57 protein-coding genes and 1 pseudogene are annotated in these 56634 nt (G+C 56.2%); 28 read left to right on the top strand and 30 right to left on the bottom strand.

Translation table 11 applies throughout. From position 1 onward, the window contains the following. Positions 1-127, bottom strand: a pseudogene (locus IQ241_RS13715) (photosystem II D2 protein (photosystem q(a) protein)); the annotation flags it as partial. A 445-nt stretch (positions 128-572) separates the two neighbouring features. Here IQ241_RS13715 and IQ241_RS13720 point away from each other — a divergent pair. The 3 genes from IQ241_RS13720 (at position 573) to IQ241_RS13730 (ending at position 3183) form a co-directional block, all read left to right on the top strand. Continuing rightward, positions 573-1136 carry a photosystem I assembly protein Ycf4 gene (locus tag IQ241_RS13720; RefSeq protein WP_193908081.1) on the top strand — a complete coding sequence of 188 codons (564 nt, stop codon included), beginning with the start codon at positions 573-575 and terminating at the stop codon, positions 1134-1136. A 99-nt stretch (positions 1137-1235) separates the two neighbouring features. Beyond that, entirely contained in the window at positions 1236-2015 is a 780-nt protein-coding gene (locus IQ241_RS13725; protein ID WP_193908083.1) for a peptidylprolyl isomerase, read from the top strand. A 10-nt stretch (positions 2016-2025) separates the two neighbouring features. Continuing rightward, positions 2026-3183, top strand: coding sequence for a beta-ketoacyl-ACP synthase (locus tag IQ241_RS13730; protein ID WP_193908085.1), 1158 nt, complete (start codon positions 2026-2028; stop codon positions 3181-3183). On the opposite strand, the gene IQ241_RS13735 is transcribed toward IQ241_RS13730, so the two are convergent. The 6 genes from IQ241_RS13735 to IQ241_RS13760 form a co-directional block, all read right to left on the bottom strand. Continuing rightward, positions 3180-6431, bottom strand: coding sequence for a valine--tRNA ligase (locus IQ241_RS13735; protein ID WP_193908093.1), 3252 nt, complete (start codon positions 6429-6431; stop codon positions 3180-3182). The genes IQ241_RS13730 and IQ241_RS13735 overlap by 4 nt on opposite strands. A 152-nt stretch (positions 6432-6583) precedes the next feature. Continuing rightward, on the bottom strand, positions 6584-6937 hold the full coding sequence (locus IQ241_RS13740; RefSeq protein ID WP_193908095.1) for a hypothetical protein: 354 nt from the start codon (positions 6935-6937) through the stop codon (positions 6584-6586). A gap of 158 nt (positions 6938-7095) precedes the next feature. After that, positions 7096-8013 (bottom strand): ABC transporter permease, encoded by a 918-nt coding sequence (locus IQ241_RS13745; RefSeq protein ID WP_193908097.1) that lies wholly within the window; start codon positions 8011-8013, stop codon positions 7096-7098. A gap of 54 nt (positions 8014-8067) precedes the next feature. After that, positions 8068-9093, bottom strand: coding sequence for an ABC transporter ATP-binding protein (locus IQ241_RS13750; protein WP_193908105.1), 1026 nt, complete (start codon positions 9091-9093; stop codon positions 8068-8070). Between the two features lie 69 nt (positions 9094-9162). Further along, positions 9163-10149 carry a heme o synthase gene (locus IQ241_RS13755; protein ID WP_193908107.1) on the bottom strand — a complete coding sequence of 329 codons (987 nt, stop codon included), beginning with the start codon at positions 10147-10149 and terminating at the stop codon, positions 9163-9165. A gap of 3 nt (positions 10150-10152) precedes the next feature. Continuing rightward, the gene (locus IQ241_RS13760) at positions 10153-11118 is read right to left on the bottom strand and encodes a COX15/CtaA family protein (protein ID WP_193908109.1); all 966 of its coding nucleotides are present in this window, start codon (positions 11116-11118) and stop codon (positions 10153-10155) included. Positions 11119-11526: 408 nt separating this feature from the next. Here IQ241_RS13760 and IQ241_RS13765 point away from each other — a divergent pair, with 408 nt between their 5' ends. From IQ241_RS13765 to IQ241_RS13780, 4 genes are all read left to right on the top strand, one after another. Continuing rightward, positions 11527-12513 (top strand): cytochrome c oxidase subunit II, encoded by a 987-nt coding sequence (locus IQ241_RS13765; RefSeq protein ID WP_193908111.1) that lies wholly within the window; start codon positions 11527-11529, stop codon positions 12511-12513. Between the two features lie 63 nt (positions 12514-12576). Further along, positions 12577-14256 carry a cytochrome c oxidase subunit I gene (ctaD, locus tag IQ241_RS13770; protein WP_193908113.1) on the top strand — a complete coding sequence of 560 codons (1680 nt, stop codon included), beginning with the start codon at positions 12577-12579 and terminating at the stop codon, positions 14254-14256. A 64-nt stretch (positions 14257-14320) separates the two neighbouring features. Then, positions 14321-14944 (top strand): cytochrome c oxidase subunit 3, encoded by a 624-nt coding sequence (locus IQ241_RS13775; protein WP_193908115.1) that lies wholly within the window; start codon positions 14321-14323, stop codon positions 14942-14944. A gap of 20 nt (positions 14945-14964) precedes the next feature. Continuing rightward, complete coding sequence (locus tag IQ241_RS13780) at positions 14965-15651, top strand: phosphate ABC transporter permease (protein ID WP_193908117.1); 687 nt, start codon at positions 14965-14967, stop codon at positions 15649-15651. 122 nt (positions 15652-15773) lie between these two features. Here IQ241_RS13780 and IQ241_RS13785 read toward each other — a convergent pair whose 3' ends face one another. From IQ241_RS13785 to IQ241_RS13815, 7 genes are all read right to left on the bottom strand, one after another. Then, positions 15774-16592 (bottom strand): hypothetical protein, encoded by an 819-nt coding sequence (locus tag IQ241_RS13785; RefSeq protein WP_193908119.1) that lies wholly within the window; start codon positions 16590-16592, stop codon positions 15774-15776. A 754-nt stretch (positions 16593-17346) separates the two neighbouring features. Beyond that, a complete protein-coding gene (locus tag IQ241_RS13790) occupies positions 17347-17772 on the bottom strand; it encodes a pepsin/retropepsin-like aspartic protease family protein (RefSeq protein WP_193908121.1) in 426 nt (141 codons plus the stop codon). Beyond that, the gene (locus tag IQ241_RS13795) at positions 17765-18025 is read right to left on the bottom strand and encodes a hypothetical protein (protein ID WP_193908123.1); all 261 of its coding nucleotides are present in this window, start codon (positions 18023-18025) and stop codon (positions 17765-17767) included. The genes IQ241_RS13790 and IQ241_RS13795 overlap by 8 nt, the downstream gene beginning before the upstream one ends. 72 nt (positions 18026-18097) lie before the next feature. Continuing rightward, a complete protein-coding gene (locus IQ241_RS13800; protein ID WP_193908125.1) occupies positions 18098-18643 on the bottom strand; it encodes a hypothetical protein in 546 nt (181 codons plus the stop codon). A 140-nt stretch (positions 18644-18783) separates the two neighbouring features. Then, positions 18784-19068 carry a hypothetical protein gene (locus tag IQ241_RS13805; RefSeq protein ID WP_193908127.1) on the bottom strand — a complete coding sequence of 95 codons (285 nt, stop codon included), beginning with the start codon at positions 19066-19068 and terminating at the stop codon, positions 18784-18786. A gap of 184 nt (positions 19069-19252) precedes the next feature. Further along, positions 19253-19483 (bottom strand): type II toxin-antitoxin system HicB family antitoxin, encoded by a 231-nt coding sequence (locus IQ241_RS13810; RefSeq protein WP_193908129.1) that lies wholly within the window; start codon positions 19481-19483, stop codon positions 19253-19255. A gap of 111 nt (positions 19484-19594) precedes the next feature. Beyond that, on the bottom strand, positions 19595-20164 hold the full coding sequence (locus IQ241_RS13815) for a thioredoxin family protein (protein WP_193908131.1): 570 nt from the start codon (positions 20162-20164) through the stop codon (positions 19595-19597). An 83-nt stretch (positions 20165-20247) separates the two neighbouring features. Here IQ241_RS13815 and IQ241_RS13820 point away from each other — a divergent pair, with 83 nt between their 5' ends. Further along, positions 20248-20652, top strand: a complete 405-nt coding sequence (locus IQ241_RS13820; RefSeq protein WP_193908133.1) for an NIL domain-containing protein — start codon at positions 20248-20250, stop codon at positions 20650-20652. 12 nt (positions 20653-20664) lie between these two features. Continuing rightward, on the top strand, positions 20665-21099 hold the full coding sequence (locus IQ241_RS13825) for a hypothetical protein (protein ID WP_193908135.1): 435 nt from the start codon (positions 20665-20667) through the stop codon (positions 21097-21099). 156 nt (positions 21100-21255) lie between these two features. Here IQ241_RS13825 and IQ241_RS13830 read toward each other — a convergent pair whose 3' ends face one another. Next, positions 21256-22191, bottom strand: coding sequence for an alpha/beta fold hydrolase (locus tag IQ241_RS13830; RefSeq protein ID WP_193908137.1), 936 nt, complete (start codon positions 22189-22191; stop codon positions 21256-21258). Between the two features lie 351 nt (positions 22192-22542). On the opposite strand from IQ241_RS13830, the gene IQ241_RS13835 reads away from it, so the two are divergent. Further along, positions 22543-23625, top strand: coding sequence for a glycosyltransferase family 4 protein (locus tag IQ241_RS13835; protein ID WP_193908139.1), 1083 nt, complete (start codon positions 22543-22545; stop codon positions 23623-23625). Between the two features lie 3 nt (positions 23626-23628). On the opposite strand, the gene IQ241_RS25590 is transcribed toward IQ241_RS13835, so the two are convergent. The 3 genes from IQ241_RS25590 to IQ241_RS13850 all read right to left on the bottom strand — a co-directional run bounded on the left by IQ241_RS25590 (position 23629) and on the right by IQ241_RS13850 (position 25664). After that, positions 23629-24303 (bottom strand): Rho termination factor N-terminal domain-containing protein, encoded by a 675-nt coding sequence (locus IQ241_RS25590; RefSeq protein ID WP_228021702.1) that lies wholly within the window; start codon positions 24301-24303, stop codon positions 23629-23631. 115 nt (positions 24304-24418) lie between these two features. Continuing rightward, positions 24419-25021, bottom strand: a complete 603-nt coding sequence (gene lepB, locus IQ241_RS13845) for a signal peptidase I (protein WP_193908141.1) — start codon at positions 25019-25021, stop codon at positions 24419-24421. 124 nt (positions 25022-25145) lie between these two features. Further along, entirely contained in the window at positions 25146-25664 is a 519-nt protein-coding gene (locus tag IQ241_RS13850; protein WP_193908143.1) for a hypothetical protein, read from the bottom strand. 286 nt (positions 25665-25950) lie between these two features. On the opposite strand from IQ241_RS13850, the gene IQ241_RS13855 reads away from it, so the two are divergent. Continuing rightward, positions 25951-26883, top strand: coding sequence for a CHAD domain-containing protein (locus IQ241_RS13855; RefSeq protein WP_193908145.1), 933 nt, complete (start codon positions 25951-25953; stop codon positions 26881-26883). 3 nt (positions 26884-26886) lie between these two features. Here the strand turns inward: IQ241_RS13855 and recA are convergent, their stop codons facing one another. Further along, on the bottom strand, positions 26887-27939 hold the full coding sequence (gene recA / locus IQ241_RS13860) for a recombinase RecA (protein ID WP_193908148.1): 1053 nt from the start codon (positions 27937-27939) through the stop codon (positions 26887-26889). 171 nt (positions 27940-28110) lie between these two features. Here recA and IQ241_RS13865 point away from each other — a divergent pair, with 171 nt between their 5' ends. From IQ241_RS13865 to thyD, 4 genes are all read left to right on the top strand, one after another. Beyond that, positions 28111-28308: a hypothetical protein gene (locus IQ241_RS13865; protein WP_228021703.1), complete on the top strand. Its 198-nt coding sequence runs from the start codon at positions 28111-28113 to the stop codon at positions 28306-28308. A 329-nt stretch (positions 28309-28637) separates the two neighbouring features. Beyond that, positions 28638-28802, top strand: coding sequence for a hypothetical protein (locus IQ241_RS13870; protein WP_193908152.1), 165 nt, complete (start codon positions 28638-28640; stop codon positions 28800-28802). Between the two features lie 298 nt (positions 28803-29100). Beyond that, positions 29101-29373, top strand: a complete 273-nt coding sequence (gene psb28, locus IQ241_RS13875; RefSeq protein ID WP_193908154.1) for a photosystem II reaction center protein Psb28 — start codon at positions 29101-29103, stop codon at positions 29371-29373. A 93-nt stretch (positions 29374-29466) separates the two neighbouring features. Beyond that, positions 29467-30387, top strand: a complete 921-nt coding sequence (thyD, locus tag IQ241_RS13880; protein ID WP_193908156.1) for a thylakoid membrane protein ThyD — start codon at positions 29467-29469, stop codon at positions 30385-30387. A 43-nt stretch (positions 30388-30430) separates the two neighbouring features. Here thyD and IQ241_RS13885 read toward each other — a convergent pair whose 3' ends face one another. The 3 genes from IQ241_RS13885 to IQ241_RS13895 are packed head-to-tail and all read right to left on the bottom strand — an operon-like array spanning position 30431 to position 33558. After that, complete coding sequence (locus tag IQ241_RS13885; RefSeq protein WP_193908158.1) at positions 30431-31831, bottom strand: cobyrinate a,c-diamide synthase; 1401 nt, start codon at positions 31829-31831, stop codon at positions 30431-30433. Position 31832: 1 nt separating this feature from the next. Continuing rightward, complete coding sequence (locus IQ241_RS13890) at positions 31833-32627, bottom strand: ABC transporter permease (protein ID WP_193908159.1); 795 nt, start codon at positions 32625-32627, stop codon at positions 31833-31835. Then, positions 32617-33558, bottom strand: coding sequence for an ABC transporter ATP-binding protein (locus IQ241_RS13895; RefSeq protein WP_193908160.1), 942 nt, complete (start codon positions 33556-33558; stop codon positions 32617-32619). Before IQ241_RS13895 ends, IQ241_RS13890 begins: the two co-directional genes overlap by 11 nt. 317 nt (positions 33559-33875) lie before the next feature. Between IQ241_RS13895 and IQ241_RS13900 the strand changes: the two genes are divergently transcribed. Continuing rightward, positions 33876-35552, top strand: a complete 1677-nt coding sequence (locus tag IQ241_RS13900; protein ID WP_193908161.1) for a ligand-binding sensor domain-containing protein — start codon at positions 33876-33878, stop codon at positions 35550-35552. 4 nt (positions 35553-35556) lie between these two features. Here IQ241_RS13900 and IQ241_RS13905 read toward each other — a convergent pair whose 3' ends face one another. From IQ241_RS13905 to IQ241_RS13915, 3 genes are all read right to left on the bottom strand, one after another. Continuing rightward, positions 35557-36141: a tetratricopeptide repeat protein gene (locus IQ241_RS13905; protein WP_193908162.1), complete on the bottom strand. Its 585-nt coding sequence runs from the start codon at positions 36139-36141 to the stop codon at positions 35557-35559. Between the two features lie 339 nt (positions 36142-36480). After that, a complete protein-coding gene (locus IQ241_RS13910; RefSeq protein WP_193908163.1) occupies positions 36481-36927 on the bottom strand; it encodes a single-stranded DNA-binding protein in 447 nt (148 codons plus the stop codon). Beyond that, positions 36924-39449, bottom strand: coding sequence for a mannose-1-phosphate guanyltransferase (locus tag IQ241_RS13915; RefSeq protein ID WP_193908164.1), 2526 nt, complete (start codon positions 39447-39449; stop codon positions 36924-36926). The genes IQ241_RS13910 and IQ241_RS13915 overlap by 4 nt, the downstream gene beginning before the upstream one ends. Before the next feature lie 566 nt (positions 39450-40015). On the opposite strand from IQ241_RS13915, the gene IQ241_RS13920 reads away from it, so the two are divergent. The 6 genes from IQ241_RS13920 (at position 40016) to IQ241_RS13945 (ending at position 46305) form a co-directional block, all read left to right on the top strand. Then, the gene (locus IQ241_RS13920) at positions 40016-40702 is read left to right on the top strand and encodes a class I SAM-dependent methyltransferase (protein ID WP_193908166.1); all 687 of its coding nucleotides are present in this window, start codon (positions 40016-40018) and stop codon (positions 40700-40702) included. Between the two features lie 5 nt (positions 40703-40707). Then, positions 40708-41493: a cobalt-precorrin-6A reductase gene (locus IQ241_RS13925; protein ID WP_193908168.1), complete on the top strand. Its 786-nt coding sequence runs from the start codon at positions 40708-40710 to the stop codon at positions 41491-41493. Between the two features lie 285 nt (positions 41494-41778). After that, complete coding sequence (locus IQ241_RS13930) at positions 41779-43245, top strand: PP2C family protein-serine/threonine phosphatase (protein WP_193908169.1); 1467 nt, start codon at positions 41779-41781, stop codon at positions 43243-43245. A gap of 102 nt (positions 43246-43347) precedes the next feature. Continuing rightward, positions 43348-43638: a hypothetical protein gene (locus IQ241_RS13935; RefSeq protein ID WP_228021705.1), complete on the top strand. Its 291-nt coding sequence runs from the start codon at positions 43348-43350 to the stop codon at positions 43636-43638. Positions 43639-43685: 47 nt separating this feature from the next. Further along, positions 43686-45077 carry an argininosuccinate lyase gene (gene argH / locus IQ241_RS13940; RefSeq protein WP_193908171.1) on the top strand — a complete coding sequence of 464 codons (1392 nt, stop codon included), beginning with the start codon at positions 43686-43688 and terminating at the stop codon, positions 45075-45077. Position 45078: 1 nt separating this feature from the next. Further along, entirely contained in the window at positions 45079-46305 is a 1227-nt protein-coding gene (locus IQ241_RS13945; protein WP_228021706.1) for a tetratricopeptide repeat protein, read from the top strand. A gap of 62 nt (positions 46306-46367) precedes the next feature. On the opposite strand, the gene IQ241_RS13950 is transcribed toward IQ241_RS13945, so the two are convergent. From IQ241_RS13950 to panB, 4 genes are all read right to left on the bottom strand, one after another. Further along, entirely contained in the window at positions 46368-46835 is a 468-nt protein-coding gene (locus IQ241_RS13950; protein ID WP_193908173.1) for a late competence development ComFB family protein, read from the bottom strand. Positions 46836-47236: 401 nt separating this feature from the next. Further along, positions 47237-47893, bottom strand: a complete 657-nt coding sequence (locus IQ241_RS13955; RefSeq protein ID WP_193908174.1) for an exopolysaccharide biosynthesis protein — start codon at positions 47891-47893, stop codon at positions 47237-47239. A gap of 23 nt (positions 47894-47916) precedes the next feature. Continuing rightward, positions 47917-49194, bottom strand: a complete 1278-nt coding sequence (ahcY, locus tag IQ241_RS13960; RefSeq protein WP_193908176.1) for an adenosylhomocysteinase — start codon at positions 49192-49194, stop codon at positions 47917-47919. A gap of 79 nt (positions 49195-49273) precedes the next feature. Then, on the bottom strand, positions 49274-50050 hold the full coding sequence (gene panB, locus IQ241_RS13965; protein WP_193908178.1) for a 3-methyl-2-oxobutanoate hydroxymethyltransferase: 777 nt from the start codon (positions 50048-50050) through the stop codon (positions 49274-49276). Between the two features lie 445 nt (positions 50051-50495). Between panB and IQ241_RS13970 the strand changes: the two genes are divergently transcribed. The 6 genes from IQ241_RS13970 to IQ241_RS13995 all read left to right on the top strand — a co-directional run bounded on the left by IQ241_RS13970 (position 50496) and on the right by IQ241_RS13995 (position 55240). Continuing rightward, positions 50496-51926: a form I ribulose bisphosphate carboxylase large subunit gene (locus tag IQ241_RS13970; protein ID WP_193908180.1), complete on the top strand. Its 1431-nt coding sequence runs from the start codon at positions 50496-50498 to the stop codon at positions 51924-51926. Positions 51927-51991: 65 nt separating this feature from the next. Next, positions 51992-52390, top strand: coding sequence for a RuBisCO chaperone RbcX (rcbX, locus tag IQ241_RS13975; protein WP_193908182.1), 399 nt, complete (start codon positions 51992-51994; stop codon positions 52388-52390). A 67-nt stretch (positions 52391-52457) separates the two neighbouring features. Next, entirely contained in the window at positions 52458-52805 is a 348-nt protein-coding gene (locus IQ241_RS13980; RefSeq protein WP_193908184.1) for a ribulose bisphosphate carboxylase small subunit, read from the top strand. 337 nt (positions 52806-53142) lie between these two features. Beyond that, positions 53143-53418 (top strand): hypothetical protein, encoded by a 276-nt coding sequence (locus IQ241_RS13985; protein ID WP_193908186.1) that lies wholly within the window; start codon positions 53143-53145, stop codon positions 53416-53418. 153 nt (positions 53419-53571) lie between these two features. Continuing rightward, positions 53572-55008: an NCS2 family permease gene (locus tag IQ241_RS13990; protein WP_193908188.1), complete on the top strand. Its 1437-nt coding sequence runs from the start codon at positions 53572-53574 to the stop codon at positions 55006-55008. Between the two features lie 76 nt (positions 55009-55084). Then, on the top strand, positions 55085-55240 hold the full coding sequence (locus IQ241_RS13995) for a hypothetical protein (RefSeq protein ID WP_193908190.1): 156 nt from the start codon (positions 55085-55087) through the stop codon (positions 55238-55240). A gap of 68 nt (positions 55241-55308) precedes the next feature. Here IQ241_RS13995 and IQ241_RS14000 read toward each other — a convergent pair. After that, the coding region (locus tag IQ241_RS14000) for a DUF3370 domain-containing protein (protein WP_193908192.1) at positions 55309-56634 on the bottom strand (1326 nt) is incomplete at its 5' end.

The raw sequence follows: 56634 nt of genomic DNA on the forward strand, positions 1-56634 counted from the left end.
GATAGGCGCAGGGAAACAACAGCAAACCAGACCAGCCTACGAAGACAAATCGGTCGCGCTTTAGCCAGTCGTCCAGGATGTCGAACCATCCCCGACTCGCTCGCGCTCTTCCCATTGCTATGGTCATTTCAAATCCTCTTTATATAGCATCAGGTCCTTCAGAATTTAGGGTCAGGTAGGATGGCCAGCCCTAAACAATTTTGGGCAAATCAGCCGCTGCGGGTCAGCTGCCGATCTGCGCTCGGGTCGCTGAAATCGCCACCCTAAAGGATTTTCTGTTAATTCCATAATAAGGAAGTATTCATTATTTTACAATCCGACATGTAATCTCTCAGATTGACTTGACCCTGGATTCCAAAGTCTAGCCATACGCCTGGATGCCTTTATTAGAGCAGGTTTAGGCTACTTTTATGGGAACCATAGGATTGAAAAACAGGATAGAACTTTATAAGTTTTATTAATGACCGCTGGTAGACGATTTTTGTCTGACCGATGAATATTCTCTTGAGTTGATTTGGGCTAGGCTAAAGTGTCTGCCCTTATCGCAGGTCTATACGGGCCTATAGAACGTCATGACCGTATCTAAAACCGCTTCTGAGACCCTGCTGCGCCGTCAGATTTTAGGGGCTCGCCGGCTCAGCAATTTTTGGTGGGCGAGCGTAACCGCCCTAGGTGGCCTGGGCTTTTTGCTAGCTGGGATTTCCAGCTACACGAAGGTGAACCTGCTGCCGTTTTCAGAGCCGACCCAGCTGGTGTTTATTCCCCAGGGTATCGCCATGGGGTTCTACGGCATTGTGGCCCTACTGCTCTCGGTCTATCTGTGGCTGGTGATCGCCTGGAACGTGGGTGGCGGCTACAACGAGTTTGACAAGCAGGCTGGGGAGGCGCGGATTTTTCGCTGGGGCTTCCCGGGTAAAAATCGTCAGATCGACCTGAAGTATCCCTTAGAAGATGTGCAGGCGGTGCGGGTCGATATCAAGGAAGGGCTCAACCCGAAGCGGGCGCTCTACCTCAAGGTCAAAGGTAAAGGAGAGTTTCCGCTCACCCGTGTGGGGCAGCCGCTAGGCCTAGCTGAACTTGAGAACCGAGGGGCAGAACTGGCGCGGTTTTTACAGATTCCGCTAGAGGGGCTATAGCGGCATAGTAAATTGACGACAGATTTGGTTTTTGGACAGCTATGGCAGAATAGAGCCCGCCAAGCCAGTTGAAAATTTTAGATTTTAGGACATTTGAAAATGCGTTTTGACTTTCAGAAGCAATGGCCTGCTTTGCTCGTCGCGATCGCGCTTACCCTGGGCAGCTGCACCGGCACAAATCCTTCCGCTGCCGATAGCCCGGATGCGACGACTGCACCTCCGACACCGGTGGCAACAACGCCCACCGATCCGGCGATTCTCGCCGACCTACCCCGGCTAGAGGGCCAGGCGACGGTGGAACTAATGGTCAACGGCAGCCCAATCACGATTGAGGTGAATGGCGGAGACGCACCGATTACGGCGGGTAACTTCGTCGATCTGGTCGAGCGCGGCGTCTATGACGGCACCCGCTTTCACCGCGTAGTTCGGGAGCCTGAGCCCTTTGTGGTACAGGGGGGCGACCCGCAGAGCGCCGACGCTAGCGTGCCGGTCAGCCAGCTCGGCACCGGCGGCTTTACCGACCCTGAAACCGGACAGCCGCGAATGATTCCCCTAGAAATTTTGCCGGAGGGGGCCGACCAGCCAACTTACAGCAAGACATTCCAGCAGGCGGGTATCACTGAGTCCCCAGCGCTGACGCATGAGCGCGGCGCAGTCGCCATGGCCCGCTCAGAGTTCCCCGATTCGGCCTCGTCACAGTTCTACATCACACTGACTGACGTTCCTTTTCTGGACGGCAGCTATGCGGTCTTTGGCCAGGTCACCGACGGCATGGATGTGGTCGATGGGATTGAGCAGGGGGATGCGATTGAGTCGGCGACCGTAGTCGAAGGGTTAGAAAATCTCCAAAGACCTGAGGCAGGAGCAGCCTCCGAGTAGGGGCTGAGTCGTGAGCAAGTCTGACAGCCCCACACCAGTCGTCGTTACCGGAGTGGGGCTGATCTCTGCCCTGGGAGATGGACCAACTTCCTGGCGGCGGCTGATTCAGGGAGAAAGCGCGATCGCGCTGCGGCAGCCTTTTCCCGCTCTGCAACCCTGTCCCCTAGCGATGTCAGGCAAAGTACCGTCGCGCTTAGATGATCTGGTCAAGTCTGCCCTCTATGAAGCTTTAACCGACTCTGGACTGAAGCCGCCGCTGAATGACTGCGCCGTTGTTCTAGGCTCTAGCCGCAGCTATCTGGCCGAATGGGAAGCGCTGGCTCAGAAGGCTCGTCAAGCACAGACTCTAGACGGTTGGCTCGCCGCGCTACCCCATCAGGCGGCGCTTCAGGCTGCTCGCACCGTCCAAACCAGCGGTCCCGTACTCGCTCCGATGGCGGCCTGTGCCACCGGGCTATGGGCGATTACTCAGGCCGCCGAGCTGATTCGCACTGGGCAATGTCAGCGCGCGATCGCGGGCGCAGCAGAAGCGCCAATTACCCCGCTGACGCTGGCGGGCTTTAGCAAAATGGGTGCGCTTTCCCAGACCGGCTGCTGTCCTTTCGATCGGGCTCGAAACGGACTGGTTTTAGGAGAAGGGGCGGCGATTTTAGTCCTAGAATCCGCCGAGCTAGCGGCCCAGCGGCAGGCGCCAATCTATGGCGAAATTTTGGCGGCAGGGTTGACCAACGACGCCTATCATGTCAGCTCAACCGATCCAGGTTACGGGGGCGCGATCGCGGCCATCGGCCAGAGCCTGAAGCGCAGTCACCTACAGCCAGCGCAAATCGACGCCGTCCATACCCACGGCACCGGCACCCGGCTGAACGACCAGATGGAAGCCGACCTAATCGCTCAAATCTTTGGCTCTAAGCTGCCGGTAATGGCGACTAAAGGCGCGACTGGCCATAGTCTAGGGGCCTCGGGAGCGCTGGCAGTTGCCCTCAGCCTGCTCAGCCTACGCCATCAGCAGCTACTCCCCTGTGTGGGCTTACGCAAGGCTGAATTTGAGCTGAGCTTTGTCCACCAGGCCAGACCGGCGGCGCTAGGGCATGTGCTCTGTCTCAGCTTTGGCTTTGGCGGCCAGAATGCCGCGATCGCGTTAAGCCGATTCCAAAGCCGAACCTAAAGCATCGCCAGCCGTGTCCGCAGCAGCTCAGCCTGCTTTTCGGCCTCAGCCAGAGACTCCCGAGCTGACTGCACGACCTCAGCCGGGGCCTGATTGACGAAGCCCGAATTTTTCAGCCGTCCGCGTAGCGACTTAATCTCGCCCTCTGCCTTGCCCAAGTCTTTCTCAATCTTAGCCCTAAGGGCTGCTACATCTACCACACCGCTGAGCGGAATTAGCACTTGAACGGTACCCGTTACCCCGGCAAACATTTGGGTCGGCTCGGGTTCAGACTCGGGTTCGGGCTCGGCAGCGCCAGGTGTCTCAGGCGTCTCCGCAATTCCAGGTTCTGGTGCAGTGGCCGCAGCGGGTTCGGCGGGCGGTAGCTTAGCCATTGGCTCAGCTGGAGGCAGTCTGCGGAGGCGCTTTTTGCCGGTAATTTCGGTCCAGAAATTCTGGAGATTGGTCGCAATCTCTCGTCGATTTTGAGCATTCAAGTAGCGAATGCCAAACCAGAGCCCGTAGCCCAGACCGATTAGCTGGAACAGACCTGCTAGGCCAGGAATCGAGTCAACCGTTCGGAGAATGGCCGCTACCACGTTGATTGTCACCACGACGCCGAGCAAAATCAGTAGCAGCGTGGCCGGCCCGCGAAAGCCAGACAGGCGGCGGAAATAAGCCTGCGGCCTGGCGAGCAGGTCTTGGGCGAATTCCGAAAACTGCGCAAGCTCAAAATCAGGCATGGCAAAGCCTTCTGAGCTGGGCGCCGGGGTAGGATCAGGTCCTGTCGCTGTCGCCGAACCGGCTGGGCCGGTAGTAGTCAGCGTCTCGACCTTGGCCAAATCCTGAATGTAGTCACGGGTTGCTGCGAGAATGTCAGCTTCCTGGGGGCTATCCGTATTCAACTGAGCTTCGATCTGGGCAGAAGGCTTGATCCCAGCCTCCGCCCGCAGATTCCGGATGGTTCGAACCACGTCAATTAGCAGGTTAAACTGCCGCTCCAAGGTCGGATCGATCAGGTCAGTTCGCACGCTGGGATAGGCTTGCTGAGCAAGGCTGTCCTCATAGCTAGTCTGAGTCAGGGTGTGCCAAAGCTCCTCGGTAATGTGAGGAACAAAAGGATGCAGCAGCTTGAGACTGCCTTCCAGCACAAAGGCCAGAGTCTGCTGAGCAATGGTTTTGGCCCCGCCGTCGCCATACAATCGCGGCTTTGCCAGCTCGATATACCAGTCGCAGAAGTCACCCCAGATAAACTCATAGAGTTCCTTGGCCGCCTCGCCCATGCCGTACTTGTCAAGCTGCTGCCGCACCGTTTCTACCGTCCGATAGTATCGCGAGAGAATCCAGCGGTCGGCCAGCGGCAGGTCGGTCACAGACTTACCGACGGTCGGATCGCCCAGCTCTGCTGGCGTCTGCCCCTCCAGATTCATCATCACGAAGCGGGAGGCGTTCCACAGCTTGTTGGTAAAATTGCGAGACGCTTCTACCGCCGCCGATTCATCTGTCTTCCGATTGTAGTCAAGCCGAATATCCTGGCCTGCACCGGCGACTTCGCGGACGAGGGTATAGCGCAGGGCATCGGTGCCGTATTTATCAACCAAAACCAATGGATCGATGCCATTACCCTTAGACTTAGACATTTTTTGGTTGTTCTCATCCCGCACCAGGCCGTGAATGTAGACCGTTTCAAACGGCATCTGGTCGGTGAAATGGCCCGCCATCATAGTCATCCGAGCCACCCAGAAAAAGATGATGTCGAAGCCTGTTACCAGCGTGGAGGTGGGGTAGTAGGTCTGAAAATCCGGCGCCGACTCGTCGGGCCAGCCCAGGGTAGACATTGGCCATAGGCCCGAAGAAAACCAGGTATCGAGGACATCGGGGTCCTGCTCTAGCCGCACGCCTTCGCCAAACTGCTCCACTGCCTTAGCCCTGGCCTCAGCCGCCGTCATCGCCACGAAATAAGGCGTGCTGTCGGTAATGTTGCCCTCGGTTTCGCTCACCACATACCAGGCGGGAATCTGATGGCCCCACCAGAGCTGACGCGAGATACACCAGTCCCTTAGGTTGACCAGCCAGTCGCGGTACACCTTAGTCCAGCGGTCAGGTACAAACTGAGGAGACTGCTGATGATCCAGAAAATCTAGCGCCTTGTCGGCCATCGGTCGAATTTTGACAAACCACTGGGTAGAGAGCAGCGGCTCAACCGGGACTTTGCCGCGATCGCTATAGGGTACCGAATGCCTGTACGCCTCAATCCGCACTAGGAAACCCGCCTCGTCCAGGGCCGCCACCACCGCCTGTCGCGCCTCGAACCGATCCATCCCAGCAAAGACGCCCGCATTCTGATTCAGCGAGCCGTCCTTGTTGAGAATATTGATCATCGGCAGCTCGTGCCGCTGCCCCATGGCAAAGTCGTTTGGGTCGTGGGCTGGGGTGACCTTGACGCAGCCCGTCCCAAATTCGGCATCGACAAACTCATCCGCGATAATCGGAATCTCCCGCTCCAGCAGCGGCAGCGTCACGGTCTTGCCCACCAGGTCGGCATAGCGCTGATCGTTGGGATTGACCGCCACCGCCGTATCGCCCAGCATCGTCTCGGGCCGGGTGGTTGCCACCTCTACGTAGCCCGACTCATCGCTGAGCGGATAGCGCAGATGCCAGAGATGCCCGTCCACCTCCTGATTTTCTACCTCCAGGTCAGACACGGCAGACTGGCTGGCCGGACACCAGTTGACCATGTAGTTGCCCCGGTAGATCAGCCCCTCTTCATAGAGCCGATTAAACGCCGTCAGTACCGCCTGGGAAAGCCCCTCATCCATCGTGAAGCGCTCGCGGCGCCAGTCCACCGAGACGCCGAGCTGGCGCAGCTGGCCGACAATCTTGCCGCCCGATTCAGCCTTCCATTCCCAGGCCCGCTCCAAAAATTTCTCACGACCCACCGTCTCGCGGCTTTTTCCCTGGTCCTTCAGCTCCTTTTCTAGAATCGTCTGAACGGCAATGCTGGCATGGTCGGTGCCCGGCAGCCACAGCGTATTCCGGCCCCTCATCCGCTGGTAGCGCACAATCGTATCGATTAGGGTGTGCTCAAAGGCATGGCCCATGTGCAGGCTACCGGTCACATTTGGTGGCGGAATCACCACGCAAAAGGGACTGCCGCCCCGGTCGGGGTCAGCTTTGAAAACCTGATGCTTTTCCCAGAACTGCTGCCATTTGGCCTCAGTATCGGACGGGTCGTACTGGCTTGACAGGGTCGGTGTGGTTGCGGTCATCGCGGGTTTGACGGGCTCAGAGGCTAAAGCTAAATGGTACCTGACGATTTTGCCATGGGGCAGAGCAGAAGCTGCAAAAAAGCAGAAAGGGCTCCGGTCGGAGCCCTTTCACAAAGCCTGAAGCTAAATTCTTAGGTCTTTTGCTTTCCGAACTAAAGATCTGAAGCGGCTCCTTCACCGACCGGCTGGGCTGGCTGAGCGGCAGGCTGCTGCTGGAGCAGTTCCTGACGGCGCTGGAGATAGGATTCCGCCGCTCGGTCAATCACTCTGTCCTGACGCCGTTGAAACTCAGCCCCAGTCATACCCCCGGCCCGGCTGGCCTGATGCACTAAATCCATAAAGTCCGTCGAGGAACCCGAAAAAATGCCCGTTCCGGTTTCGTCGGCCCTGAGATCTTCCAGAGGATTGATATTGTTGGGCTGGGGATTAATCTCCTGAGCTAAGGCTGGAGTCGCGATCGCGCCCAGCAGCCCTACTGCGACTAGCGAATAAGTCAGTTTAATCATGGCTTTCAGACTCCTCAGTTTTAACCCGGTTAACGAATGCCCAGATGACCTACGTTTAGATAGCCGCCCTAGTTGCTGCTAGTTTAGCAACTCTCTAGCCCCAACTGACCCCTAACTTTGTGCCAGTCTGTCGATCGAACGACTGATTAAGAGATAGCTTAGGCAATCCGGCGGCTAATCAAAGGCCGAATCAGCGCCAGCGCCCCCAGGCTGAAGGCGACCAAAATTCCCAGCGCTAGCCCCATGCTGACGCTGCCCCAGGGTGCCTGGAAGACAATGCTGCTGAACTGCCAGTCCGGGTGCAGGTACAGATAGCGGATAGGCTCAATTGCATAGCTCAGCGGATTTAGACTAGCAACGAACTGGAGCCAGCCCGGCATAAACGACAGCGGCACCAGCGCCGTGCTGGCAAACAGCAGCGGCAGGTTGGTGACAAAAATCACCGCAATCAGCTCGATGTGGCCCGGCAGCGCAAAGGCCAGCCCCAGGCTCAGGGCCGTCACTCCCAGCACCAGCGTCAGCACGATCGCGCCCATTAGCAGCAGGCTACCCACGTTGGGCAGGCCCGCCCCCAGCACCGCACTCAGCCCCACAATCGCCGCAGTCTGCACCAGGCTCATCGCCGCGATAAACAGGGCAGAAGCCACCACAATTGAAAATCGCGACGCCAGCGGTGCCACCAGCAGCCGGTTCAAAAAGCCAAACTCGCGGTCAAACATCACCGGCAGGCCGGCGTTCAGCGCCCCGGCAAAGGCCGTGAAGACAATGATTCCCGCGCCGAGGAACTGGCCGTAGTTCTGACTCTCACCGAACAGCCCCTGGGGCACGTTTTGAAATAGCGCACCGAAGAGAATCAGCCACATCAGCGGCTGGACAATCCCCGCAACCAGGGTGGAGGGTCGGCGCTGGAGCTGGATGAACAGGCGGCGGGTCAGGGCTAGCGTTTCCTGAATAAAGGCAGGAGAGAAAACGCCGGGGGGATGTGCGATCGCGCTTTCCTCCAGAGACGCCTTCCACTGCTGAAGCTGAGGATTTTCAATACTGTCGGCCCGGCGGGGCGTGAGGGTGCTACTCATGATGATTGGGGGGGTGGCTATTAGGGAATTGAATAACGGTTGATGCGGTAGGGGCTAGCGGCGCATGTTTTGCTGCTTTGCCTCTTTCTTCATATCGCGCTGGCCTACGGCAGCGAGCTCAGCATCCATCAGCGTTCGCCCGGTCGCGGCCAGGTAGACGTCGTCCAGACTAGGGCGAGATTGAGAAATGCCAAAAATCGGCATGTCAGCATCCTTGAGCTGCTGCTGCACCGTCATCAGCGCGTCGGCGTTGGGCTCAACCACTAGATTGATCGAGTTGCCCTGGTCGCTATTGACGATCGCATCCTGCACCATCGGCAGATCCTGGAGCAGCGCCCGGGCGCTCTCGGCTTCGTCGGCGTCGGTAAACTCCCGAATCCGCAGCGTAATTCGCTCGCCGCCGACCTGATCCTTGAGCTCGGCAGGCGAACCGGAGGAAATCACCTCACCTCGGTCGATAATCGCCACCCGGTCAGCCAGCGCGTCTACCTCTTCTAAATAGTGGCTGGTAATTAAAATTGTCGTTCCCGCCGCGTGGAGCTGGCGCAGAAACTGCCAGACCGCCGTTCGACTCTCGATGTCTAAACCTACGGTGGGCTCATCTAGAACCAGAACATCGGGCTGATGGAGCAGTCCTGCTGCCAGGTCTAAGCGTTTTTTAAGACCCCCAGAATAAATTCCGGTCTTTTTGTCGGCCCAGTCTTCCAGCTCTAGCAGCCGCAGCATTTGGGCAATTCGGTCGCGCGCGATCGCGCCCGGCAGGTGATAGATCGCCGCCTGGAGCTCCAGCAGCTCTCGCCCGGTCAGCACCTTGTCTAAGGCCACATCCTGAGCGATGTAGCCCAGCCGCTGCCGCACCTGGCGGGGATAGTCAATCACCGACAGACCGTTTACCTCGAGCCTACCAGCGTCGGGCAGGGTGAGCGTGCAGAGGCAGCGAATCGTCGTGGTCTTACCCGCCCCGTTGGGACCTAGCAGGCCGAAGATTTCGCCGGGCTTAATCTCCAAAGACACATCTTTGACGGCCTGAACCTCGCCGTAGCGCTTTTGGAGCCCTTCGATTAAAACTGCCGGTGCCATTGCGTCACCTCTGCTGGCCTAAGTTCCGAATAGACATCACATCTCAATCTTACTGAACGGAGACCGGTTCTAACCCAAGGGCAGCATCGAAACGGATGCGGTCAGGTTCTGAACCTGATCAGCAAGTACCTGAACCCCGCTGCGGGTCAGGGGCAGACTGTCGATCACCATGCCGGCTGAGAGCAGCATCATATAGAGAATGGAGTACTTAAAGGTGCTGCGGGCCAGGTCGCGATCGCTCGGCTGCTGTCTCAGCTGCCAGGCTTTTTGCAAGAATCGCAGACCCAGGGTCACTGCGATTAAACCGTACACCGCACCGCAAACGCCCAAAGGATAGATCAGCAGCAGCGTCATCGGCACCAGCAGCAGGGTATAGCGCCAGATTTGCTTCGCGGTTCCCTCATCGCCGACGATCACTGGCAGCATCGGCACCTTTACCTTGGCGTAGTCTTCCTGAATCAGCAGCGCCAGTGCCCAGAAGTGGGGCGGCGTCCAGACAAATACGATGGCAAAGATCAGCCAGGCAGCCCAGCTCAGCTCTCCCGTCACCGCCGCCCAGCCGACCAGCGGCGGGATCGCACCAGCCGCCCCACCGATCACAATATTTTGGGTTGAAGAGCGCTTCAGCCAGTGGGTGTAAACCCCGATATAGAGAGCGATCCCCAGCATTGCTAGACCCGCGCTGAGAAAATTGGCAAACCAGCCGAGCAGGGCAAAGGACAGCACCGCCAGCACCGCTGCAAACAGCAGGGCGTCCCGAGACCGCACCCGACCGGAAGGAATCGGTCGATGCCGGGTGCGCTCCATGTCATAGTCAATATCGCGATCGTAGACGCAGTTGATGGTCTGAGCTGAAGCCGCCGCCAGCGTGCCGCTGAGCAGCGTCACCCAGAGTAAGGCCGAGTCGAGCTGTCCCTGAGCCGCCACCCACATCGCCGCCGCCGTTTCAATCAGCAGCAGTGGAATAATTCGGGGCTTGGTCAGCTGCAGGTAGCTGCGGACGACCTGGCCAAAATTGTCGTGGCGGCTGGTCGTCCAGGCTGTAGATGGATGCATGCGTTAAGTATCCTGAGTGGAGAAATTCTGAGTCGATAATGCTTGTAAATACGAAGGCGCAACCCGATCCCGCAGGGCCAGGGCGGTAAAACAGACTAGCGTCCCCAGTAGCATAGCGCCGACCGCCTGATGGCAGACCGTCAGCGGCTCAACCTGGAGCTGTAGCCGTAGGGTAGCAATGCCCAGACCAATTTGGGCCAGCAGCAGCAGCCCGGCCAGGTTCGCCAGCGATCGCAGTCGTCCATCCAGAGCCGGGGTCCGCCAAACGCTAAAAACGAGCAGCAATATGGCTAGCGTCGGCGGCACAACACCGACAATATGGCTGTTCATCATATTGCACAGGTCGGCCAGGCCAAAGCACTGATGGGCCGCCCAGCGAGAGGCCACCAGCCCCCCCAGCAGGCTTTGCAGGTAGACCAGCAGCGCCGCCGTCAGCCCCAGCCAGGGCAGGTGGCCCGCCGTGCCGGTAGGCCGATAGGGCATCAGCCCGACGCCAATCGCGAGCAGTGTACAGAAAAACAAAAGTGCCGTACCCAAATGCGCGGTGACGATGTCAAACCGTAGCATTTCAATCACGGTAAGACCGCCCAGCAGCCCCTGCACGCCAATCAGCAGCAGCGTTGCCAGGGCCGCCCAGGGCAGCCAGCCGGGTAGCGATCGCCGATGCCAGAGACTCAGCCCCAACAGGCCGATCACCATCAGTCCAATCAGCGAGGCATCGAGCCGGTGAAACCACTCTAGAAAAACCTGAAAATTCATCTGCTGGCTGGGCACCAACTGGCCGTAGCAGAGCGGCCAGTCAGGGCAGGCAAGACCCGCATTCATCACGCGAGTGGCGCTGCCCACAGCCATCAGCGCCAGGGTCGCCGCCGCCATCTTCCAAACCCACCGCCGAATCAGGGTTTGGGCTGGAGTCGCTGGCTCGGGTAGCAGACAGGAAAACCGGGTCGGTAGCGTGGAATGGGTCATGGATGAGGCGTTGCTTTCTATGCAGGTCATTTCGAGCCGCTTCAACTACTGTAAACAATGTTGATTTTTTCGTAGCTAGGTCTTCAACTCGGCACTTACCTTTCAAACTAGCCCTTCAGGCTGGCTTCCTTACTTTAGAAAGCTTTACCCCGGGCTGCCCCAGACTTAGGCTTTTCTTATCAATTGTTCAGTTTTCTGAACTGCCAGGGATCACTACATCCATCGATGGCCAGCCGTTGCCCAATCCCATACGCCAATCCTGTAAAAAACTTTAAAGCGTCAAATATGCTGCTGAAACTACAGCCACATCTCCAGCAAGAGCGCTAACGTGTAACAGGTGAGGCCAGGAGATGGCTCCGCTTACCCTACTTAGTTCATACACCCCAACCCAAACCCAAAAGCTTTACCGTGAAAATTCCAAGTTCCATTGTCACTATGCTGCTCGGGATCGTGGTGACGCTGATCAGCCTTTGGTATGGCCAGAACCACGGCCTACTGCCGGTGGCGGCTTCCGCCGAAGCCATTCTGGTAGACGGGCTGTTTAACGTCATGATGACGATCAGCTGTGGTCTGTTTTTGCTCGTTGAAGGGGCGCTAATCTTTTCGATTATTCGCTTCCGACGGCGGGAGGGGGATGATGAAGATGGCGTTCATCTGGAAGGCAACATTCCGCTAGAGATTGTCTGGACGGCAATTCCTGCCGTGATTGTTTTCGGCATCTCGATTTACAGCTTTGACATCTACAGCGAAATGGGCGGATTGGATTTGATGAACCACAATTCGACCCCGACCGAGGCGGTCAAAATTGCCTACGCGCCTGATCTTGAGAATGGCGACATGCCGCTGCTGAGCGACGTTGGCTTAGGCGAGCCGCCTTCTAGCGCGGGGCAGCCTGCTCTTGAGGTCAATGTCTCCGGCCTCCAGTACGCCTTTATCTTCACCTACCCCGACTCGGGTATTGTTGATGGTGAACTGCACATTCCGTCCGGGCAGCTGGTGCGGCTTAACCTCCAGGCGCAGGACGTGCTGCACGCCTTCTGGCTGCCAGAGTTTCGAGTCAAGCAGGATATGATCCCCGGTCAGGAGACGCGGCTCGTCCTAGAAGCCACCCGCGAGGGCACCTATCCCGTTGTCTGTGCGGAACTTTGCGGTCCCTACCACGGCGGCATGCGGACCCAGCTGATTGTCCATTCGCCCGAAGAATACGATGATTGGGTTCAGAGTAAGGTGGCACAGGGAAACACCGCTGAGACGTTGGCAAATCTGCCAGGCAGCGATCGCACTGACGCCCAATACCTGGCCAACTTTGTCGAACCGCTCGACTTGGATATAGACGCCGATGCGCTGGCGCAGCTTCAGGCCATGCCCCACGCCCACATGGCCAGCCACTCCTAGTCTTGTATTGCTTCAATCTGCTCCCGTCATCTCTTTTCTAAACCGTATTACCCCTACTGCTCTATGACAACGTCAGAGGTTAAACCCGCAGCCGCGCCCGCGTCCGAGGCAATCCTGGGAAACGAGCGCAAATGGACCGACTATTTTACCTTCAGCACTGACCACAAGGTGATTGGTATCCAGTATCTGGTCACCGCCTTTGTGTTCTATATGATCGGCGGCGCGCTGGCGACTGCGATGCGGACGGAGCTCGCGACCCCAGCGCCCGACTTCGTGACGCCCGATGTCTATAACGGTCTGCTAACGCTGCACGGCACCGTCATGCTGTTTCTGTGGATTGTCCCAGCTGGGGCTGGGCTAGCCAACTACCTGATCCCGCTGATGATCGGAGCGCGGGATATGGCCTTTCCAAGGCTGAACGCGATCGCGTTCTGGCTGATCCCACCCTCCGGAATTCTGTTAATCAGCAGCTTTTTCTTCGAGCCGCCCACTGCGGGCTGGACTTCCTACCCGCCGCTCAGCCTCAACACCGGTATGCTGGGCGAAGGCATCTGGATTTTGAGCATTCTAATTGGTGGCACGGCTTCCATCTTGGGCGGTCTAAATTTTCTGGTGACCATCCTGAAGATGCGCGTCCCCAGTATGCCGCTGACCAAGATGCCCCTGTTTTGCTGGGCGATGATTGCCACCTCACTGCTGATTTTGATCAGCACACCGGTACTGGCTGGGGCGCTGATCCTGCTGGCCTTTGACCTGATTGCGGGAACGGCGTTTTTTAACCCCACGGGGGGCGGCAATCCGGTGGTTTACCAGCATATGTTCTGGTTTTACTCCCACCCGGCGGTATATATCTTCGTACTGCCGCTGTTTGGCGCCATTTCGGAAGTGATCCCGGTCCATGCCCGCAAGCCAATTTTTGGCTATCGCGCGATTGCCTATTCCAGCCTGGTGATTAGCTTCTTGGGCCTGATTGTGTGGGCTCACCACATGTTTACCAGCGGCACTCCCCCCTGGCTGCGGATGTTTTTCATGATCACCACCATGGTGATCGCCGTACCAACCGGGATTAAAGTGTTTGGCTGGCTAGCCACCCTCTGGGGCGGCAAGATTGCCTTTACCAGCGCCATGCTGTTTGCCCTGGGCTTCATCGCTACCTTCCTGATCGGCGGCATCAGCGGCGTCATGCTGGCGGCGGTGCCCTTCGATATCCACGTCCACGACACCTACTTTGTCGTCGCTCACTTCCACTACGTCCTGTTTGGCGGTTCGGTGTTCGGCGTCTATATGGCGGTCTACCACTGGTTCCCCAAAATGACTGGGCGGATGATGAACGAAACCTGGGGCCGGATACACTTTGCGCTTACCTTTATTGGTATGAACCTGACCTTTATGCCGATGCATGAGCTGGGTCTGATGGGAATGAACCGTCGGATTGCCCTATACGACCCGCAGTTCACCGACCTCAACGTGGTGGCGACGATTGGGTCTTACATCATGGCGGTTTCCACGATCCCATTCATCATCAATGCAATCTGGAGCTGGCGATATGGCCAGAAGGCACCGGCCAACCCCTGGCGCGCCCTCACCTTAGAGTGGCAAACGCTGTCGCCGCCGATTATCGAAAACTTTGAGGAATTGCCGGTGCTTCAGACCGGGCCTTACGACTACGGTCTGGGCTACATTCCTGAGAAAGATCCGGCTGAGCTTTACAGCCATGCTGGGGAGCCCGCTGCGGCGACCTAATTTCCTTTGGGGCTGATGCGTCCCGGTAGCCCCTTCTGCCTACTGCCGTCTATTTTCTTGAACTATGCAAGGTTCCACCGTCGATACTGCCGAAAACATGGTCAGCGCCGCCGAGCATAACGGTGCGGCTAGCCATCACGAGGAGCACCCCGACCATCGGATGTTTGGCCTGCTGGTGTTCCTAGCCGCTGAAAGCATGATCTTTCTGGGGCTGTTCATTGCCTATATGTCGTTTCGGCTGATCTCAACCGAGTGGCCGCCCGCAGGCACGCCCGAGCTGGAGCTGCTGCTGCCGGGGATTAACACGATTATTCTGATCTCCAGCAGCTTTGTCATCCACAAGGCCGATACCGACGTCAAGCAGGATAATGTCAAGGGGCTGCGGCTCTGGTTTGCGATTACCGCTGTGATGGGCGCTATTTTCCTGGCCGGGCAGATCTATGAATACACCCACCTGGAGTTTGGCCTGACTGAAAACATCTTTGCCAGCACCTTCTACGTGCTCACAGGCTTTCACGGGCTGCACGTATTCGTCGGACTGCTGCTAATGCTGGCGGTGCTGTGGCGGTCTCGCCAGGCCGGACACTACTCCCACGAAAATCACTTCGGCGTCGAGGCGGTAGAGCTCTACTGGCACTTTGTCGATGTGATTTGGATTGTGCTATTCGCCATCCTATATTTGTGGTAGGCCCGTTTTAAGCACGCCGCATGCTGATCCCGCTCACGCGCAAGACCTTTGACCAGCTGGTGCCCAAAGTCGGCACGGCTGACCAATATCGCTACTGCTGGGGCAGCCCAGCCGATCTGCTGCGCCGCGTGCTGATTTCGGTGGCGGGCCTGACGGGGGTATTTGCCCTGAGATACCTGCTCGGGGATGCTTCGGTTCCCTTTGCCTTCGTCGCTGGAACGATTTTCGGTCTGTACTGGCTGTGGAGCCCGGTCTATTTTGCCAGTCGCCGCAATGCGGGACTGCGGCGGAACAGCTACAGCGGGTTCTGGCGCGGTCGGGTTCTGGATGCCTATGTCACCAACGACGTTACGGGCACCGAGGAAACGGTAGATAAACGAGGCGACCTGGTGATCGTCGAAAATCGTGAGCGACGGCTGAATCTAGAACTCGGCGATCGCACCGGCTTTGTCACCCAGTTTCAAGTGCCTCTGCAAAAAGATCACCGGCTGATTCGCCCCGGCGACTTTGCCGAAATGATCGTCACCTCCAACCGCGAAGATCTGGGCCGGATCAGCGCTATTTCAGATATCTACATTCCCGATGCCAAACTCTGGGTGAGCGACTATCCCTACCTACGCAAAGATATCTTCGTCGAAGTTCGCCAGCAGCTCCGCCGCCAGCAACAGCGCCGCTCGCCACCGCCGCCAGAACCCGTTTGGGAGTAGAAAGATTAAAGACCTTTAAAGTAATTTCTTACTATCATAAATACATTGACGCAAAAATATATGATTTTCTTAGCTTTGATTATTTCAAAGCGATGAGTAGAGAACAGAATTAGTTTCTTGAGTCATCTGAATTCTAAGTTTTTAATGTCGTCGTCAAGAAAACACCTAGGCGGATTTTTGAGGCTTAGGTGATGTGTGAAATTAGCACTTATACAACCCATAGCAACCATCATAACTAAATATAAAACAAGTAATGAGTACATTCCCAACCCAAACCCCGATGTAAGATTCCAATCAAATTTGGAATTTAGCCAATTTGGAAGTTCGTTCAGTAGTAGAAAAGCTAACAACCCTCCAATCAAAAAACCTCTCTCCGCTGAATCTTTGCGCTCTTCTTTAGTTGCGCCATAGACAATTCTTGCATTGCAGCCCAAACATACACAACGTCCAAAAATTATAGAGGTACCACAGAAAGAACAAGGAGCTGTTTTTTCGTTCGGAGTTGGTTCCTCTCCGGACGAATTCGACCCTATTTGGAAAGTATTTCCAGTTACTGTATTTATTCCGCCTTCAATATGAATTCCCTTCCAGCCCTTGATCACTACTTGTTGTGAAAAATCGTCTTTACCTAGCTCGTATTTGACTGATTCTATTACTTTTCGATCCATGTTTGCTACATCACTCATTTCTTGTAGAAGCCTTTTCAGCTCTAAGTCATTGCGAGCAGCTTCTTTAATCTCTGAGAAAGCTTGCCTATAGTTTAGAGGTTGCCTTTCTGCATTCTCTATAACATATGCTATATGGGGCATTTTATCTCTAATATAAGTCAACAATTCCTGCGACTTGAAAAGCACACTGTCAGTAACATTCTCGCCAACCTTGGCAAGTGCTCCTGATATTACAATGCTCGTAACAGCAACCAGAATAGTTAAAGGTTCCATCAATAGCTTTTCGATACTTCAATATAGTTTACCAAATCGAAATATAAAATCATCGCCAGGCCTGCTATAGCTAATTTCGCAAGCATAAGGTTAGTTAAAGTCTCTGTCAGAAAAGCATTCTAGCTGGTTTCTTGCTCTCCATAATTACGAAAACCGCCATATCACTTCTGTAACTATGCTGCTTGGTACCCACGCATTTCTGCATATGTCCGCCATCGCCTGGCAGCGCGTACCAGTCGGCGTAGAATTCCACAAAAGTCGGCTTACCGTTCGTCAGGGCTTGCTCAAACGAGGTAGCACTTTTGGACAGTAAGCTTTTTGCTGAAGGAATGGCTCAGTTTTTAGCTTAGTCATTTATGAAAAGCAGCCTGAAGGCAGAATTGATATGGTAGTGAGCGTCATCTATCGATCAGCGCTAGTCTCTAGCCAGAGTTGAGCAAACCGGTCGGGCGTCCAACCAACTAGGTCAGACATCTGACCGTCGCCAATGTCTACAATCCGCTGAGTACCGTCTCTGCGCTCTACTACAACGATTTTTGAAGAGCCTAGCGCTTCTAGCAAAATCACCGAAGTGTCAAACCCCGCGGACTACAAACAGGCAACCTGCTCTAAATACAGCTCATCAACCTTTCCAGAATTGAAGTAGTCGCTGGGGAACGGCAAAAGTAAGCGGCGGCGAGTAAACTAGAACGAAGCGCGAAGATTCTCTACCGCCCGCTCCACTGTGTTGTTAAGCTGCTGGCTGCGTGACCTATCAACTCCATCTATCTTTTGGGCAGATCTCAAAAGCCAACTCGTGTCGATAAAAACACACGTTGAACTCTGCAAAGAAGTTCATGTGCCCCAGAATGGCAGGTGAATCCCTCATTTCAGTCCAAGCGAATCCAAGAAGAACAGGAGGAAATTGCGCGATCGTACCTGCCACAACTAAACCGCGCGCATCACTCCGCGCTAAATTGCCGCTCAATGGAATAGATACCGTTTGATTTTTCCAGACTGCACCTAGCTGTAAACCAAGCTCATAGGGCAAAACGTTGACACTCGCACCCGTATCCAGCAATGCCGTCACTTCCAAAGAGCGATCGCCCAGTGTGAGCGTCAAAGGGATATGCGGCATGATCGCTGATCGCCCCAAACTATCGACTCGTTCAGTGAATGAGTAGCGTTGCCCGTTAAGCATTGGATGCTTCCTTTGCTGCAACCAATAAATCTGACAATGCTTGAACAGATGCGCTATCGGCTTGAGGCGACCACACCACGGCTTCAGTAGAGGCAAGTTGCTGGAGCACTACATCTGCTGGGTTTGCTTTTCCAGGTGGTTTTAGGTTACACCCTTCTTCTTTAGCAACTGCCAAGAGAAGAAAGTGAATCAGTCGAAGCTTATCTTGATGAGACAATTGAGCAACGGTCGGAAAGAGTTCACTGAGTAACATATTGCTTGCTCCAGAGAATACACCTATCCATTATAGTTATATTGGATTCTCCCGTTAGACCCAGAGACTGCATTAGGATGCGTCAATTTCTCGAATGTATTGCTGTAACCATATCGGCTGAACTTGAGCGCCATATGCTGGAGGAATATGAAAGTAGTCTTGGTGATCAAGTGGATTCTCTTTCCAATCTCTGCCGCTTGTGGTTGCTCCTACCAATTCTCCTGATCCGTCATAAACTTCCAACAGATGACATCCGTTGTCCCAGCCATCATCAACATAACCAGCAATGTAGATAGCAAAAGTTTCTTGTTCCCCTACGTCATATTTAAAGACGTTAATATCACTTAGATTATGCTGCGAATACCAAATGTGACGCTCAAATGCATCAATGATCGTCTGAGGCACAGTTTCTGGATTGATTCTTTTCAATTCTATGTAATCTTCAAAATCATAGGCTGGAAGTAAGTAACCCTGCTCATCACCTAATTTGAGATGCCCAACACTCCGATCACTCAAAAACTCATGCACATCAAGAACTGAAAACATCTGTTCATTGAGTTGGTCAAACAGGTCTGAGTAAAAAGCCCTAACAACTAACTTATCTTCGTCTGTAAACATTTCTAAATTTATGTCTAGTCAGTAACCTCTAAAGTATGCCTTAATCAATCAATCAATCAGCCTAACAAAAATCTCATCGGATCTCAGGTAAAATTTGGGCTGATCAAAAAATGGAGATTGTGTCCTCTTCAGGTTTCTTCCTAACTGGGAATAGGAAAGTCTTCCGAGGAAAAATTGCGGTTGGCATATTCAATCGCTGTGGATAGCGATGTTCTCGGCCAGGGGATAAACACAGCTCGAACATCACCCGTTTCAGAATTCGTTCGCCTAAGAATTTGCATGTCTTTAACATCTATATTGTCGAGCTTGAGCAAGGCATAGTCCTGCATCGTTTCTATGACCGTTACAGGTAATTCTTGACACAGGCGCACCGGGCCGATGGCTCGACTCAAGACCTGCTGTAAGGCGCGATCGCGTTCCTCCAAAACTCACTGCACCTGCCACTGATTGGGATGAACCGCCCCATATTTTTCCGGCAGGAGGCTGCCGCGGGATGCCTGGCTAGCGGGACAATAGTCATCCTAAGTTTTTTCCAAAGCAGATTCGACCCGTTCGAATAATTGGCTGGGGCTTAAGAACAAGAGCTAAGCCAGTTTTTGATGTGTACTTTCAGCAAGAACCACTGTAGCTCAAAGCTTTAACCTTCTGAATTGCACCTTCAACATCTGGTAGAGGTTGGCCATGTTTTTCTGCCGTTTCGATCCAAAGCTTTGTCACAATTCTTAGTTCTTCTATTGTTTCAGACAGGGTTTCCCCTTGTGCCAAACATCCCTTAAGGGCTGGAACTTCTGCCACATAACCTCTCTCATCACAGGAATAAATCACGATAGGATAGTTCATGCTTGCCTCTCTTCGTCTGTTTGATTTTTTGCTTGCTCGATTAGTTCAATTACCCGCTTCACGTAGATTGACTTGACCCTGTTATTGTGGACTGGAATGACAAAGATGGCTTCATCTGTCTTGGCTGACCTGGGCTCCATGACTGCGGGGATCGGTGCTACCGCTAGGGGGAGCCGGCGTGCCTTCAACCTCAGAAGCCTGGCCCATGGCCTGACCGTGGGGGAGGGGCTGATGGGCAACCAGCGCATCCAAGTTTTCAGCGAGGATGGCGCGGGGGACTTCGCCGACGGCAAAGCCGCTGTCTTCGCTCTGATCGTCAAGAAAAACGAAATGGGGAATGCCATCAACCCGGTAATGCAGCATTTCGGGCAGCCAGTTGCTATTGTCCACGTTGAGCATGACGAAATTGACGCGATCGCGATAGTCCATCCGCAGCATCTGCATATCGCCAGCCATCGCCTGACAGCTCGTACACCAGTTGGCGTAGAACTCCACAAAGGTCGGCTTACCATTTGCCAGGGCTTGTTCCAGGGGAGTGGCACTTTTGGCTAGTTCGGTCAGCGAGGCTGACGGCGTGCGGGTTTGGATTCCCAGCACCAGGGCCAGGGTCAGTCCAATGGCAACGACCGCGATTACGAAGTTTCTTAAGCGCTGACCCAGCTCTGGCGAATTAACCGACATAGAATAGAAAGCTATAAGTTGCATGATAGGGTGCAGCAATCCGCGCCCCAACTCCAGTCTACCCAATTCCCGCTCCCCAGCCTGTGAAAAAACGCCTCACCCTGACCTTTCCAAAACGCTCGGTACACATGCCGATTACCTACCGGTTGGCCAAGGATTTTAACGTCGCTGCCAATATTATCCGGGCTCAGGTCGCGCCGAACCAGGTGGGCAAGCTAGTAGTGGAGCTTTCCGGTGATATTGACCAGCTCGACGAGGCAATGGAATGGATGCGCGACCAGGGTATCGGCGTTTCCCTGGTCAGTCGAGAAATTCTAATTGATGAGGAAGTTTGTGTTCACTGCGGTCTCTGTACCGGCGTCTGCCCGACCGAGTCGCTCAAGCTCGACTCGCAGACCTTCCAGCTCACCTTTAACCGCTCCCGCTGTATCGTCTGCGAGCAGTGCATCCCCACCTGCCCGGTGCAAGCCATTTCCACTAATCTTTGAGCCGCCATCCCGATGAAGACTCCGCCCTGGCTATCGGCATTTCTGCTGCTGCTGTCCTACACCGCATTCGGCGGCTTTCTGCACCATCGCGGCAGTTCTGAGCTCACCTGGATGCTGGCCCTCTTGCTCACTGCGGTCGAAGCCAGCGTGTTTAGCATTGCTTGGAAGTCGGCGCGAGACCTTTTGCTGATGGGCTTTCACTCCGATATTGGCTATGCGGCGATGGCCCTGATTGGGGCTTCCCTAGCGGTGGTTATCCTCGCGTGGATTCAGATTTCGGCCTACTTTCTGGTTATGGCGGCGGCTGGTTTGTTAATGCGGGTCGATCTGCTCACCCGTAGCGTTAGCAACCTCCAGTCATTTTTTGTGATCTGGCTGATTTCTCTGGCCGGGCTGGGGCTGACCTGGCTGCCCCGACTCGTGCTAACCAGCAACGAAATTCTGTAAGTTCAGGTAGTCTACTAGACAGTCTATGAAGCGTCACAGCTCCGGCCCTGATATCAGGACCGGAGAGCGATTCTATACTCAGCACAAGCGTTTAACTGTTGCCCCTACCCTGTGTCCGGCCGTGTCACAGGGTATTTTTTTAGGTATTTGGATAGACTATTGGCCGGAGTTAGTAGGACTCGTATCCTGGCCTTTAGGATGCCCGCTGACCGTGCTGTTTAACCAATCGACTAAAATTGGATTGACCTGCTCCGGCGCTTCATCCTGGGGGCAGTGGCCAACACCCGGCAAGGCAATAAAGTCTTCTACCGCTGAATAGTCGGCAAAGCTGCGACCGAGCTCAATCGGCTCCCAGGGGTCAGCGCTGCCCCAGAGTATCAGGGTGGGGCAGGTCAGCCGAGGTAGCAAGTCTTCGGGCAGTGGCCCCTGAGAATAACGGATAAATGATAGGAAGACATCGACCGCTCCCGCATCGCGGGCCGGCTCCAGCAGCAGATGGACCAGCTCATCGGTCACCGCCTTGGGCCGACCGTAAGCCTGCTTGAGGATGCGGCTAACGGTGCGCGGCTTAGCCAGTCGGGTGAAGAAAAAGTTGCCCAGCGGCCGGTAGCTGAGCAGCCGCTGAATCAACGGAGCGCTAGTACTGCGATACCAGGGCAGCGTATGGCGTTTGCGATCGTGCAGCAGCCGCAGGGAGCAGTTGAGTATAGCCATTCCCCGCACCTGGGTTGGGGCCATCACCGCGGCCTGCATGGCGACAATGCAGCCAATCGAGTTAGCAATCAGAAAGGTTGGCTCGCCAACTACCTCGGCGATGAAATCGACGATTTGCTGTCCCCAGGTCTCAAAGGTATAGGACAGCGGCTGTCCGGGAGTAGGTTTGGCCGACTGACCGTAGCCCAGCAGATCGATGGCATATACGCGGCTGCCCTCAGCGAGCACCGGGATGTTGTGCCGCCAGTGGTGGCTGGAGGCCCCAAAGCCATGTATTAGAATAACCGGCGGGCCGCTGGTACCGGCTTGCTGATAGCAAATAGACAGATCTTTCCAGGTCCATTCGAGGGTCTGAGGTAATTGTGTGACAGTGGGCATAGGCAAAGATTATTGATTCAGGAGAAGACAGACCCAATGCAGCCGAACGGTAATTGACCGTCAGGAAATAGAGCATACTCGGCGGAATGTGAGCGTTGATGGCTAGTATAGACTGAGTTCACTAGACTACCGCTATAGACTGAGTTCACTAGACTACCGCCGCTGATAGAACAACCCGTCAGCAACCGCTCAATAGGAACAGATAGGACAGCCGGATAGAAAGCATGAAATGGCTCAGCTGGGAAACCAGTCCTGGCTCGGCTTACTGGTATGCTTTATCCACAGCTTTCAGGGTAGGTCGTCGGCACTGTGGCCTGCGGACCCAGCCGAAGCAGCCTATCGCGCTCGACTATGACTCCGCCTTCAAGTTCTCTAATGGTCAATCTATCCATCCTGATGGAGCGACCTACGGGCATCAGCACCTATGCCAAAAATCTATTGCCGCATCTAGGCCAGTTTCAGCCGACGCTGCTAAGCGCAGCTGCCTATCCTTCATACCGCTGCTACAAAATTCCCGCTGACATGACCCCTGAACAGGGGTGGCGCGGCCACTGCCGTCGCTTACTCTGGCTGCAAACCCAGCTGCCTAAACTCTATCGACAGGCTGGAAGCACGTTACTCTTTTCACCCCTGCCGGAAATGCCTCTATTTCAGCCTTGCCGAACGGTGGTTACGGTACATGACTTAATTCCCCTGCGGTTTCCCAGCCCCCTGTCGCCGCTCGGACCCTACTTTCGATATTACGTCCCCGCCGTGCTGCGGCAGGCTGAGCATATTCTATGCGATTCGGAAGCCACCGCTCGGGATGTGACTCGCTTCTGCCAGGTCTCTGCCAAAAAACTAACCGTTGTCCCGCTGGCCTGCGATACCGAGCATTTTAGGCCCCTAGACCTACCCCGAAAAAATTATTTTCTATACATAGGGCGCCATGCTCCGCATAAAAACCTAGGCCGACTGATCAATGCATTCCAATCGGTTGCCCAAAAAACAGATGCTGAGCTGTGGATAGCCGGGCCGGAAGATGCTCGCTATACGCCGCAGTACCGGCAGCAGGCCCAGGAACTAGAACTGGCAGCGCGAATTCGCTTCGTTGGCTACGTTGACGATCGGCAGATTGCGGTTCTGATGAACCAGACGATTGGCTTAGTTATGCCCAGCCTGTGGGAGGGGTTTGGCCTACCGGCTTTAGAGGCAATGGCCTGCGGCACCCCGGTAATCGCCTCCAAGACGGGCTCCCTGCCCGAGATCACTGAAAATGCGGCCCTCATGGTTGACCCCTACTCGATTGAAGAAATTGCCGCCGCCTTACAAGCGGTCATGGGTAACCCATCGCTTTGGCAGCAGCTGCATCAGTCTGGCCTAGAGCAGGCAAAACAGTTTAGCTGGCAAAAAACGGGGAAAGCCACCGCAGACGTTTTAAAGCAATACCTCTAGCCGTCAACCCTGGGGGTCAGACTGAGCCTGAATTGCTTCGACTAGCGCATCTTTATTCATCTGGCTGCGACCTTCGATATCTAGGCTCTGAGCCTGCTCGTAGAGCTGGTCGCGGGTTTGTTGCTGAAGCTGGTCTGCTTGGGCTGTTTTCACAGCCTGCTGCAGCTCATTTTTGTCCATCTGGCTGCGGCCTTCAATGTCTAAATCTTGGGCTTGCTGATAGAGCGCTTCCTTAGTCGGCTCGCTGCTGCTGCCGGGAACGTATCCTTCTGCCGCCATTGCTCTCTGGATAGCGGGCGTCCAGCCAACGTACTGATCACCCGACTTGGAGCCCTTTTCCTTAGTGCACTCGGCCTCTCGCTGCTCTGCTTCGCTCAGCCGGTTCCAGACCGCTTCGGGCAGGTAGCGTTTGGTGATATCACCCTGGCGGGCATCGCCTTTGCCCCCGGCGGTTTGCCAGTTTTGCTCAGTCCATTCTTCCAAAGACTTAGCCGCTTCATCCTTCTCGTCTTTTTTATAGCCGCCGCCCTGCTTTTCGTACTCCTGCACCAGCATTTGGCTCTTGCGGGCAGACCATTGACCCGGGTCGCCACCTTTGTCAGACTGCTTGATTTCTGCTTTGATTTTGCGTCGCAGAGCGGGCTTGGTATACTTTTCTTCGTAATTATCGCTGGACATGCGGCTGGGCTAAAATCGACATCTCCAGCGTATTTAGGCCCAAACGGGCTGCCGTCTGTCGCTTGGCAGATTCCCTGAAGCGCGCTTACCTCTTAGCGCCCTAAAACCCTGATCGCTAAGGCTGAGCGTAGACGGGATGGTCTAGCCCGCCCAGCCGCCGGAGCGGCCAGAAGCGAACGGCCGCCCGACCAATAATCCGATCTTTCGGCACGAATCCCCAATAGTGGCCGTCATAGCTATCGTTGCGGTTATCACCCAAAACCAGGTATGAATTCTCTGGCACCACCTGCGGCCCCCACTGATAGTCAGGCGTGGCCTCCAAATAATTTTCGGTCAGCGGCACGCCATTGACGTAGACGCGACTATTGCGCACTTCGACTATTTCACCCGGCAGGCCGATCACGCGCTTGATGAAGGCTTCACGGGCAAATTCCTGCCCCGAAGACTCGGGCGGATGGAAGACAACGATATCTCCCCGTGTCAGCGGGTTGAAATGGTAGGTCACCTTATCAATGATCAGCCGGTCGTTAATTCGCAGAGTCGGCAGCATAGACTCTGAAGGAATATAGCGCGGCTCGGCAATGAAGGTGCGAATGCCCAGCGCTAAAAGGACGCTAAAGCCAATCGTTTTAGCCGCGTCTACCCAAGAATCTGCGGTCGGCTTAGGCGGCGGCTGAAGGTCATCCGAGGGCGGATACGAAGGGGCGGGGTTTGCCATAGAGGGTTCCAGCTAGAGCAAAAAGCCAATTGACTTGGATTAAGACTGTCTTAGACTACACGATCGGCATAGCGATACATTGTCAAATCCATGACAGCCTGATTCAGAATACCCAGTTCATCCGCTATAGCTCTAGACCGCGCTCTAGCGGGTCTGCCCAATGGAATAATCTGGGCAGCTGGGCCAGATCCAGACCATAGTTAAGGACCCACAGGCCAATCTCGGCTAGCAGCAGGTTTTTCACCCAGGCTGCGTCTCCCGCTGAGGCTAGAATGTTCCTACCCTGATAGAGCTGCCATACCCGATAGGGAATGTAGAGGTAGGGCACCATTACAAAGGCCGTAGACTGAAACCACCGAAGCGAAATACTTTCCGACAGGACTTGCAGCCCCAGCAGGACAAAATAAGAAATAAAGACTGCCGCAATCTGATACTGCCCCTGCCACAGGCTCAAAATCAAAACGATCAGCGGCACCAAACCGCCGCCAATTTGGACGGTGAGAAACCAAATTTTGAACCCGCTCGGCAGCGGCTGCGGCAGGCGATAGGGTTTAAGCGCTCGCCAGGCCCAGCCTGTGATGCCTAAAAAGGCAGTCGAGATCGCAACAAACCCCAAATCCTGATAAAGCAGGTTGAAATACATTCGCACCCGTCCTCACCTACAAACTCGCCTTAAAACCCCGTGCCGTGAAAATCAATCGTCGGCTGGAGCAGCAGCATAATCGCGCCGACGACGACAAATGAAACGGTGACCCAGAGCAGAATTAAATTAAATCGCATCGTGCATCGGTATAACAAAGCTACCCGTAATTAAGCGCGATTTTACGGGCTTGGAATCTACGGCAGGACAGAGACTTGTAGAATAAACCCGCGCTACAATGAGAGGCTATCCCATTTCAGAAATGCTCACCCTCTGAGATCTTATTTCCATGCCCTATCGTTTTAAACCCAAAGAATCCGTCCCCGAAGGACTGAAACGGATCGCCGCCGAACGAATGGACAAGGCGATCGCGCAGCTAACCCAGCCCGAAGACGAAGCCAAAGCCGTTCACAATGCCCGCAAGCGGTTTAAGCAGGTGCGGGCCGTACTGCGACTGGCAAAAGCGGAGCTAGGGCAGACCTACCAGCGGGAGAATGACTGCTTTCGCGACCTGGGCCACCGGCTCTCAGATATTCGGGATGCTCAGGTGCGGCTGAATACGCTGGATAGCCTAAGCGAGCACTACGCGATCGCGACCGACGCCTTTGCCGATATTCGCACCGCCCTAGAAGCCTACTATCAATCGACCCGTCAGTTTGTGGTGGCTGAAGAAAACGCGATCGCGGCTGCCCTGCCGAAGTTAAAGGCAGCTCGTGAACGGGTAGCCGGGTGGCCGATTGAGGCCAACGGCTGGAAAGCGCTGAGCGGATTTGAGCGCGCCTACCAAAGGGGCCAGAACGCATTTAAGCAAGCCATCAAACATCCCGAAGCGGAAAACTGGCACGACTGGCGCAAGCGGGTCAAAGACCTGTGGTATCACACCAAAATTCTGAAGCCGGTCTGGCCGGGCATGATGACGGCCCTGGCCAATGAGCTCAGCGACCTGTCAGATTTGCTGGGAGACGATCACGACCTGGTTGGACTGCGAGAATTTATTCTCAGCCGTCCCAAGCGTCTGAAGGAATGTGACCAGCAAGATGCGCTGCTGGCCCTAATCGATCGTCGCCAGCAAGAGTTACGGACGGAGGCCCAAAAACTAGGGCAGCGCCTTTACGTTGAAAAACCCAAGCGCTTTGACAAACGGACAAAGGCTTACTGGCAGATCTGGCGGCAGCAGGCCCAGCCAGCCGCTGAGCCTAAGCGCGAACTGGTTTTGCAGTAGCCGCTACTCTTCCTCGTCCGCAGCTTCATCACCGGGCTCTGTCTTGATTGAGTCGGGACGAATTTTTTCGCGGACTTCGGCTTCGACCTTTTTAGCGAATTCGGGGTCTTCCTTCATTCGGATAATGGTGTTATCCCGACCCTGACCAACGTTGGTGCCTTCGTAGCTATACCAGGCCCCCTTGCGGACAATCACGCCCTGCTCTTCGGCCATATCGAGGATGCAGCCCAGGGTAGAGATGCCTTCGCCAAAGAGAATGTCAAACTCGGCAATCCGGAAGGGCGGCGCAACCTTGTTTTTGGCAACTTTAACCTTGGCTCGAATGCCGTACTGGTCATTGCCTTTCTTCAGGGTTTGAATACGGCGAATATCCAGCCGGACGGAGGCATAGAACTTGAGCGCATTGCCGCCGGTCGTGGTTTCCGGGCTGCCGTAGGTGACGCCGATTTTGAGCCGCAGCTGGTTGAGGAAAATCACCGTACATTGGGACTTGCCGATGTTGCCGGTAATTTTTCGCAGAGCCTGACTCATCAGACGAGCCTGCAAGCCGACATGGGTATCGCCCATCTCACCCTCGATTTCGGCTCGGGGGGTAAGCGCAGCGACGGAGTCAATCACAATCAGGTTGACCGCCGAGGAGCGAACCAGCTGGTCGCAGATCTCCAGACCCATTTCACCCGTATCGGGCTGGGAGATCAGCAGATTTTCCACATCGACGCCCAGCGCTTCGGCATAGACCGGGTCTAGGGCGTGCTCGGCGTCTACGAAAGCAGCGACGCCACCGCTGCGCTGGACTTCTGCGATCGCGTGCAAGGCCAGCGTCGTCTTACCCGAGCTTTCCGGCCCATAAATCTCAATCACTCGACCCTTGGGCAAACCGCCACCTAGCGCCACGTCCAGAGTCAGCGCACCGGTTGGGATGGTCTCGACCTGCATCCGGCGGGCTTCGCCCAGCCGCATGATCGCTCCTTTCCCAAAATTTCGCTCAATCAGCGTCAGAACTGAGCTGAGCGCCTTTTCCCGTTCTTTCTCAGAAGATGCGTTAGCTGCTGGCATAGGAATTCCCAGGTAATAGATTTGATTTTTTGGCTATACTGAATTTTAGTACAGTTATACTAAAACGACAGCCAAATTAAGGAATTGTTTTAGCTTTTCTGTCCCCAATCCGGCCTGAGCCTGCCCGGTTCAGGCTGAAATTCACTCCGGCAGGTGGCTGTAAACCCTTCCATGATGCCCTACTTCAAACTTGTTCAGGTAATCGCCTTCCCAGATTGGATCATCGCCGTTGGCCAGCTGCCGACGGGCGGCTACCGCTGCTGGGTGCTTACCCCCGAGCTGACTGCCCTAGACGACGGCGAAGTCTACCCCACCAGCCAGGCCGCCGCCTCAGCCGCCCGCTTTTTGGTTAAGTATTCATTAGACTAAGTTTTAAGTAATTGAGCAAAATTAATACATTTTTTTACATGAAAAAATTGTCATTCCGAGCAGAGCGTAGACGCTTGCGGCTTCCCACAGGGTGGAATCTCTTAACTAATGATGCTTCTGAGCGAGATGCCTCGATTAACTCGGCATGAAATTAGGCTCTTCTTCGTAAAATCCATTGCTCAGGTACTTATACTAACCAGTATCGTTGGAATAAGTTCAAAGTCAATTCTGCGACCAGTGGCACTGTCTTGGGCTGAATCGCTCATCTGGTTTGGCTTTGAAAACATTGCGAGATTGTCTCAGGCGCGGCAAAAGTTTGGACGGAGCCCATGAAACCGAAGAGCTGCCAGAAGTACGTTGTCGGCGTGATGACGATGGATTTAGAGGGCAAAGACTCTGAGCGCTTTCTCGATTGCGTTACTAAAGCAGTCAATACTTTTGAGCCTGCTCTTAACGATTCGCTTGGCGTTCGGGTGGTTGCGTTTTCTTTTTAGCTAGCTCACGAACGTTGGCATCATCTCGACTAAACGTCTTAACCCTACATTTTGGGGTAATCCGGAAGACAGATCGCTTACTGTTCGTCGTTTAGAAACTTTGTTGTTCCACACCTTTAGTCGTTTGCTAAATATTTCTTATTCTGAGCAACCACAGAACATCATGTACGACTTCATGGATGTAGAAGATCTCGCTGGCATGGTCCACTTTATGGATAGGTAGTGCATTAATGTAAAGGATAGAGGAAAATAAGGTATGGCTGTTATAACTCTAAAGGCATAGAGCAGATGAAAGCTGATGTTTGAGCAGCTCAAGTCGATTGAGCGGTTTAACAGCTTTCGCAATCGGTTTTCTAAGGTGCTGAGGCTCAGCGACAGTGAAGGCGAGATCGCGATGGAGCCCTCTGGCATCAAGTTTATCTTTGGTGGCCCTGAAGGCGACGACCTGGCGCGGGTGGACTGCACCATCGAGCTCGACCGCGAGGACCACTGGGAACGCTTCATGCGCTTTATGCACCGCTACGCCGAAGCTAACGGCATGGCCTACGGCGAGCCGCCAGCAGAGACCTAAAAAATCAGGCTCACCCCGCTACCATTAAGAGATAGCTATTTGATCACTGGTTCAGATAGCAGAAAAATGGAGGGTGTGAGGTAACCACTCGGTATGGAAATTGCAATCACTGGGGCAACTGGGTTTGTCGGGACGCGATTAGTCGAGCGGCTGATTGAGGAAGGGCATAAAGTCAAGGTGTTTACCCGCAGCCCGTCGCGGGCTCGCAAAGTTTTTCCCCTCAGCGCTTTTCCAAAAGTTGAGGTAGTAGGCTATACGCCAACCGCTTCGGGAGACTGGCAGCAGCAGATTTCGGGCTGCGATGGGGTGGTCAATCTAGCTGGGGAAACGATTTCTGAGCGCTGGACGGCGGAGCGCAAGCGGCGAATTCTCAACAGCCGCAAGCTGGGTACGCAAAAGCTGGTCGAGGCGATTGAACAGGCTGAGAATCGGCCCGCCGTCTTGGTCAGCGGGTCCGCGGTCGGCTACTACGGCACCAGCGAAACGGCGGAATTCTACGAAACCAGCGAGCCGGTGCAGGATGATTTTCTGTCAGAAGTCTGCCAGGCTTGGGAGGGCGAAGCCGAAAAGGTGAAGGCGTTCGGCACGCGGCTGGTGATTATTCGCACTGGGATTGTGCTGGGGATGGGCGGCGCAATCGAGCGGATGCTGACGCCCTTTCGGCTCTATGCCGGGGGTCCAATTGGCAGCGGCAAGCAGTGGTTTTCCTGGATTCATCGCGACGACCTGGTCAACCTGTTTATCAAAGGACTGACCGATGCCAGCATGGAGGGTGTCTATAACGGCACGGCACCCAACCCGGTGCGAATGGGCGAGTTGTGCAACACCCTGGGCAAGGTAATGGATCGGCCTTCCTGGCTGCCAGTGCCTGACTTTGTGATTGAGACACTGCTGGGAGACGGGGCGGTGGTGGTGCTGGAGGGGCAGAAGGTGCTGCCGGAGCGGACGCAGGCCGCTGGCTTTGAGTTTCAATATCCGCAGGTAGAAGCGGCGCTGCGGGACGTGGTGAGCTGATTGGGTGATTAAATTGTTTGTTAGACAGTGCGTTACGCTAGCGCTAACGCACCCTACGGGGCTTTTCGCAGCGATATTGCCAGCAGCATTCGACAAATCTCCGCGCTAGTTCGGGTTTGTCGCCCCAGTGCAGATGAACGTAGGAGGCTTGCAGATGCGGCAGACACCAGCCCTCCGATCGCGGTTCCTGAGGCAGGTAGTATCGCTGCACCTGATACATCGGCTGGGTTAAGGGACCGACGGCCTGGGAATGATGAAATTCATGGCCGATGACGGTCTGGCCCCGCTTGAGTAAGGGACTGTCTGATTGTGCGACTGCACGGTGATAGCCCAGGGTGAGCTTAGACGCCATCTTGGCTTCAAGGGGCAGCGTGCCAACCATGGGCCAGGACTTTTCTGCAAGATCCGTTAGCGACTGGCTGAGGTACATCAGGCCGCCGCATTCAGCATAGGTGGGCATTCCCTGCGCGATCGCGTCCCTCACCACCCTAATCGCCCCCTGATTCTGAGCTAGTTCCAGTGCAAAAACCTCCGGGAAGCCACCGCCGAAGTAGAGTCCAGCTGTGTTATGCGGCAGAGAAGTATCAGATAGGGGACTCCACTCCACCAATTCAGCCCCTTGAGCAGCGAGCTGGTCTAGATTGTCGGGATAGTAGAAGCTGAAGGCGTTGTCGGTCGCGATCGCAATCCGAGGCTTCGGGTCAAGTTCTTTTTTGCCAGAGTCCTTTGGAACGAGAGAGGGCGGACATTCTGAACTCGCTGAATTTCCATTGCTCAGCCAGCGTTCTAGCTGGGACCAGTCAAAGGACCGTTTGCCCAGCTCAGCCAGCCGAACCGTGAGCGCTCCCAGGTTTTTGATCTCTGCGGTTGGCACCAGCCCCAGGTGGCGGTCGGGAATCTGAATCGTCGGCTCCCGTCGGAGCACGCCCAGGATGGGGACGCCGGTATCAGCTAGGGCCGCTTTGAGCAGGTCTAAATGGCGATCGCTGCCCACCCGATTCAGCACTACCCCGGCCAGCTTTAGGCGCGGATCGAAGCTGCGGTAGCCGTGGACGAGGGCGGCGAGCGATCGCGACATTCGAGCGCAGTCCACCACCAGCAGCACCGGTAGATTCAGCAGCCGGGCGATGTGGGCCGTACTCGCCGTATCGTCGATTCCCGAGGCACCGTCGAACAGACCCATGACGCCCTCAACCAGAGCATAGTCAGCATTCTGGCTATGAATCGTATAGCTGTGCCGAACATAGTCCTCAGAGGTCAATACCGGATCCAGGCTGTAACAAGGTCGCCCGGTCATCGCCCGGTGGAACATCGGGTCGATATAGTCAGGCCCAACTTTGAAGGACTGAACCCGGGCCGAGCGGCGGCTGAGGGCGGCGAGTAGGGCCAGGGTGGCGGTGGTTTTGCCGACGCCGCTGCGATCGCCGGCAACGATTAGGCCCATACTACTGCCACCGGGTGAGGATGACTTCGCGGCGAAACAGCCAGACGGTCAGCCAGAACAGGCCGCTATCCACCATAGCCAGAATCAGCACCCCCAGCAGCACCAGCGGCAGACTGATGTAGAGCCAGCCGCCCACGGTGCCCGTTCCCAGAAAAATCAGGGGTAACAGCAAAAAGGCCATAATCTGCTGGGCCACGCGTGGATCGTTGACCCGAGACGAAATGCAGAGGCCGCACAGCACCGACAGCAGCGCCATCAGCGGGCAGAGCAGCAGCATCGCCGCCAGCCAGGCCGGGCGGTAGGCATAGGCTGCGACGGTGGGAATAGTCACGACGCTGAGCCCCACCAAAATCAGGCCATAGGCTAGCCAGGTGGTGATGACGGCGGGCGAAATGGCTCCCAGCGCCTTGCCCAGCAGCAGCTCCAGGGTAGAGGTGGGGGTCGCCAGCAGCGGCTCTAGGGTTTTAGTTTGCTTTTCACTAATAATGCTGCTGGCGGCGATGTAGGCCGGTAGCGCCACGGCAATGGTCAGCAGAGTGACTAGCATCTGGTCATTCAGCTGCACCAGGAAAACCGCCAGCGGGGAAAGGCCACTCAGGGCTGCGGGAATGTCGATCTCGCCTAAGTCATCGGGGCTACTGCCCGCGTGCTGGGCCAGGGTCGCATTCAGACCAATGATGCCCAGCACCAGAATAATCGGTAAAACCGACATGGCCCAGAGAATGCTTTTAGACTGGCGAAATTCCATCCATTCCTTTTGCACAACAGCCCCGACTCGCCTGCGACTAATCCTCACGGCTGCCCTCCCGAGCCTGCGCTAGCAGATTGAAATAGACCGTTTCTAGCGACTGCTGATGTTCTTCGACAAACTGAATGTCTGCCCCAGCGGTCACCAGGGCGCGGATTAGTTCGGGATTGTTCTGCGGTGGGTCTTCGACCTGGAGGGTGAGGCTCTGCTCTGCCTGTTGGACGGCGTGAATGAATGGCAGCGATCGCACCTGAGCCAGTATTTTATCCGTGACGCTGGCCAATCGAACTGTGACGCTATTCCCATAGAGGGACTGGCGCAGCCCGGCGGGCGTATCGATGCGGATCAGCCGCTGCTGGAGAATGCCAATGCGATCGCAGAGCCGGTCGGCCTCATCCAGATTGTGCGTACAGATAAAAATGGTCCGCCCTTCGCCGCGCAGCTGCTGGATAAATTGGCGCACCACTTTCACCGATTCCGGGTCAAGGCCGCCGGTCGGTTCGTCCAAGAAGAGAATCGGCGGCTCGTGGAGGAGGGCGCGCGCGATCGCGAGTTTCTGCCGCATCCCCTTAGAAAAGCTACCCACCGGCTGCTGACGCTTTTCCCACAGACCTAGCAGGCTGAGATATTTCTCAATTTGTTTCGAGACCTCCTGCACGCCGTAAAGTCGGGCAAAGAACGTGAGATTTTCCACCGCGCTGAGTTTGGCGTAGAGGCCGGGGGTTTCTGTCAGGATGCCAATGCTTGACCGGATGCGCTCATTCTGGCTGCCAAGGGGATAGCCCGCCACCCAGCCCTGCCCGGCGCTTGGCGCAATCAGCGTACAGAGCATTCTTACCGTCGTAGTTTTACCGGCGCCGTTGGGACCCAGAAAGCCAAAGACCTCGCCCTGCTCGATGTGAAGGGTCAGGCTATCAACCGCTAGCCGCGACTGGCCTTTGGTGATGAACTGTTTGCTCAGTCCTTCGGCGTGGATCATGTTGGGGGAGAAGAGGGGAGAGGGAAGAGTAGGGGATGTTCGTGAAGCGTCGCCGTAGGCGTTAAGGGGTGATGGTAGGGATTTGGTTTCAAGCCCCTGTAGCCAGTTATTGGATAAAGGCCCGTTAGAGGGATAGGCTGGACGGGTGAGGTTTTTTAGGCCGTCTCGACTTCCATTCTAAGCGTCAAAGGTTTTGAGCCGAGGGGAACGCTAAGGGTGATGACGGTCGAAAATTCGGTTTGGTTCAACCTAGCATCGGCATTGGCTCTCGCTAGGATGAGAGCTGTAGCGGAGTCAGCTCGGAAAAATTTTATTTGATGAAATCAGCTACTGTCCTGGTCTGTCTTATTTCCCTACTAGCCGCCTGTCGTCCCGAGACTACGCCTTCTCAACCGCCTCAGTCTCAGCCGGAGAGTAACCCTGCGGCCAGCCAAACTGCCAATCCGCAAAACTGCCCTGAGGCTAGCCAGCCCCAGCCGCTGACCATACCTGAACAGGAATTTCCGCTTGACCAGTTCAACTTTCAGCCCCAGCAGATTGAGGCGGATGCGGATACCGTCACGTTTGAAACGCCCCATTACCGTTTTGTGTACTGTCGGGGCGATCGCGGTTGGAGCGTTGAGGCAGCAGCGCAGTCAGAACCTGCGTCCGTTTCCTACGAACAGAGCCTCAGGAACATCCAGGATCCTGATTACGAAACGATTGAAGTTAACGGTGAGACCTACCAGTATCGGGTGCGGCTGGAGGCGGAATGGCTCAACCAGCGGCTCGATCAGGCTGACGAGCAGACTGCTCCGCCACCAGAGCCGGACCCCAATCAAGAAAAAGTGATCTTTGAGCTGAAGCGACCCGACCAAACTGAACCGATTGCTCAGACCGTCTATACCCTAGCCGAGCTTAGAGCCGCAGATTTGGGGGCTAGCTTAGGATTGCCGCGGATGGGTGGGGTAGCTGCCGTGGGCGACAGTATTTGGTGGGCGATCGCGTTTGAGCATAGCGAAGGCGCCAGCGGCATAGCCAGCCTGCTGCGGTACGACATTCAGGAACAGGCGCTGACGCTCTTGCAACCTGAAGCATTGGAGCGCGAGCAGTTCACTGACCTGGTCGTAACCGGTGACCCGACCAAACCGACATTGTGGCTGGGGACGCAGCGCAGCGGCGAAGGCAATCCCACCTTGCCTGGGCAGGGGCTGGTCGCCTACCGTCCTGAGGGGAGTGGGGCAGAGGGTGGAGTGACAGCTTACACGGTGAGCAACAGTCCCTTAGTCGGGGCAATTCCCTATCGGCTACGGCTCGAAGCCGATAGGCTGTGGGTGGGAACGGGCAACGGCGTCTGCGAGCTGCAATGGCAGCGGGCCAACCAGCCTGACAGCTGGAACTGCTGGCGGTTTACGGCCCGGGCGGAGCTGCCGCCTGAAGGGGTGCCGCTCTATCCCAGCTCTCTGGCGGAAACGCCAGCAGAAACGCTGAATCAAGATACCGTCGAGGTGCTTTGGTTCGCCCGCACCGGCTCAGCGGCTGAGGGAGAGCTGCCGCCAGGTCGCTACGAAGTGGTCTACAGGCCAGGGTTTGAAGTTACCCTGGACGATCGCGGCGGTGAAGTCTGGCCTTTCTTAGCCGATACAAAGCAAAACCGCGATCGCGTTGCTCCCGACACGATTTGGTGGGCCGGGCGCGAATGGCATTGGAACGGCAGCCAATTTGTTCGAGGTTTAGACGAGGTGTCGCTGAACTATGTTGGGGGCGGGCCGCACGGAATTGAGTCGAGTACCTATACCGCTGACTATTTAGCCAATCACTATGCTCTGCGAGGCGCTTTTGAGCTGATGGCGCTATCGGCCAATCGCACCCAGGTCCGCCACTACTCGGGCTGGGTGGAAGCGGACGCGATCGCGCCTTACCCCACCGTCGTTCCCCATTCGCCGCCGGCCCAGCCGAAACCGAATCCGCTCGTTGCGATCGCGCCTGAGCTACCTGAAGAGCAGCGCCCGTAGGGCGCTATCGGACGACCGCTGGGAACTGGGGATGAGTTCGTAGGGCAGCCAGGTCGGGATCCTGGCGAGCAACTTCTCTGAACCGGTCTGCACCCGTCGCTAAGGCCCGCTGCAGAAAGTCCAAACCGGCTAGATAGTTACCCTGTCGAGCGTAGCAGCAGGCTTTGCTGTATAGGGCATCCGCATTGTCAGGCTGAAGTACCAGTATCCGATCTAAGTTTTTGAGCGCTTCCTCATACTGAGCCGAGCGAAACAGCGCCTGACTGATGCCAAACCAGGCAGAAATGTCTTCTGCATTCAGTTCGGAGGCGCGGGTGAAAGCCGCGATCGCGGCCTCATAGCGCTTCATCTTGAGCAGAATCCTGCCTTTCAGAATCCAGGCTTTGGCCCGGTCTGGGCTGAGCTGAGTGACCCGATTGGCGGAATCCAGCGCCTCCTGCTCGCGGTGCAGCTTCAACAGCACGCGACTGCGCTGCTGGAGCGCATCCGGATCTTCAGGCAAAGCGACCAGGGTCTGATCCAGCTCGGTCAGGAGCTCGGTCAGCTCGGTTTTAGATAGGGGGTCTGAGGGGACCAGATCGGGGGACAATCTGGACGGTTTGCTCTGGCTCACGGGGGGTACGACGACAATCAGGATGAATTAAACTAATTTAAAAGCGGTCTTGAAAAAAACAAGAACCCAGAGGCTTATTTCTGGAGGCACCGAAGCCACCGCCGACGCGCTCAATTGCAGACTGAAAGCGTCTATTAGCTACAGGTTATCGGACTGGGCTAAGCATTTTTACGGACAGAACCCAATCTGGTTGAGAATTTTACTTTTCGGGCAAAATTACCAGGCAGTGATGAAGCCAGCAGCCCCTGAACTTAAAAGGCCGAGAGATTGGTGTCAATCTCTCGGCCCGTTATTCAAAGATTGCTGAAGACCCTTTTAGAACGGAATTTCGTCGTAATCGGTCGCTTCGGCTGGGCTGCTGGTGGCTGGGACCGGAGTCTGGGCGGCGGCCGGAGCCGCCTGGGTAGAGATGCTAGCCGTGGGGGCGGCGGCGGCCGTATCTAGGGTCAGCGATTGGAGCGCTGACAGGCCGTATATCCGCCGTACCGTCAGCTCTGCCCGTTTTTCCTTAAAGCCTTCAGGCCGGTCAACGCTATCCATTTTTAAGCGGCCTTCCAGGACGACGCGATCGCCTTCTTTGTAACCTTCCTGAATTTCCTGAGCCAGATTGCCCCAGCCGATTGCCTTCAGCTGGCTGGGCGGATCGTCTGACCGCAGGCCCGGGAACTGGATGATAAATTCGGCAATCGGCGTTTGGCTGTCTGAGGTATAGCGCAGCTGAGGAGCCTTGACGATTTCAGCCATTAAAACGCAGTGGTTCATGATGCTTCTTTGATTCCTTGCTCTTTCTCGATAAAAGACTGCACCCGCTGACGATATTCCTGGAGATGCTGATCGACCCAGTCGCGGTCATCGCTGTTGGCAAAGATATGCACCAAGGGCTCGCCCGCATCCGGCAAGATCAGCACCCAGCTCTGACGCGCCCGGTCTACCACTTTGACGCCGTCAATCAGCTCTAGGTCATCGGCTGGGTGAGTTTCTACAAGATAGCGCATGAGCGCTCCCTTGACTGTCCAGGGGCAGCGAATGGTTTGCACGCGATGGGATACGCGCGGCAGCTCACCCCAGATCTGACCCAGCGATCGCTCCTGGATCAGCAGCATCTCAATCAACTTGGCAATGCAGAACATGGCGTCAAAGCCAGGATGCAGCTGGGGAAAGATAAAGCCCATATCGCCGCTGCCGCCGAGCACTACGTTGTTATTGGTGTGGCAGGCTTCCATCAGCGCCGTAGGATTGGCCTTCGTGCGAATCACCTGGCCATCGTGACGGTGGGCAATCTGCTCAATTGCACCCGAGGCATGAACCGGGACGACAATCGTTCCTCGTGGCTGAGCCGTAAGGATCATATGGGTCATCAGTGCAGTCAGCGTCTCTCCCCGAATCGGACTACCGACTTCGTCCACCAGAATCAGCTGCTCACCATTGGCCGTGACCTGCACCCCAAAGGTGGCCTGCAGCGCCTGTACAACCTGCCCCAGCTGCCCCAGCAGCACTTCCCGCTCGTCCGCCGAGGGCGCTGTGGCCGAAAGGCTGGCATTCAGTACGACCGCATCACAGCCAAATTTGCCGAGCAAAATGGGCAGTACCGCTCCCGATACCGCATAGCCATAGTCGATGACGACCTTGGATTTGCTACTGCGAATCGACTCGACGTTCAGCCGCTTTTCAAAGGCGGTGGCGTAGGTCTCGACCAGTCGGGTGGGGTAGGTGACGGTACCGATTTCGTGGATCTGCGATCGCCGCAGGTCCTCTTTGAAGTAAGCCCCTTCAATCTTTTTCTCTTTGCCCTTGGGAATGTCAATTCCCTTCTCGTTGAAAAACTCAATCAGCAGGTAATTCGTGCGGTCAGGATGGAGCCGTACATGAATCCCGCCCGCCACCTCAAGCGTCGGCAACACCGCCCTAGCCACTGGGATAGCCGTTGCTTCTAAGTTCTGAACGTTGATCCCGACCGACATCAGCCCGGCAATTAGCGATCGCGATACCATCCGCGAAATGCTGCGCTGATCGCGGGAGACGGTGACATGGGCACCTGGCTTTAGCGTGGAGCCATAGGCCGCGCCCAGCTTCACGGCAAACTCGGGCGTGATGTCAATATTCGCCAGGCCGGCTACGCCCCGCTGGCCAAACAGATTGCGCTGGGCCGTGTTGCCCCAAATTAAGTTGATATTGAGGGTCGCGCCTGACTCAATAATTTTGCTCGGCCACACGCGCACGCCGGGGCTAATTTGAGCTTCCTCACCCACGGTCGAGAGGGCGCCGACCACCGCGCCTTCCAAGACATGCGACCGGCGGTCAACTCGCGTACCGCGGGAAATGATGCAGGCGCGTAGGTGGGTTTCTTCGCCGATGATGGCCCCGTTCCAAATAATCGGCCGCTTCAGGTCAGCGTCGCTGCCGATGGTCACATTGTCACCAATCACGGTGCCTGGCTCCAGCACAGCCCGCGGCCCAATCCGGCAGTTATTGCCGATTAGAACGGGGGGATGAATTTTAGCGGTTGGATCGATGTAGGTATTCTGGCCAACGTAGAGCCCCTCGCGCTGCTCAGGATAGGCATAGTCCACCAGGACTTTGCCAGCCATAGCGTCATAGTGGGCCTCGCGGTAGGCGTCGAGGTGGCCGACGTCGCACCAGTAGCCATCGGCGACATAGCCATACATGGGCTCGCCCTTCTCCAGCAGCAGCGGAAAGAAGTCCTTCGAAAAATCTTGCTCGATGCCGGCCGGCAGATAGTCGAGCATCTCGGGCTCAAGAATATAGGTGCCCGTGTTCACCGTGTCTGAAAAAATTTCGCTAGTCGAGGGCTTTTCCAAAAATCGCACGACCCGATTCTCATCATCAGTGATCACGACACCAAACTCAATCGGGTTGGGAACTCGGGTTAGCACCATGGTTGCCTTAGCGCCCTTCTCCCGGTGAAAGCGCAGCGCTTCTTGAAGGTCAAAATCGGTGATGCTGTCGCCGCTGATGACGAGGAACGTATCGTCGAGCAGTTCGGCAATATTCTTGACACAGCCGGCGGTGCCCAGGGGCTGATCTTCCTCAACGGCATAGGTCATCTGCACGCCAAAGTCTTCGCCGTCCTGAAAATAGTCCCGCATCACGTCGGGCAGATAGTAGAGGGTGGCGATGACCTCGGTAATGTTGTTACGCCTCAGCAGATTGACGATGTGCTCTGCAATCGGGCGATTGAGCACGGGAACCATCGGCTTCGGCAGATCACAGGTCAGCGGTCTGAGTCTTGTTCCGGAACCACCAGCCATGAGTACTGCGCGCATAATTCCTCCTTTATCCTTCTTTTTCATCAAGCAGCTTTAGTAAGCAGGGAGACAGCGACCGCTTTCGCGGCCAACAAGCTCCCAGATCATTAGATCAATTTAAATATTGCCAACCCAGCGGTAGGCTATTTTGACTAAAGGCCCACGATCATTCTATAGGAACAGCACCAGAACAGGATTTTTGCAGCGACCCGGCCACTGTAACTGACGACTTTGGCTGATAATCCTGGGCCGGCTTGGGGGGCAATTTGCTAGCCTACAGACAGACTGGCAAACATACCAGCTTGCTTTAGTTTGGTACGATGTGGCTGACGTATTTGAGCAGGGAGTTAGAACGAAATGGGTGGTTTCATTGGATTACTCGTTTTAGCGGTTTACGGATATGGAGCCTGGCGCTTCTGGCGAGGGTTTAACCGAACCAGTTTCAGCCAAGGTAAAGTTTATTTAACTTTTCTCTGGCCGTTTTTTGTGATTGGCAGCAAGTCCTACCGGCAGAACTTTTCCAAGACGCTGAAGGGCTCCTAGCTGGCCTCGCGTCAGGTTTATAGCCCTTTCATTGGATTCCCATGCAGTTTCAATCCTCTCCCTGGCAGCCCATGATTCAGGCGGCGACCCAACGCTTCAATCGCGAATACGGCGGTCAGCCCTTCGACCTGCCAGCTGAAGTGGAAGCCATGGAGGTGTTTCGAGATTGGACCGCGGGCACGCTCACCTCGCGGATTGCCTCGCCGTTCTGGCAGCTGGCTCAGCCGCGTAAGCAGCAGCGCTGTCTGGACCTGGGCTGCGGCTTTAGCTTTTTAATTTACGATTGGCGGGAATGGCAGGCGCTATTTTACGGTCAGGACGTCAGCCCAATTGCCGTAGAAACCCTGCGCCAGCGCGGCCCCCAGCTCAACTCCAAGCTATTTAAATCGGTCGTTCAGCGGCCCGCCCATCAGCTGGACTATGGCGATCTGCGCTTTGACCTGGCGATCGCGACCGGCTTTAGCTGCTACTACCCGCTGGACTACTGGCAAACGGTCCTGGACGCGGTGAAACGCGTGCTCAAGCCCGAGGGCTTTTTAGTCTTCGACGTGATCGATCCCGAGCAGCCCCTGGCCGAAAATTGGGCCATTTTGGAAACCTATTTGGGAGCGGAAGTCTTTCTCACAGACCTGGCCGACTGGCGAGCTCTAATCCGGCAGGCTGGCGCTCAGGTCGTGAAGCAGCAGGAGGGCGATCCCTTCCATTTATATAAGATTCGGTTCGGCTAGGGCCGGTGAGTCAGCCTGGAGGCTCACGGCTGTGGCTGATTGGCGGAACGCGGGAGAGCGCTGAGCTAGCCCGCGCGATCGCGAACCGTCAACTCCCCTGTCTGATTACCGTCACGACGCCAGCCGCGCAGTCCCTCTATCCCGACAGCGCATTTCTGGAAGTCCGGGTCGGTCGGCTGGGGGAAGCAACCATCGGCTCTTTCCTCCAGCAGGCCCAAGTCAGTCACATCCTGGACGCTTCCCATCCTTTCGCCAGCGCCATTTCAGCGCTCGCGATCGCGGCGGCCGAGCGCTGGCAGCTGCCCTACCTGCGCTACCAGCGGCCCGAGCTAGCCCCGCCCCAAAGTCCTCAGGTCGTCCTGACATCCCTGGAATCTTTGCTCAGCAGCGACCTGCTAAGCCAGCAGCGGGTACTGCTAACCCTGGGCTATCGCTGGCTGCATCAGTTTCAGCCCTGGCATGGCCAGTCTCAGCTCTATGCTCGGATTCTGCCTTCCCCCGAGGCGCTGGCGGCCGCGATCGCGGCAGGCTTCACCGCCAAAACCCTAATTGCCCTACGCCCGCCCCTTTCCCTAGAGCTAGAAAAAGCCCTGTGGCAGCAGTGGCAAATCACCACCGTCGTCACCAAAGCCTCGGGAAAAGCCGGCGGAGAAGATATCAAGCGCCAGCTGGCCGAACAGCTCAGAGTGCGGCTAATCCTGATCGAGCGGCCCGCGGTCAACTACCCGCAGCAGACCTCGAATATCGCGATCGCCCTCCGCTTCTGCCAAAACCCCACCCCCCACATCTAAATCCCTACTCATCTACCTGCATAGGGCATGGCAACCATGCCCCTACCCATCGACCCATCCACCCCCTACCCATCGACCCGTCTTGACTCTAGGCCAATAAGTGCTATGGTATGGCTACTTTGAATCTGCCAGCCACGCCAGCAGCCACGCCAGGGCAAGTCCCAGCGCAGAATTCCATAAAAAATAATTGATTAATTCAAGTCGGGCGACAAGGGCATATCATGAATTCTGCAAAAGCGATAGAGTGTAGGCGCTCGCTGGCAACTATCGGTGACCGAGACTCCTATGCCGTCTAGGCCGACCCCTCCGTTTAATCCGATGTCGGGTAGACCCGTCCCTGGCGACACGCCTGTGTTTGCGCTGAAGGAGCTGGTTTCGCGGCTGCAGCGAGAGCAGTATAAAATTCAGGATTTGCTTAGCTCGCTGGGGTTTGCGCTGCGCAGCCTCAACAACATCAACCAGTTTCTAGAGCTCATCCCGATGATTGCCAGTCGCGTTACCGACGCTTCTGGCGGGGCATTGGTGCTGTTTCATCCCGATGGGCAGCTGCGGCTAGAGCGGCTCTATTGCTCAGAAGACAGCGACTGTCAGACCATTCGCTTTGCGCTGGAGTCGGCCACCCATCAGATCACAGCCTCCCTGGCGGCAGCGGGGGGAACCGTCCAAGCTGCTCGCGGCACCCTGCAGATTCTGGACCAGCGGGTAAATCGCTATCTCGGCCCAGATGTACAGCTGTTTGGCACGGCGATTATTGTGCAGAAGGCAGCCCGGGGGCGACTCTACATTTTTAGTCAGGATTCCGGCTATACCTGGACGGAGACGCGGCAAAAGCTGGCGCGGCTGGTTGCCGATCAGACCGCTGTCGCGATCGAGAATGATGAGCTGACGGTTGAGCTACGCAAGAAAGAGCGGCTGGATCGCGAACTTGAGCTCGGGGCCGAGATTCAAGCCCAGCTGCTGCCGCGACAATGTCCCCAAATTGAAGGGGTAGACCTAGCGGCGCGCTGCCTGACGGCGAGCAAGGTCGGCGGTGACTACTACGATTTCATTCCAACTAACTATGAGCAGCTGCGGGCTCCCCAATCTGAAACCTCTGCCAATCGGCCCTGGAGCTTTGCCATCGGCGATGTGATGGGGAAGGGCGTGCCAGCCGGACTGATGATGACGATGCTGCGAGGTATGCTGCGAACTGAGGTCCTCAACGGGCATTCGCCCGGGCACATCCTCCAGCATCTGAACTGGGTCATGCATACCGACCTAGAAAATTCCCATCGCTTTGTCACCCTGTTTTACTCCGAATACAACCCGAAGACCCAGATGTTAGCCTACGGAAATGCGGCCCATAATCCGCCGCTGCTCTGGCAGGCCGCGACGAACACGGTGACCCGTCTCGATACGGACGGAATGCTGCTGGGCCTAGATATTGAGACTCAGTATCAAGAAAACCAGGTACAGCTGCGACCCGGTGATACCGTCATCTACTACACAGACGGATTTACCGATGCAGCCAACGCTCGGGGCGATCGCTTCGATGAAGAAAATCTGGTTGAAGCAGTCCGCTGGGCCTGCCGCAACCGTGATAAAGCTCAGGAAATTTTAACTTACCTATTTGAAATGCTCCAGCATTTTGTCGGTGCCGATCGCAGCTCAGGCGACGACACGACCCTAATCGTCATGCGGATTACTCAGCCAGCTGAGTTTCGCCAGCTTTCGACTCGGGCAACGGACCGGCTGGGAGCGTCAGAAAATTAGGGCAAAATGGCCTTGCCCGGTTGCAAAAAATCTGTTAGAAGCCGGGTCTTAGCGGGGAATCTTGATAGGTATCGTCCCTAAACGGCTTTAGCCGTTCATCCTATGCAACCTATGCCGCTGTCTATGCCGAATATCGACGCTGAGCTGTCGGGACTTCCACTCTTCCAAGTTTTACCTGCCGAACCGTCTACCGCGATCGCGTTCACCCCTAGTTTTTTCAGCCAAGACGCGCAAAGCTTAGTCACGACGCCTATTATCGGTCAGTATTTTGACCAAGACCTGTTTGGTACGGTCGGTGAAATGCTCCATACTTTTGTAGAATCGGGTCAGGTTTGGGCGCTGCTAGCTGGGACTGTGTTTGGATATATGGTCCGCAGTCTGACCACCTATTAAGTCTGCTGGCGGCGCCGCGATCTATCCTGTCCTATCCGAGGCCCGCCGTGAGCACCCCGTCCAACTCAACCTGGAGCCAGCGCTTTGAGTCGGCGCTGCATCCTACCATTGCTCACTTTAACGCCAGCATTGACTTTGACATAGCGCTCTTGGAGCATGACCTGACAGGGTCCCAGGCCCATGCGCAAATGCTGGGCAAAACCGGGATCATTTCGGCTGCCGAGAGTGAGCAGCTGGTGCAGGGGCTGGAGACGATTCGCACCGAATACCGACAGGGCCAGTTTCAGCCCGGCGTCGAGGCCGAGGATGTCCACTTTGCCGTGGAGCGGCGGCTGACTGAGCTGGTCGGCGATGTCGGCAAAAAACTGCATACGGCGAGATCGCGCAATGATCAGGTGGGCACCGACGTGCGGCTGTATCTGCGCGACCAGATTGAGCAAATCCGCCAGCATATCCGCGCCTTTCAGCAGGCCCTGCTAACCCTGGCTGAGGCCCATGTCGAAACCCTAATCCCCGGCTATACCCACCTCCAGCGAGCCCAGCCGCTGAGCCTGGCCCACCACCTGCTCGCTTACTTTGAGATGGCCCAGCGCGACTGGGAGCGGCTGGGTGACGTGGCCCGGCGGGTGAACATCTCACCGCTCGGCTGCGGCGCACTGGCGGGGACGCCCTTCCCAATCGACCGCCAGTTCACGGCAGAAAAGCTGGGGTTTGCCAGCGTCTATGGCAATAGCTTGGACGGGGTCAGCGATCGCGACTTTGCGATTGAGTTTGCCAGCGCCGCCAGCCTGATTATGGTGCATCTATCGCGACTGGCCGAAGAGGTAATCTTCTGGGCTTCGGAGGAATTTCGGTTTGTCACCCTGGGCGACAGCTGCTCCACCGGCTCCAGCATCATGCCCCAGAAAAAGAATCCCGACGTGCCCGAGCTGGTGCGGGGTAAAACCGGGCGCGTCTTCGGCCACCTGCAGGGCCTGCTGGTGATGATGAAGGGGCTGCCGCTGGCCTACAACAAGGATTTGCAGGAAGATAAGGAAGCTCTGTTTGACACGGTGCGAACGGTGACCGGCTGCCTGGAAGCGATGACGATTCTACTCCAGGAGGGCCTGACCTTCCGGCCCCAGCGGCTGACCGCAGCGGTCTCAGAGGATTTCTCTAACGCCACCGACGTCGCGGACTACCTGGCGGCGAAGGGCGTTCCGTTCCGGGAAGCCTATAACCTGGTCGGCAAGGTTGTGAAGACCTCGCTGGCGGCTAATAAACTGCTGAAAGACCTGACCTTGGATGAATGGCAGACGCTGCACCCCGGCTTTGAAGCAGATATCTATGCCGCGATCGCGCCTGCTCAGGTCGTCGCGGCTCGCAATAGCGAAGGCGGCACCGGTTTTGACCAGGTGCGGCTGGCCTTGAAGCGATCTCGCCAGCGGCTAGAGTCCTGAAATGACAACCATAAGCCTCTGCATGATTGTTAGAAATGAGGCGGTCAACCTGCCGGGCTGCCTGGCCAGCGTCGCTGATCTGATGGATGAGGTCGTCATCCTGGACACGGGCTCTACCGATGACACCACCGCCATCGCTGCCGAAGCCGGGGCTCGGATCTATTCTCATGTCTGGCAGGATGACTTTGCTGCGGCCCGCAATGCCGCCCTAGCAAAGGTGACTCAGGACTGGGTGCTGGTGCTCGACGCCGATGAAACCCTGACTCCGGCAGGGCGGCAGCTGATTCAATCGCTGAGGCAGTCATCTATTATTCAGGGTCATGACCTCAATAGGCTGCTGGTGATCACCCTGCTGCGCCATGAAATTGGCGCGAAGCAGTCTCCCTACACCCAGGTCTCTCGCCTGTTCCGCCATCATCCTGCGCTGCAGTTTACCCGCCCCTACCATGAGACCATCGACGATAGCGCTGAAGCGTTGATGGCGCAGCATTCCCAATGGCAGGTGGCGCAGCTGGCGACCGTAGCCATCAATCATACGGGCTACCAGGCCGACCCGATCGCCGTCCAGGCTAAATTTGAGCGGGCGCAGCGCTGCCTGGAACGACAGCTCACAGCGCATCCTGACGACACCTATACCGCAAACAAGCTAGGCGCGCTCTACGGGCAGCAGGGAGATTGGCTAAAGGGGGTGCAGCTGCTACAGCAGGCGTTGGCCAACGCGCCTGAACCACCTGACGCAATTACCCGCTCCGAACTGCACTACCACCTAGGGTTGGGCTATCGTCAGCTGGGACAATTTGAGGCTGCATCCGAGCACTATCAACGGTCGTTCGCGCTCCCCATCCCAGATCTGCTCAAGCTTGAAGCGCATATTAATCTGGGCAGTTTATTAAAAGGGCAAAATGATCTGACGGCTGCCCTTGAGCAGTTTCAGACAGCAGCTCAGATTGATCCGAACAGCGCGATCGCGCATTACAACCTGGGCGTCACCTACCGGGCTCTGGGCCAGCTACCGGCGGCAGTTGCGGCCTATGAAACCGCGATCGCCTGCGACCCGACCTATGCCGACGCCCACCTGAACTTAGGCAGCGCTCTATTCAAGCTGGGTCGCCTGTCTGCCAGCAAGGCCGCCTTTGAACAGGCGATTCAGCTCTATCAGCAGACTGAGCCGGCAGCCGCCCAGCGACTGCGGCAGAAACTACAGGGCCTGGGCCTAAGGCTCGACTAGCGACAGTAGCGCGGGTCTTCCCAATCCGGTTCGGACATGGTTTCCCAAGGGATGACGTTACCTTAAGTGCCGGGTTGGCGTTTATTGGGAGTAGCCATGCGCTCAGGATGGTTCCAGGGCAGCAGGATGCGCTTGCACTGGGTTAAAATCTCTTCCCAGGAGAGGTTGGGCTGGCCCAGCAAACCGCGAAAAGTATTGAGAATAGCTTCGGACTCTTCTTTTTGTAGTACCGAGAGTGGCTGTGACGCGCGAATTGGATCGATTTGGACAGCGGCGATCCCCTGGCGTACCGCATTGGCAATCGCCGAACTGTGAGCTTTGCGGGCTATTTCGTACTGGCACTGCCAGCCCTTTTCACTGGAGGCGTAAAGCGCAGGCAGGCGATTGAGCGCAAAGGTTTCGACCTCAGCAGCTTTGACATAGCTTTGCAAGCGCGGCGGCAGTTGGGCCAGCTGCTGCTCAACCTCTTGTATGACCAGCGTTTCCATGACGTTGGTATAGACTCTCTCCGATATCGGCTCAACTTTCATCTTGTATTCCCCCTTTGGTCAGCTCACTGCTGGCCGTGTTCTTGATTAAGTAACGGTCTGGTTTGCACAATGCAATGCACTTAGGGCGCTGTAGTAGCCAGGCTAAATACGCACAGGCCGATCGGGCTAGCTTAATACCATTCGTGAAAACTATCCATGACCTTGAGCCTCACTCTATTCATAAGTTACCCAGATTGGCGAACGTAGATGGCAATCCTGAGAGAATCTGTAGAGAATTCTTTTTTAACAGAGAATTCTTTTTTAACGCTAACCCTATTGAACTCAGCGTAACTAAGGCCTTTATCGATGCCTACGGTCTGAGCCTGTCCATCATCCAATCCATAAGGTTTTGACAAAACCCTTCATGAAAGCAAAATCTAGGCGCAACCGGTCTTCCGCGGCTAAAAAACGGTATTTCTGACAAATTCGATGCCCTGCTTCACGGCCTCATAGCCAAATCGCAGAATCAGGAAAGTTAGGGTGCCGCCCATGGCGCAGAGGACCAGGCCCGCCAGGCTAATCGCGCCGTCGTCATCGAGCAGGCCAAAGCCGGTGACGAAGATGCCGATCGCCGGTAGGGTATTGGTGCCGGGGATGGGAACCATCATCGAGATCGACATCAGCGCGATCGCAGTCCCAATCACAATCCGCCCCAAGCGACTGGTGCAGACCGGCGTCAGGCGGGGTCGCGAGACGGTCTCAATCCGCTGCAGCCAGGGGATGCCCTTAGTAATAAAGCCCTTCACCGTCTTCCGGTCAAAGCCGCGCTGACGCCAATTTTTGGGGAACCAGGGCTGCTCGGCCCCGGCGATCAGCTGCACCGCCAGCAGCAGCATGACGATGCCAAAAGGTACCGAGTAGCCAGGAGCCGGTACCGGCAGAGCCGAGGGCAGGGCCAGCAGCACGAAGAGAAAGCCAAAGGTGCGCTCCCCCGCCAGCTCTAGAATTTCCGCCAGCGTCACCCGATTGACCGGGGCAGCCGCGATCGCGGCCTCCGTCGCGGGCAATTCATCAACCGCTAGAAAATAGCGCTGAAGCTCTGCCGATAGCTTGGCCATAGGATATTTTCCCTAAGTTACCCCTAAGTTCCCATGGACCAGGAATTCATGTAAACCTGCTGCTCTGCGGTGAGGATGTCGATCTCGATGCCCATCGCCTTGAGCTTGAGGCTGGCAATCTCCTGATCCACCTCGGTGGGAATCGAATGCAGGCCCGGTTCCAGGCTGCCTTTGTTTTTCACCAGGTATTCGCAGGCCAGGGCCTGGTTGGCAAAGCTCATATCCATCACGGCGCTGGGGTGGCCTTCGGCAGCGGCCAGATTGACCAGACGGCCCTCGCCCAAGACAATAATCGACTTACCGCTCTTAAGCCGATATTCCTCGGTCGAGGGCCGCACCGGGCGGATTTCCTCGGCCATCTCCTTCAGCGCCACCAGGTCCAGCTCGATGTCGAAATGGCCCGAGTTGCAGATAATCGCGCCGTCGCGCATGGTCTCAAAATGCTCGCCTCGGATCACGTGCTTATTCCCCGTCACCGTGATGAAGAGGTTACCCAGGGTTGCGGCAGCGGCCATCGGCATCACCCGGAAGCCGTCCATCGTCGCCTCGATTGCTTTCACCGGATTGACTTCGGTGACGATTACGTTCGCGCCCAGTCCCCGCGCTCGCATCGCCACACCCTTGGCGCACCAACCATAGCCCACGACGACTACGGTTTTGCCAGCCAGCAAAATGTTAGTCGCTCGAATCACGCCATCTAGGGTCGATTGGCCCGTACCGTAGCGATTGTCAAAGAAATGCTTGGTATCGGCGTCGTTGACGTTCATCGCCGGGAAGGTGAGCACGCCGTCTTTAAACATGGCCCGCAGCCGTACAATTCCGGTGGTCGTTTCCTCGGTCGTGCCGATCACTTCGCTGAGCTGGTCCTGCCGCTCTTTCACCAGGGTGGCAACGACGTCGCTGCCGTCGTCGATGATGATGTTGGGGCGATGGTCGAGCGCGGTCTGCACATGGCGGTGATAGGTGTCGTTGTCTTCGCCCTTAATCGCATAGACCGGGATGCCGTGATCGACCACCAGGCTAGCGGCGACGTCATCCTGAGTGGAAAGCGGGTTGCTGGCAATCAGGATGGCATCAGCGCCACCGGCTTTGAGCGCGATCGCCAAATGAGCCGTCTCCGTCGTCACGTGGCAGCAGGCCGCAATCCGAATTCCCGCCAGCGGCTTTTCAGTGGCAAAGCGATCTCGAATCTGCGCCAGCACGGGCATCTCTCGGCCCGCCCAGGTAATCCGCTGCTGACCCTGCTGGGCTAGGCTGGTATCTTTAATATCTGACTTGGGTAGGGTGGGCGTTGCGGTCATAGGTCTCCTAACAGGCGTGCTTGCATGGGCGAATCTACCCTAGCTAGCTTAATCGCAGTTTTGGCCAGATGCTAGCGATTTAAGGAAAAGTCTGGGTTCTAACGTCCTCGCAGAATTGCTGCGCCGCTTCAATCGCCTGCTGCCGTAGGTTGACATAGGTTTTGGCAAAGGGGGGCTGCCAGTCAGAAAGGCCCCAGACGTCGGAGGTCACTAGCACCTGGCCGTCGCAGAAAGGCCCCGCGCCAATACCGATGGTCGGAATCGTCAGCGTTTGGCTAATCTGCTGAGCCAGCTTGGCCGGGATATGCTCTAACACGATAGAGAACGCGCCTGCCTTTTCTAGCGCGATCGCTTCTGCTAAAATCCGTTCCGCTTCGTCGTCGGACTTGCCCTGCTGGCGAAAGCCGCCAAACTGGTGATAGGACTGCGGCGTCAGGCCGACATGGCCCATCACCGGGATGCCCGCCTGGACAAGAAAGGCGATGGTGGTCGCGATCGCCTCGTAGCCGCCTTCCAGCTTCACCGCCTGCGCCCCGGTTTCCTTCAGCGCTCGCCCCGCTGCCAGCATAGCCGCTTGCGGGCTGACCTGATAGCTCAAGAAGGGTAGATCTACGACCATCAGCGCCTGCTTGACGCCGCGCCGGACGGCTTTGGCATGGTGCAAAATCTCTTCCAGGGTCAGCGGCAGCGTCGTCTCATAGCCCAGCACCGGCATCGCCAGAGAATCGCCCACCAGCACCAGATCGGCCCCGGCCGCATCGACCATTTGGGCAGACAGAAAGTCCCAGGCGGTGAGCACCGCGATCGGGCGGCCTTCCTGCTTCCACTGAGCAAACTTATGAATCGTGATCGCCATGGCCAATCTCACAGAGGGGCTTGCTGCCAGGATAGCAACTGGCTCGTTAGCTCATCGGTATTCCACCCGACCTGCCCGCCCCAGTTCCCCAGCTGTTACATGACTTAAGAAATCGAAATTCATCTCAACCCAAATTTATAACTTTTAGTTATGTAAATATACAGATCTTCTAAAAGAGACCTTATCAAAAGGCTGGTAGTATTCTGAAAGGCGTAGGTTTTTAAAGAAATATCTAAACCTAAGTCAGAGCAGTCATTTCAACAGTTGCGGCAGGCGTTTGCGATGGCGCTGCGGCTCTCAGCTTGGGACTCCTCTGAACCTTCATCTGCTGGGCGCGGGTTGCTTCGCCGGTCCTCGTCAGTCTTTTTAGCCTGGGGGGCAGCAGCAGGAGTTCGTTACACCATCGTTTTATTCAATCGTTCGATTCACAGGAAAAGGGAGAGATATGTCTTACTCTCAGTCATCGACTCAGTCGAGTGCTGGATACAAAGCCGGGGTACAGGATTATCGGCTGACTTACTACACGCCAGACTATACCCCCAAAGATACTGACCTGCTAGCGGCTTTCCGCATGACGCCGCAGCCCGGCGTGCCGCCGGAAGAAGCGGGTGCAGCCGTTGCGGCAGAGTCCTCGACAGGCACCTGGACCACCGTCTGGACTGACCTGCTGACCGACCTAGACCGCTATAAGGGTCGCTGCTACGATATCGAGCCGGTTCAGGGCGAAGACAATCAGTACATCTGCTACGTCGCCTACCCCCTGGACCTGTTTGAGGAAGGCTCGGTTACTAACATGCTGACCTCGATTGTGGGTAACGTATTTGGCTTTAAAGCCCTGCGCGCCCTGCGGCTTGAGGATCTGCGGATTCCCGTTGCCTACCTCAAGACCTTCCAAGGGCCGCCCCATGGCATTCAGGTTGAGCGGGACAAAATCAACAAGTACGGTCGTCCCCTGCTCGGCTGTACGATCAAGCCTAAGCTGGGCCTGTCGGCGAAGAACTACGGTCGGGCGGTCTATGAGTGCCTGCGCGGCGGTCTGGACTTCACCAAGGATGATGAGAATATCAACTCTCAGCCCTTCCAGCGGTGGCGCGATCGCTTCCTATTCGTCGCTGACGCCATTCACAAGTCCCAGGCTGAGACCGGCGAAATCAAGGGCCACTACCTGAACGTCACCGCCGCCACCTGCGAAGAGATGCTGAAGCGGGCCGAGTTCGCCAAAGAGCTCGAAATGCCCATCGTCATGCACGATTTCCTGACGGCTGGCTTTACCGCCAATACCACCCTATCTAAATGGTGCCGCGACAACGGTCTGCTGCTGCACATCCACCGGGCCATGCACGCGGTAATTGACCGGCAGAAGAACCACGGCATGCACTTCCGGGTGCTGGCCAAGTGCCTGCGGATGTCCGGCGGTGACCACATTCACACCGGTACGGTAGTCGGTAAGCTAGAGGGCGATCGCGGTGCGACCCTGGGCTTCGTAGACCTGCTGCGGGAGAACTACGTCGAGCAGGACAAGTCTCGCGGCATCTACTTCTCGCAGGACTGGGCCTCGATGGGCGGCGTCATGGCCGTGGCCTCCGGCGGTATTCACGTGTGGCACATGCCCGCGCTGGTGGAAATCTTCGGCGATGACTCCGTTCTCCAGTTCGGCGGTGGCACCCTAGGACACCCCTGGGGCAACGCACCGGGCGCAACCGCGAACCGGGTGGCGCTGGAAGCCTGCGTTCAGGCTCGGAACGAGGGCCGCAACCTGGCTCGTGAAGGTGGCGACATCATCCGTGAAGCCTGCAAGTGGTCGCCTGAGCTCCAGGCCGCCTGCGAACTCTGGAAAGAGATCAAGTTCGAGTTCGAGACGATGGATACCATCTAGGCTCGGTTCTCAGTCGGTTTCAAACAGATCGGTTGCTCTGCGTTTAGCCCTGCGATTTGGCCCCCATGGATCTCAAGCAAATAGCCAAGGATACAGCCAATGTTCTCTCTAGCTATTTGACCTTTCAGGCCGTGCGCACGGTGCTTAACCAGCTCAGGGAAACCGATCTGCCCCGCTTCTACTGGTTCAACGATTTCTCTACTCGGGAAAGCCTCCAGAATGGCGAAGCGTATCTAGAGCGGCTGATGCAGGCACAGCCAGACCTGGCTCTGCGGATTATGACCGTGCGCCAGCATCTGGCTGAAGAGATTACCGAGTTTTTGCCCGAAATGGTGCAGACCGGTATCCAGCATGCCAACATAGAGCACCGCAAGCGCCATCTGGAAAAAATTACCCAGATGAGTTCCGAAGAGCTGACGGCGGGCGTGGAAAGAACCGATGGAGACGATCCAGAACTCGAATAGGTCCTGCTTTGAACCCAAAGCAGCTGACCGCATCAACTGCTGTAAACCTCTCACCCGTGATTGATAAATGAAAACCCTGCCAAAAGAGCGCCGTTACGAAACCCTCTCCTACCTTCCCCCGCTGACTGACGCCCAGATCGAGAAGCAGATCAACTACATTCTCAAGATGGGCTTTATCCCCGCGATTGAGTTCAACGAAACCTCTGAGCCAGAAGTCTACTACTGGACGCTGTGGAAGCTGCCGCTGTTCAACGCCAACAATACCCGCGACGTCCTAGATGAAATCCAGGCCTGCCGCTCGGAGTACGGCAACTGCTATATCCGCGTGGTCGGCTTTGACAACGTGAAGCAGTGCCAGATCCTCAGCTTCATCGTTCACAAGCCGGGCAGCAATAGCGGCGGCTATCGCTATTAGGTCAGCTGGCCGGAGCGGCTCACCCTGTGGGAAGAGCAAGCTCTAGATCCCCCAGCCCCTTCTCCCCGCTTGGGAGAAGGAGGAACAGATTGTAAAATTTATTGGGTCAAGAGCAGTTGCCCAACTCAAAATCCTTCTCCCGTTCTGGGAGAAGGATTTAGGATGAGGGCGATTCGTTTGTGCCTAAGTTAGGGAAGCTTTTTCCAGCCTCCCTAACTCAGGTTTTGTTATGGAATCCTAAAGTTTGGCTTAAAAACTCACGGCCTCGAACAGGAATGCGGCTTAAAATTGTAGTAGCTGTTACTGAAATCACTACTACAATTTGCATTGCCAGGCCATGAACAGTCCACACTCCTACCTGCCCGATTCCTATTCGCCCGGTTCCCAGCCGCTTAGTTCCAGCTCAGCCTATCGTCCCGCCCGGCTGGGGCAGGGTTTTCAAGTTCTATGGCGCGGATTTAGCCGCTTTATGGCTGACGATAGGCAGCCGCTCTACCCCCTCAGCCAGCTCACCCATCAGCAGCTTTGCTACCTGCGGGCGCGACGGATTTATTACTTTCTGCCGCTCGATCAGCAGCGGGCCTGGTTAGAAAAAATTTATCACCAGTCTTAGTTGAAGTGAGCTGAAGCGGTAATTCGTGTATTCGGCTACAAACCTTACCCGCTTCCCCCGATACTTTCAAACATAGGTCCTAAAGATGCTGTGAAAGCAAGCGCAGCCGCTCTTTACCGACTGTTGTGATAGCGACTTAATGCCCGGGGGAATATGAATCAAAGCCAGGTAGACGATCCGCACACCCGGCCGTCGGGGCCGCCGCCGCCGCAGTACGAGGGCTGGCAAGCCAAAGTCGCCGACTACTTTAACTTTTCCGACTACCGGACTAATTTTCGCGCTGAGATCGTAGCCGGGCTGACCACCTTCATGACCATGGCCTACATCCTGGTCGTCCACCCGCTAATTTTGTCGGACGCGGTTTTCGTGAACGAGTCGGGTGACCTGTTTCAGGAGCTGGTGGTGGTCACCGGCATCTCTGCCGCGATTGGCAGCCTGATTATGGGGCTCTATGCCAAATATCCCTTTGTCCAAGCTCCTGGCATGGGCACGAATGCTTTCTTTGCCTATTCGGTGGTGCTGGGTTTGGGCATCAGCTGGCAGACGGCCCTGGCGGCAGTCTTTATTGAGGGTCTGATCTTCATTGCCCTGACCGTGACCGATGTACGGCGTCATTTGATCACGGCAGTTCCCGGCGCAATCAAGGCGGCGACGACGGTGGGGATCGGTCTGTTTTTGGCCTATATTGGCCTGTCTGGCAATACGGAAACCGGCGGGGCCGGTCTGATTGTGGCCAGCGATGCCACGAAGACGGCCTTTGGCAGCTTTGCGGAACCAGCGACGCTGCTGGCGGCCTTTGGGATTTTGCTGTCCTCCTTCTTTATCGTCCGTCGGATTAAGGGAGCACTGCTCTGGGGAATCGCTGGCACAGCAATCCTCGGCTGGGTTCTGGGCGTGACAGCAGCACCCACCGAAATCGCAAAAATTCCGCCCTTTCCCAGTACGCTATTCGGCGCGGCCTTTTCCGGTCTAGCGGGAATTAACGCCGGTAATCTGATCGACTTTCTGGCGGTGCTGCTGGTATTTCTCTTTGTAGACCTATTCGACACCATTGGCACCTTGACCGGCGTGGGTACGCAGGCGGGCTATATCGATGAGAATGGAGAGCTACCCCGGGCGAATCAGGCGCTGTCAGCAGACGCGATCGCGACCACCACCGGCGCTATCCTCGGCACCTCCACCGTCACCACCTTTGCCGAATCGGCGGCGGGCATTGCCGAAGGTGGGCGCACCGGGCTGACGGCGGTTGTCGCCGCAGTGATGTTCATCATCGCGCTGCTGTTTGTGCCAATTTTTTCGGCAGTGCCAGCCTATGCCACGGCTCCAGCCCTGCTGATTGTAGGCGTGCTGATGATGTCCAGCGTCACCGGCATTCGCTGGGCCGACCTGACGGAATCGATTCCGGCCTTTGCCACGATTTTCTTCATTCCCCTGGGCTTTTCGATTGCCGAAGGGCTGGCGCTGGGGCTGATCCTCTATCCGTTCACGAAGCTGGTCAGCGGCAGAGCCAAAGAAGTGCCGGTCGTCACCTGGATTCTGGCGGTTCTGTTTATCGCCCGATTTATCTTTACCACCCTACGGTTTGGCTAGGTGCCCCCGATGGATTCCTTCATCCGGGCGATTCCCAAAGCCGAGCTGCATATTCATGTAGAGCTTTGCCAACTCAATGGCGGAGCATAACCTCAAGCAGCTGATGGACAGGGGCCTCTGCATCACCGTCAATTCTGACGATCCGGCCTACTTTGGCGGCTGTCGCCGAGAATTTTCAGGCGGTGCAGACGGCGCTAGAGCTGAGCCAGCAGGATATTTACCGGCTGGCTAAGAACTCATTCGAAGCTACATTCCTGAATTCGAATGAAAAGCAGGCACTGATTGCCGAACTCGATCAGTTTATGGCGACTGCTGAGTCTGCACCGTAATCACCTGAGGTGGGGTGGAGTCGGGGGGGTAGAGTAGGTCAACTTCAACCGTGCGGCTAGTTTGGGGAGCGATCGTCAGCGTTGCCAGCGGATCGCCTAGCTGGCCGCGTCGCTGCACCAGGTGATAATTGACAATGCGCGGCAACCCCCGGTCATCCTGATAGCGCACCTGAACCGGCCCGCGAAAGAACATCTGCTGGGCGGGCGGCGTCAGAAATCGCAGTCCTTCACCCGTTAGCAGGTCTTCCTTAATCGGCGTTTCAAGCGCTACGGTGACGGTTTGGGGCTGGTCGGTCGGATTGTAGAGCGGCAGGGTCAGGCTGTACTGAATGCCATAGTTGCCGTGGGCCTGGTAGGCGGTGTCGGGATAGCGCACCAGCAGCGGCGCGCTTTGATTTTGGTTCGTTCCCAACCTGCCGCCGGGTAGCAGGCTGATGCCGTAGGAAAAGGCTTCGCCCCCAGCCGGGATAGTCAGCCTATCCGTGACTGGACTATCGGTGAGGGTAGCCTGCCATTCTGACCCCTGGGCGACTCCAGCGACTCTACCGTAAATCAGCGGACTGGCATTGCTATCAGGCGGGGTGGGGGCGCGATCTCGCGGTCCCGCCAAACCACTGTCATCCAACAAGGTTTGCCAATCCTCTAGTGAGGGGGCTTCTTCCCCATCTGCGGTCTCCACGGCAGGGCGAGCCAGGCTGGCGAGATAGACCGGCCCACTGCTGCGCAGCCTAAGTAAAGTGGAGCGGCCATTGATCGGTGGATCTAGCGATCGCACCGGAATTGGCTGATTCAGCAACATCGCGCTTTCGCCCGGCGGAATCACCAGCTGGCCCGGTAGCTCAGCCTGGCGTTCTCCCCGCAAAATATCTCCCATTACCCGGCTGCCCGGCCCGGCAAAAATCGGATAGAACGGGCCAAAGCTCTCCCTGTCTGGCAGCTCTATAAAGGGCGCGTCGGGCTGGCTGAGATAGCTTGCACCGGCCAGAACATCCACAGCCACAGGCTGGCTGCCGGGATTGTAAACCAAAATTCCCAGGTACAGGCTAGTTAGCTGCTCCGGCGTCTCGGCCTTGTAAACGTGGTGAGCGAATACATCAAACCGTCCGTCAAAGGGCAAATTCAGATGGGCCTCGGGGACGGCTTTGCCCTCGGGCGGAAAGGTCGAGAGCAGAATTCCCGGGGTGCCGATTAGCTCGGGACTGTTGCTGTTGAAGACGGGGATATCGTCGAGCTGGGCCGGTAGAGATCGGACGGTTTGGGGGCGGATAATTTCGACCGGTTCGGCGGTGGGTGGGGA

The sequence above is a fragment of the Vasconcelosia minhoensis LEGE 07310 genome (assembly GCF_015207255.1).
Taxonomy (GTDB): Bacteria; Cyanobacteriota; Cyanobacteriia; order Phormidesmidales; family Phormidesmidaceae; genus Vasconcelosia; species Vasconcelosia minhoensis.

Bases quoted from the DNA above. Each gene is read 5' to 3' on its own strand.
- IQ241_RS13720 (WP_193908081.1), top strand. From the start codon at position 573: ATGACCGTATCTAAAACCGCTTCTGAGACCCTGCTGCGCCGTCAGATT.
- IQ241_RS13725 (WP_193908083.1), top strand. From the start codon at position 1,236: ATGCGTTTTGACTTTCAGAAGCAATGGCCTGCTTTGCTCGTCGCGATC.
- IQ241_RS13735 (WP_193908093.1), bottom strand. From the start codon at position 6,431: ATGACCGCAACCACACCGACCCTGTCAAGCCAGTACGACCCGTCCGAT.
- IQ241_RS13740 (WP_193908095.1), bottom strand. From the start codon at position 6,937: ATGATTAAACTGACTTATTCGCTAGTCGCAGTAGGGCTGCTGGGCGCG.
- IQ241_RS13745 (WP_193908097.1), bottom strand. From the start codon at position 8,013: ATGAGTAGCACCCTCACGCCCCGCCGGGCCGACAGTATTGAAAATCCT.
- IQ241_RS13750 (WP_193908105.1), bottom strand. From the start codon at position 9,093: ATGGCACCGGCAGTTTTAATCGAAGGGCTCCAAAAGCGCTACGGCGAG.
- IQ241_RS13755 (WP_193908107.1), bottom strand. From the start codon at position 10,149: ATGCATCCATCTACAGCCTGGACGACCAGCCGCCACGACAATTTTGGC.
- IQ241_RS13760 (WP_193908109.1), bottom strand. From the start codon at position 11,118: ATGACCCATTCCACGCTACCGACCCGGTTTTCCTGTCTGCTACCCGAG.
- ctaD (WP_193908113.1), top strand. From the start codon at position 12,577: ATGACAACGTCAGAGGTTAAACCCGCAGCCGCGCCCGCGTCCGAGGCA.
- IQ241_RS13775 (WP_193908115.1), top strand. From the start codon at position 14,321: ATGCAAGGTTCCACCGTCGATACTGCCGAAAACATGGTCAGCGCCGCC.
- IQ241_RS13780 (WP_193908117.1), top strand. From the start codon at position 14,965: ATGCTGATCCCGCTCACGCGCAAGACCTTTGACCAGCTGGTGCCCAAA.
- IQ241_RS13785 (WP_193908119.1), bottom strand. From the start codon at position 16,592: ATGGAACCTTTAACTATTCTGGTTGCTGTTACGAGCATTGTAATATCA.
- IQ241_RS13790 (WP_193908121.1), bottom strand. From the start codon at position 17,772: ATGCTTAACGGGCAACGCTACTCATTCACTGAACGAGTCGATAGTTTG.
- IQ241_RS13795 (WP_193908123.1), bottom strand. From the start codon at position 18,025: ATGTTACTCAGTGAACTCTTTCCGACCGTTGCTCAATTGTCTCATCAA.
- IQ241_RS13800 (WP_193908125.1), bottom strand. From the start codon at position 18,643: ATGTTTACAGACGAAGATAAGTTAGTTGTTAGGGCTTTTTACTCAGAC.
- IQ241_RS13810 (WP_193908129.1), bottom strand. From the start codon at position 19,483: ATGAACTATCCTATCGTGATTTATTCCTGTGATGAGAGAGGTTATGTG.
- IQ241_RS13815 (WP_193908131.1), bottom strand. From the start codon at position 20,164: ATGTCGGTTAATTCGCCAGAGCTGGGTCAGCGCTTAAGAAACTTCGTA.
- IQ241_RS13825 (WP_193908135.1), top strand. From the start codon at position 20,665: ATGAAGACTCCGCCCTGGCTATCGGCATTTCTGCTGCTGCTGTCCTAC.
- IQ241_RS13830 (WP_193908137.1), bottom strand. From the start codon at position 22,191: ATGCCCACTGTCACACAATTACCTCAGACCCTCGAATGGACCTGGAAA.
- IQ241_RS13835 (WP_193908139.1), top strand. From the start codon at position 22,543: ATGACTCCGCCTTCAAGTTCTCTAATGGTCAATCTATCCATCCTGATG.
- IQ241_RS25590 (WP_228021702.1), bottom strand. From the start codon at position 24,303: ATGTCCAGCGATAATTACGAAGAAAAGTATACCAAGCCCGCTCTGCGA.
- lepB (WP_193908141.1), bottom strand. From the start codon at position 25,021: ATGGCAAACCCCGCCCCTTCGTATCCGCCCTCGGATGACCTTCAGCCG.
- IQ241_RS13850 (WP_193908143.1), bottom strand. From the start codon at position 25,664: ATGTATTTCAACCTGCTTTATCAGGATTTGGGGTTTGTTGCGATCTCG.
- IQ241_RS13855 (WP_193908145.1), top strand. From the start codon at position 25,951: ATGCCCTATCGTTTTAAACCCAAAGAATCCGTCCCCGAAGGACTGAAA.
- recA (WP_193908148.1), bottom strand. From the start codon at position 27,939: ATGCCAGCAGCTAACGCATCTTCTGAGAAAGAACGGGAAAAGGCGCTC.
- IQ241_RS13865 (WP_228021703.1), top strand. From the start codon at position 28,111: ATGATGCCCTACTTCAAACTTGTTCAGGTAATCGCCTTCCCAGATTGG.
- IQ241_RS13870 (WP_193908152.1), top strand. From the start codon at position 28,638: ATGAAACCGAAGAGCTGCCAGAAGTACGTTGTCGGCGTGATGACGATG.
- psb28 (WP_193908154.1), top strand. From the start codon at position 29,101: ATGTTTGAGCAGCTCAAGTCGATTGAGCGGTTTAACAGCTTTCGCAAT.
- thyD (WP_193908156.1), top strand. From the start codon at position 29,467: ATGGAAATTGCAATCACTGGGGCAACTGGGTTTGTCGGGACGCGATTA.
- IQ241_RS13885 (WP_193908158.1), bottom strand. From the start codon at position 31,831: ATGGGCCTAATCGTTGCCGGCGATCGCAGCGGCGTCGGCAAAACCACC.
- IQ241_RS13895 (WP_193908160.1), bottom strand. From the start codon at position 33,558: ATGATCCACGCCGAAGGACTGAGCAAACAGTTCATCACCAAAGGCCAG.
- IQ241_RS13900 (WP_193908161.1), top strand. From the start codon at position 33,876: ATGAAATCAGCTACTGTCCTGGTCTGTCTTATTTCCCTACTAGCCGCC.
- IQ241_RS13910 (WP_193908163.1), bottom strand. From the start codon at position 36,927: ATGAACCACTGCGTTTTAATGGCTGAAATCGTCAAGGCTCCTCAGCTG.
- IQ241_RS13915 (WP_193908164.1), bottom strand. From the start codon at position 39,449: ATGCGCGCAGTACTCATGGCTGGTGGTTCCGGAACAAGACTCAGACCG.
- IQ241_RS13920 (WP_193908166.1), top strand. From the start codon at position 40,016: ATGCAGTTTCAATCCTCTCCCTGGCAGCCCATGATTCAGGCGGCGACC.
- IQ241_RS13930 (WP_193908169.1), top strand. From the start codon at position 41,779: ATGCCGTCTAGGCCGACCCCTCCGTTTAATCCGATGTCGGGTAGACCC.
- IQ241_RS13935 (WP_228021705.1), top strand. From the start codon at position 43,348: ATGCAACCTATGCCGCTGTCTATGCCGAATATCGACGCTGAGCTGTCG.
- IQ241_RS13945 (WP_228021706.1), top strand. From the start codon at position 45,079: ATGACAACCATAAGCCTCTGCATGATTGTTAGAAATGAGGCGGTCAAC.
- IQ241_RS13950 (WP_193908173.1), bottom strand. From the start codon at position 46,835: ATGAAAGTTGAGCCGATATCGGAGAGAGTCTATACCAACGTCATGGAA.
- IQ241_RS13955 (WP_193908174.1), bottom strand. From the start codon at position 47,893: ATGGCCAAGCTATCGGCAGAGCTTCAGCGCTATTTTCTAGCGGTTGAT.
- ahcY (WP_193908176.1), bottom strand. From the start codon at position 49,194: ATGACCGCAACGCCCACCCTACCCAAGTCAGATATTAAAGATACCAGC.
- panB (WP_193908178.1), bottom strand. From the start codon at position 50,050: ATGGCGATCACGATTCATAAGTTTGCTCAGTGGAAGCAGGAAGGCCGC.
- IQ241_RS13970 (WP_193908180.1), top strand. From the start codon at position 50,496: ATGTCTTACTCTCAGTCATCGACTCAGTCGAGTGCTGGATACAAAGCC.
- rcbX (WP_193908182.1), top strand. From the start codon at position 51,992: ATGGATCTCAAGCAAATAGCCAAGGATACAGCCAATGTTCTCTCTAGC.
- IQ241_RS13980 (WP_193908184.1), top strand. From the start codon at position 52,458: ATGAAAACCCTGCCAAAAGAGCGCCGTTACGAAACCCTCTCCTACCTT.
- IQ241_RS13985 (WP_193908186.1), top strand. From the start codon at position 53,143: ATGAACAGTCCACACTCCTACCTGCCCGATTCCTATTCGCCCGGTTCC.
- IQ241_RS13990 (WP_193908188.1), top strand. From the start codon at position 53,572: ATGAATCAAAGCCAGGTAGACGATCCGCACACCCGGCCGTCGGGGCCG.
- IQ241_RS13995 (WP_193908190.1), top strand. From the start codon at position 55,085: ATGGCGGAGCATAACCTCAAGCAGCTGATGGACAGGGGCCTCTGCATC.